The 57,671-nt window shown below is 65.0% G+C and carries 55 protein-coding genes (1 of these 55 cut by a window edge); 35 read left to right on the top strand and 20 right to left on the bottom strand.

The window, feature by feature from the left end; genetic code table 11:
• The 9 genes in view from AB0N05_RS27415 to AB0N05_RS27375 are tightly spaced (at most 13 nt apart) and all read left to right on the top strand, a layout consistent with a single transcriptional unit that may run on beyond the window.
• Positions 1-727, top strand: partial view of an MlaD family protein gene (locus AB0N05_RS27415; protein WP_364698872.1) — the 3' portion only. It extends 302 nt beyond the left edge of the window; only the last 727 of its 1,029 coding nucleotides appear in the window; the start codon falls outside the window, past its left edge; its stop codon occupies positions 725-727.
• Entirely contained in the window at positions 724-1,731 is a 1,008-nt protein-coding gene (locus tag AB0N05_RS27410; protein ID WP_364698870.1) for an MlaD family protein, read from the top strand. Before AB0N05_RS27415 ends, AB0N05_RS27410 begins: the two co-directional genes overlap by 4 nt.
• Positions 1,722-2,741 (top strand): MlaD family protein, encoded by a 1,020-nt coding sequence (locus tag AB0N05_RS27405; protein ID WP_364698868.1) that lies wholly within the window; start codon positions 1,722-1,724, stop codon positions 2,739-2,741. The genes AB0N05_RS27410 and AB0N05_RS27405 overlap by 10 nt, the downstream gene beginning before the upstream one ends.
• A complete protein-coding gene (locus tag AB0N05_RS27400; RefSeq protein ID WP_364698866.1) occupies positions 2,742-3,662 on the top strand; it encodes an MCE family protein in 921 nt (306 codons plus the stop codon).
• Positions 3,659-4,666 carry an MlaD family protein gene (locus AB0N05_RS27395; RefSeq protein ID WP_364698864.1) on the top strand — a complete coding sequence of 336 codons (1,008 nt, stop codon included), beginning with the start codon at positions 3,659-3,661 and terminating at the stop codon, positions 4,664-4,666. Before AB0N05_RS27400 ends, AB0N05_RS27395 begins: the two co-directional genes overlap by 4 nt.
• Entirely contained in the window at positions 4,663-5,613 is a 951-nt protein-coding gene (locus AB0N05_RS27390) for an MlaD family protein (protein WP_364698862.1), read from the top strand. The genes AB0N05_RS27395 and AB0N05_RS27390 overlap by 4 nt, the downstream gene beginning before the upstream one ends.
• 13 nt (positions 5,614-5,626) lie before the next feature.
• Positions 5,627-6,340 (top strand): hypothetical protein, encoded by a 714-nt coding sequence (locus AB0N05_RS27385; RefSeq protein WP_364698860.1) that lies wholly within the window; start codon positions 5,627-5,629, stop codon positions 6,338-6,340.
• Complete coding sequence (locus tag AB0N05_RS27380; protein WP_364699129.1) at positions 6,265-6,978, top strand: TetR/AcrR family transcriptional regulator; 714 nt, start codon at positions 6,265-6,267, stop codon at positions 6,976-6,978. Before AB0N05_RS27385 ends, AB0N05_RS27380 begins: the two co-directional genes overlap by 76 nt.
• Positions 6,975-7,589, top strand: coding sequence for a TetR/AcrR family transcriptional regulator (locus AB0N05_RS27375; RefSeq protein WP_364698858.1), 615 nt, complete (start codon positions 6,975-6,977; stop codon positions 7,587-7,589). The genes AB0N05_RS27380 and AB0N05_RS27375 overlap by 4 nt, the downstream gene beginning before the upstream one ends.
• A 3-nt stretch (positions 7,590-7,592) precedes the next feature.
• On the opposite strand, the gene AB0N05_RS27370 is transcribed toward AB0N05_RS27375, so the two are convergent.
• The gene (locus AB0N05_RS27370) at positions 7,593-8,324 is read right to left on the bottom strand and encodes a S1 family peptidase (RefSeq protein WP_364698856.1); all 732 of its coding nucleotides are present in this window, start codon (positions 8,322-8,324) and stop codon (positions 7,593-7,595) included.
• A gap of 217 nt (positions 8,325-8,541) precedes the next feature.
• Here AB0N05_RS27370 and AB0N05_RS27365 point away from each other — a divergent pair, with 217 nt between their 5' ends.
• Together AB0N05_RS27365 and AB0N05_RS27360 are read left to right on the top strand one after the other, a co-directional pair.
• Positions 8,542-9,303: a DUF998 domain-containing protein gene (locus AB0N05_RS27365; RefSeq protein WP_364698854.1), complete on the top strand. Its 762-nt coding sequence runs from the start codon at positions 8,542-8,544 to the stop codon at positions 9,301-9,303.
• Positions 9,304-9,665: 362 nt separating this feature from the next.
• Complete coding sequence (locus AB0N05_RS27360; RefSeq protein WP_364699127.1) at positions 9,666-10,682, top strand: zinc-binding alcohol dehydrogenase family protein; 1,017 nt, start codon at positions 9,666-9,668, stop codon at positions 10,680-10,682.
• Here the strand turns inward: AB0N05_RS27360 and AB0N05_RS27355 are convergent.
• A complete protein-coding gene (locus tag AB0N05_RS27355; protein ID WP_364698852.1) occupies positions 10,666-11,523 on the bottom strand; it encodes a cyclopropane mycolic acid synthase family methyltransferase in 858 nt (285 codons plus the stop codon). The genes AB0N05_RS27360 and AB0N05_RS27355 overlap by 17 nt on opposite strands.
• Before the next feature lie 202 nt (positions 11,524-11,725).
• Between AB0N05_RS27355 and AB0N05_RS27350 the strand changes: the two genes are divergently transcribed.
• Both AB0N05_RS27350 and AB0N05_RS27345 read left to right on the top strand, forming a co-directional pair.
• Positions 11,726-12,640, top strand: a complete 915-nt coding sequence (locus tag AB0N05_RS27350) for an expansin EXLX1 family cellulose-binding protein (protein WP_364698850.1) — start codon at positions 11,726-11,728, stop codon at positions 12,638-12,640.
• 182 nt (positions 12,641-12,822) lie between these two features.
• Entirely contained in the window at positions 12,823-13,665 is an 843-nt protein-coding gene (locus tag AB0N05_RS27345; protein ID WP_364698848.1) for an alpha/beta hydrolase, read from the top strand.
• Between the two features lie 43 nt (positions 13,666-13,708).
• On the opposite strand, the gene AB0N05_RS27340 is transcribed toward AB0N05_RS27345, so the two are convergent.
• Positions 13,709-15,109 carry a wax ester/triacylglycerol synthase family O-acyltransferase gene (locus AB0N05_RS27340; protein ID WP_364698846.1) on the bottom strand — a complete coding sequence of 467 codons (1,401 nt, stop codon included), beginning with the start codon at positions 15,107-15,109 and terminating at the stop codon, positions 13,709-13,711.
• A gap of 391 nt (positions 15,110-15,500) precedes the next feature.
• Between AB0N05_RS27340 and AB0N05_RS27335 the strand changes: the two genes are divergently transcribed.
• Complete coding sequence (locus tag AB0N05_RS27335) at positions 15,501-16,025, top strand: cutinase family protein (RefSeq protein ID WP_364698844.1); 525 nt, start codon at positions 15,501-15,503, stop codon at positions 16,023-16,025.
• A gap of 91 nt (positions 16,026-16,116) precedes the next feature.
• Here the strand turns inward: AB0N05_RS27335 and AB0N05_RS27330 are convergent, their stop codons facing one another.
• A complete protein-coding gene (locus AB0N05_RS27330) occupies positions 16,117-18,144 on the bottom strand; it encodes an SDR family oxidoreductase (protein ID WP_364698842.1) in 2,028 nt (675 codons plus the stop codon).
• A 459-nt stretch (positions 18,145-18,603) separates the two neighbouring features.
• On the opposite strand from AB0N05_RS27330, the gene AB0N05_RS27325 reads away from it, so the two are divergent.
• Together AB0N05_RS27325 and AB0N05_RS27320 are read left to right on the top strand one after the other, a co-directional pair.
• Positions 18,604-19,164 (top strand): Uma2 family endonuclease, encoded by a 561-nt coding sequence (locus AB0N05_RS27325; protein ID WP_364698840.1) that lies wholly within the window; start codon positions 18,604-18,606, stop codon positions 19,162-19,164.
• A gap of 60 nt (positions 19,165-19,224) precedes the next feature.
• Positions 19,225-19,737 carry an isoprenylcysteine carboxylmethyltransferase family protein gene (locus AB0N05_RS27320; protein ID WP_364698838.1) on the top strand — a complete coding sequence of 171 codons (513 nt, stop codon included), beginning with the start codon at positions 19,225-19,227 and terminating at the stop codon, positions 19,735-19,737.
• On the opposite strand, the gene AB0N05_RS27315 is transcribed toward AB0N05_RS27320, so the two are convergent.
• The 3 genes from AB0N05_RS27315 to AB0N05_RS27305 all read right to left on the bottom strand — a co-directional run bounded on the left by AB0N05_RS27315 (position 19,727) and on the right by AB0N05_RS27305 (position 22,834).
• Positions 19,727-20,593, bottom strand: a complete 867-nt coding sequence (locus AB0N05_RS27315; RefSeq protein WP_364698836.1) for an amidohydrolase family protein — start codon at positions 20,591-20,593, stop codon at positions 19,727-19,729. The two genes, AB0N05_RS27320 and AB0N05_RS27315, sit on opposite strands and share 11 nt — an antisense overlap.
• A gap of 12 nt (positions 20,594-20,605) precedes the next feature.
• Positions 20,606-21,358 carry an SDR family NAD(P)-dependent oxidoreductase gene (locus AB0N05_RS27310; protein ID WP_364698834.1) on the bottom strand — a complete coding sequence of 251 codons (753 nt, stop codon included), beginning with the start codon at positions 21,356-21,358 and terminating at the stop codon, positions 20,606-20,608.
• 144 nt (positions 21,359-21,502) lie between these two features.
• Positions 21,503-22,834: a glutamate-1-semialdehyde 2,1-aminomutase gene (locus AB0N05_RS27305; RefSeq protein ID WP_364699125.1), complete on the bottom strand. Its 1,332-nt coding sequence runs from the start codon at positions 22,832-22,834 to the stop codon at positions 21,503-21,505.
• 201 nt (positions 22,835-23,035) lie between these two features.
• On the opposite strand from AB0N05_RS27305, the gene AB0N05_RS27300 reads away from it, so the two are divergent.
• The 3 genes from AB0N05_RS27300 to AB0N05_RS27290 all read left to right on the top strand — a co-directional run bounded on the left by AB0N05_RS27300 (position 23,036) and on the right by AB0N05_RS27290 (position 26,771).
• Positions 23,036-24,652, top strand: a complete 1,617-nt coding sequence (locus tag AB0N05_RS27300; protein WP_364698832.1) for a serine/threonine-protein kinase — start codon at positions 23,036-23,038, stop codon at positions 24,650-24,652.
• Positions 24,653-24,662: 10 nt separating this feature from the next.
• Positions 24,663-25,868 carry a serine hydrolase domain-containing protein gene (locus tag AB0N05_RS27295; RefSeq protein ID WP_364698830.1) on the top strand — a complete coding sequence of 402 codons (1,206 nt, stop codon included), beginning with the start codon at positions 24,663-24,665 and terminating at the stop codon, positions 25,866-25,868.
• A gap of 66 nt (positions 25,869-25,934) precedes the next feature.
• On the top strand, positions 25,935-26,771 hold the full coding sequence (locus AB0N05_RS27290; protein WP_364698828.1) for a glycosyltransferase family 2 protein: 837 nt from the start codon (positions 25,935-25,937) through the stop codon (positions 26,769-26,771).
• 49 nt (positions 26,772-26,820) lie between these two features.
• Here AB0N05_RS27290 and AB0N05_RS27285 read toward each other — a convergent pair whose 3' ends face one another.
• Both AB0N05_RS27285 and AB0N05_RS27280 read right to left on the bottom strand, forming a co-directional pair.
• Entirely contained in the window at positions 26,821-27,450 is a 630-nt protein-coding gene (locus tag AB0N05_RS27285; RefSeq protein WP_364698826.1) for an MspA family porin, read from the bottom strand.
• A gap of 90 nt (positions 27,451-27,540) precedes the next feature.
• On the bottom strand, positions 27,541-28,704 hold the full coding sequence (locus AB0N05_RS27280; RefSeq protein ID WP_364698824.1) for a methyltransferase domain-containing protein: 1,164 nt from the start codon (positions 28,702-28,704) through the stop codon (positions 27,541-27,543).
• Positions 28,705-28,718: 14 nt separating this feature from the next.
• On the opposite strand from AB0N05_RS27280, the gene AB0N05_RS27275 reads away from it, so the two are divergent.
• Complete coding sequence (locus AB0N05_RS27275) at positions 28,719-29,312, top strand: dTDP-4-dehydrorhamnose 3,5-epimerase family protein (protein ID WP_364698822.1); 594 nt, start codon at positions 28,719-28,721, stop codon at positions 29,310-29,312.
• Here AB0N05_RS27275 and AB0N05_RS27270 read toward each other — a convergent pair.
• From AB0N05_RS27270 to AB0N05_RS27255, 4 genes are read right to left on the bottom strand one after another with little or no spacing between them, the layout of a single operon-like run.
• The gene (locus tag AB0N05_RS27270; protein WP_364698820.1) at positions 29,296-30,324 is read right to left on the bottom strand and encodes an SDR family oxidoreductase; all 1,029 of its coding nucleotides are present in this window, start codon (positions 30,322-30,324) and stop codon (positions 29,296-29,298) included. The genes AB0N05_RS27275 and AB0N05_RS27270 overlap by 17 nt on opposite strands.
• Positions 30,325-30,326: 2 nt before the next feature.
• A complete protein-coding gene (locus AB0N05_RS27265) occupies positions 30,327-30,977 on the bottom strand; it encodes a PIG-L family deacetylase (protein ID WP_364698818.1) in 651 nt (216 codons plus the stop codon).
• Positions 30,974-31,756 (bottom strand): glucose-1-phosphate cytidylyltransferase, encoded by a 783-nt coding sequence (locus AB0N05_RS27260; protein ID WP_364698816.1) that lies wholly within the window; start codon positions 31,754-31,756, stop codon positions 30,974-30,976. Before AB0N05_RS27260 ends, AB0N05_RS27265 begins: the two co-directional genes overlap by 4 nt.
• Positions 31,753-33,042 carry a class I SAM-dependent methyltransferase gene (locus tag AB0N05_RS27255; RefSeq protein WP_364698814.1) on the bottom strand — a complete coding sequence of 430 codons (1,290 nt, stop codon included), beginning with the start codon at positions 33,040-33,042 and terminating at the stop codon, positions 31,753-31,755. Before AB0N05_RS27255 ends, AB0N05_RS27260 begins: the two co-directional genes overlap by 4 nt.
• A 523-nt stretch (positions 33,043-33,565) precedes the next feature.
• Between AB0N05_RS27255 and AB0N05_RS27250 the strand changes: the two genes are divergently transcribed.
• From AB0N05_RS27250 to AB0N05_RS27235, 4 genes are all read left to right on the top strand, one after another.
• The gene (locus tag AB0N05_RS27250; protein WP_364698812.1) at positions 33,566-34,021 is read left to right on the top strand and encodes a sugar transferase; all 456 of its coding nucleotides are present in this window, start codon (positions 33,566-33,568) and stop codon (positions 34,019-34,021) included.
• Between the two features lie 114 nt (positions 34,022-34,135).
• Entirely contained in the window at positions 34,136-35,371 is a 1,236-nt protein-coding gene (locus tag AB0N05_RS27245; RefSeq protein ID WP_364698810.1) for a cytochrome P450, read from the top strand.
• A complete protein-coding gene (locus AB0N05_RS27240) occupies positions 35,368-36,096 on the top strand; it encodes a TetR/AcrR family transcriptional regulator (RefSeq protein WP_364698808.1) in 729 nt (242 codons plus the stop codon). Before AB0N05_RS27245 ends, AB0N05_RS27240 begins: the two co-directional genes overlap by 4 nt.
• Before the next feature lie 214 nt (positions 36,097-36,310).
• Positions 36,311-37,204 (top strand): DUF6301 family protein, encoded by an 894-nt coding sequence (locus tag AB0N05_RS27235; protein WP_364698806.1) that lies wholly within the window; start codon positions 36,311-36,313, stop codon positions 37,202-37,204.
• Between the two features lie 3 nt (positions 37,205-37,207).
• On the opposite strand, the gene AB0N05_RS27230 is transcribed toward AB0N05_RS27235, so the two are convergent.
• The 3 genes from AB0N05_RS27230 to AB0N05_RS27220 all read right to left on the bottom strand — a co-directional run bounded on the left by AB0N05_RS27230 (position 37,208) and on the right by AB0N05_RS27220 (position 40,383).
• On the bottom strand, positions 37,208-39,403 hold the full coding sequence (locus AB0N05_RS27230; RefSeq protein ID WP_364698804.1) for an MMPL family transporter: 2,196 nt from the start codon (positions 39,401-39,403) through the stop codon (positions 37,208-37,210).
• An 87-nt stretch (positions 39,404-39,490) separates the two neighbouring features.
• Positions 39,491-39,700 (bottom strand): hypothetical protein, encoded by a 210-nt coding sequence (locus tag AB0N05_RS27225; RefSeq protein ID WP_364698802.1) that lies wholly within the window; start codon positions 39,698-39,700, stop codon positions 39,491-39,493.
• 20 nt (positions 39,701-39,720) lie between these two features.
• Positions 39,721-40,383, bottom strand: a complete 663-nt coding sequence (locus tag AB0N05_RS27220; protein ID WP_364698800.1) for a DUF6304 family protein — start codon at positions 40,381-40,383, stop codon at positions 39,721-39,723.
• A gap of 145 nt (positions 40,384-40,528) precedes the next feature.
• Here AB0N05_RS27220 and AB0N05_RS27215 point away from each other — a divergent pair, with 145 nt between their 5' ends.
• Entirely contained in the window at positions 40,529-40,777 is a 249-nt protein-coding gene (locus tag AB0N05_RS27215) for a hypothetical protein (RefSeq protein WP_364698798.1), read from the top strand.
• Between the two features lie 106 nt (positions 40,778-40,883).
• The gene (locus tag AB0N05_RS27210; protein WP_364698796.1) at positions 40,884-42,359 is read left to right on the top strand and encodes a DUF222 domain-containing protein; all 1,476 of its coding nucleotides are present in this window, start codon (positions 40,884-40,886) and stop codon (positions 42,357-42,359) included.
• A gap of 644 nt (positions 42,360-43,003) precedes the next feature.
• On the opposite strand, the gene AB0N05_RS27205 is transcribed toward AB0N05_RS27210, so the two are convergent.
• Entirely contained in the window at positions 43,004-44,392 is a 1,389-nt protein-coding gene (locus AB0N05_RS27205) for a threonine/serine exporter family protein (protein WP_364699123.1), read from the bottom strand.
• Positions 44,393-44,529: 137 nt separating this feature from the next.
• Here AB0N05_RS27205 and AB0N05_RS27200 point away from each other — a divergent pair, with 137 nt between their 5' ends.
• The 3 genes from AB0N05_RS27200 to AB0N05_RS27190 all read left to right on the top strand — a co-directional run bounded on the left by AB0N05_RS27200 (position 44,530) and on the right by AB0N05_RS27190 (position 49,380).
• On the top strand, positions 44,530-46,470 hold the full coding sequence (locus tag AB0N05_RS27200; RefSeq protein WP_364698793.1) for an acyl-CoA dehydrogenase: 1,941 nt from the start codon (positions 44,530-44,532) through the stop codon (positions 46,468-46,470).
• Positions 46,471-46,598: 128 nt separating this feature from the next.
• A complete protein-coding gene (locus AB0N05_RS27195) occupies positions 46,599-48,707 on the top strand; it encodes an MMPL family transporter (protein ID WP_364698791.1) in 2,109 nt (702 codons plus the stop codon).
• A gap of 22 nt (positions 48,708-48,729) precedes the next feature.
• Positions 48,730-49,380 (top strand): phosphatase PAP2 family protein, encoded by a 651-nt coding sequence (locus AB0N05_RS27190; RefSeq protein WP_364698789.1) that lies wholly within the window; start codon positions 48,730-48,732, stop codon positions 49,378-49,380.
• Here AB0N05_RS27190 and AB0N05_RS27185 read toward each other — a convergent pair.
• From AB0N05_RS27185 to AB0N05_RS27175, 3 genes are all read right to left on the bottom strand, one after another.
• A complete protein-coding gene (locus AB0N05_RS27185) occupies positions 49,352-50,248 on the bottom strand; it encodes a nuclease-related domain-containing protein (protein WP_364698787.1) in 897 nt (298 codons plus the stop codon). The two genes, AB0N05_RS27190 and AB0N05_RS27185, sit on opposite strands and share 29 nt — an antisense overlap.
• Positions 50,249-50,369: 121 nt before the next feature.
• Entirely contained in the window at positions 50,370-51,758 is a 1,389-nt protein-coding gene (locus AB0N05_RS27180; RefSeq protein ID WP_364698785.1) for a DUF2252 domain-containing protein, read from the bottom strand.
• Between the two features lie 35 nt (positions 51,759-51,793).
• A complete protein-coding gene (locus tag AB0N05_RS27175; protein ID WP_364699121.1) occupies positions 51,794-53,491 on the bottom strand; it encodes a GMC family oxidoreductase in 1,698 nt (565 codons plus the stop codon).
• A gap of 155 nt (positions 53,492-53,646) precedes the next feature.
• Between AB0N05_RS27175 and AB0N05_RS27170 the strand changes: the two genes are divergently transcribed.
• The 6 genes from AB0N05_RS27170 (at position 53,647) to AB0N05_RS27145 (ending at position 57,502) form a co-directional block, all read left to right on the top strand.
• Positions 53,647-54,258 carry a CDP-alcohol phosphatidyltransferase family protein gene (locus tag AB0N05_RS27170; protein ID WP_364698783.1) on the top strand — a complete coding sequence of 204 codons (612 nt, stop codon included), beginning with the start codon at positions 53,647-53,649 and terminating at the stop codon, positions 54,256-54,258.
• Between the two features lie 69 nt (positions 54,259-54,327).
• On the top strand, positions 54,328-54,726 hold the full coding sequence (gene gcvH, locus AB0N05_RS27165) for a glycine cleavage system protein GcvH (protein WP_364698781.1): 399 nt from the start codon (positions 54,328-54,330) through the stop codon (positions 54,724-54,726).
• A gap of 182 nt (positions 54,727-54,908) precedes the next feature.
• Entirely contained in the window at positions 54,909-55,382 is a 474-nt protein-coding gene (locus AB0N05_RS27160; protein WP_364698779.1) for an FHA domain-containing protein, read from the top strand.
• A gap of 44 nt (positions 55,383-55,426) precedes the next feature.
• Positions 55,427-56,194 carry a MerR family transcriptional regulator gene (locus AB0N05_RS27155; RefSeq protein ID WP_364698777.1) on the top strand — a complete coding sequence of 256 codons (768 nt, stop codon included), beginning with the start codon at positions 55,427-55,429 and terminating at the stop codon, positions 56,192-56,194.
• Between the two features lie 78 nt (positions 56,195-56,272).
• Positions 56,273-56,746, top strand: a complete 474-nt coding sequence (locus AB0N05_RS27150; RefSeq protein WP_364698775.1) for a bifunctional nuclease family protein — start codon at positions 56,273-56,275, stop codon at positions 56,744-56,746.
• Positions 56,747-56,935: 189 nt separating this feature from the next.
• On the top strand, positions 56,936-57,502 hold the full coding sequence (locus AB0N05_RS27145; protein ID WP_364698773.1) for a MerR family transcriptional regulator: 567 nt from the start codon (positions 56,936-56,938) through the stop codon (positions 57,500-57,502).
• The last annotated feature ends 169 nt before the right edge of the window (positions 57,503-57,671 follow it).

Raw genomic sequence — 57,671 nt, 5'->3', positions numbered from 1 at the left:
CACCGACGGGGTGACGGCACGATTCACCTCGTCCAATGTATTCGGTTCCAGCGCCATCGAATTGGTGTCCGGCGGGGGCGGTGCCGCATTGCCGGAACACTCGGTCTTGAAGATCGGGGAGGGCGCCACCAATGCCACCGTCGCGGGCGTCTTCCGCCGCGCGGCCCGGCTCACTCAGGTGCTGGACTCGGCGACCGTGCACCGACTCATCGATCTGATGCTCGACAATGCCTCCAGCCTGGGCCCGGTATTGAAGTCGTTCTTCGAGACCGCGCGCACGCTGGCCGACGGGCAGCAGGCTCCGCTGAGTCACTACCTCGCCATCGGCGCGGATATGACCGGCGCGTTCGCCGACCTCACACCCTCGGCCGGGCACGCCATTCTGGCGGTGCTCGAGCAGAGTGCCTACTTCGGTGACGCCGATAATCGCGCCCGCACCAACAAGGCCACCGATGGTGTGGATCAAGCGGTGCTGGTGGGGATTTCGGATCTATTGGCCAAGCACAACCCGGACCTGGAGCCGGTGTTGAGCGGCGTGCTGGATTTGGCGGTGCCGGTCATGGTGTCGGTGGGCTCGGTCGCATCGGCTCACAACCGGATTCCGAATCTGCTACGCGCGATGGATGAAGCCTTCCCGGTGGTGGACGGGCGCGTGCAGCTGCAACTCGAGCTGATCGTGAAAACCATGCCGTACCTGGCCGATTCACTGGGCGGAGGGGCGCGATGAACGACGTACTCAAGTCCTCGATCAAGCTCACCGTCTTCCTGCTCATCGTGGCGGCCTGCTCGACCTTCATCATTACCGCGCTGCGCACGCCGATTCCGGGTGACAAGGTCACCTATGACGCCGTGTTCACCGATGTGTCCGGCCTGTTCGCCGGTGACTCGGTGCGCATGTCCGGTGTCGCCGTCGGCAAGGTGGAAACGGTTGCGCTGGACGGGAACTCGGCGCGGGTGCACCTCACGGTGGACGCGTCGCGCCCGATCTACGACAACACCAAGGCCGCCGTGCGGTATCAGAATCTCATCGGCCAGCGGTATGTGGAACTGCTGACCGAGGGGAAGGACGGCGCGAAACTGAAGGCGGGATCGACGATCCCGTTGGAGCGCACCATCCCCAGCTTCGACGTGTCCAAGCTGTTCAATGGCTTCAAACCGATGTTCGACACCCTGGACCCCGAGCAGCTCAACCAGTTCGGCACCAACCTGCTGCGGGTCATCCAGGGGGACGGTTCCGGCATCGGCCCGGTGCTGGCGGACCTGGACACGCTCACCAAGCATGCCCGCAGCAGTGAGGCGGTGATCGTGCTGCTGATCCGCAATCTCGGGCTGGTGTCCGACGAGATCGGCGGAAAGTCCAAGGCGGTGGGCGATCTGGTGCAGCAACTGGCCAATATTCTGGGCCAGTTCACCGCCAAGACGCAGATCATGCTCAGCTCCATCGATACCGCGAAAGCCACACTCACCCCGCTGGTTCCGCTGCTGGAGCAGACCCGCGACGCGTATGACGTGGGCTATGGTCCGATCGACGGGCTGCTGCGCCGGTTGGTGCCGCAGACCGAGCAGCTCACCCAGATCCTGGCCATTACCCCGCAGCTCATTACCGGGCTCAATCAGGCGGTGCCGGGTCAGGGCTACACGCCGCGCATTACCTGCTCGAACGGGGAGGCGGCCTTGCCCGCCGTGGCGGGCGTCATCCTGTCCAACCAGAACCTGGTGGTGTGCAATTGAAGGCGCTGATCAAGTATTTCGGTGAACTGATCCGCGACGTGCTCACGGGCCGTGGCGATCAGCAGAAGCAATTGCGCTGGGGCATAGCGGGAGTCGCGTTCTGCGCCGTGCTGTTGCTGGCGGCGGGGGCGCTGTATGTGATCCCGTTCGGGCAGCACACCTACATTGCCGACTTCAAGATCTCGGGCGGGGCGCGGCCGGGCGACGAGGTCCGGGTGGCGGGCATCAATGTCGGCAAGATTCGCTCGGTCGATCTGGTCGGCGATCACGTCGAGGTCAGCTTCACGGTGAAAAGTGATGTGCGGGTGACGGATCGGTCCGCCGTCGAGGTCAAGATGCTGACCCCGATCGGCGGACATTACATGGCGCTCGCCCCGGCCGGTGACAAGGATCTGGGCGCCAAGCACATTCCGCCGGAGCGCACCACCACGCCGTTCGAGCTCAGCGATATTCTCGACAAGGGCACGCCGATCTTCGGCAAGGTGGACGCGAACACCATGCGTTCCACCATCGGCGAGCTGAATACCGCCTTGCAGGGTCAGCCGGACGCATTGCGCGGGGTGATCACCAATGCCAATGAGCTGACCGGACTGCTGGCCGATCGCACCGGGCAGCTGAATACGGCATTGCAGGTATCGGACGAATACGTCGCCGCCATTGCCGAGGACAAGGCCCTGCTTGCGGATTTCGTGCAGAAGCTCGGCATCGTCGCCGATCAGCTCGGCAATCGCAAGGACGATGTGGTCGGCGTCTTCAACCTGGTCAAGCGGCTGCTGGTGGTCCTGCACCGCCCGATCATGGCGTACGGGGACTCGATCGAACCGTCCGTGACCCAGTTCGAGCAGCTGTTCTCCAAGCTGTTCGAGGACCCGAACCGTCTCGACACCGTGGTTCAGGGGCTGCGCGACGTGATCAACAAACTCAATGGCCTGCTGGGGATTCAGGTGCAGGTCAGTCAACCGGCCGATGGAGTGTCACTGTGCATTCCCTATCAAGGCAAGGCGTGCTGAATGAGGTGGGGTAGAACAGCACTCGCCGCCGGGGTCGCCGTAGTGGTGGTGGCCGCCGGTGTGACCGGAGTGACGTGGGCGAATTCGGTGCGCGACTCGAAGCAGAGCCTCTGCGCCGAATTCACCGATACCGTAGGGCTTTACGAGGGCAATAGCGTGACCATGCTCGGTGTCGATATCGGCACCGTGTCGAAGGTCGAGGCGCTCGGTGACCGTATGCGGGTCACCATGAAAATCGGCGAGAAGGTGAAACTGCCCGCCGATATCCAGGCGGTCACCATGTCGAGTTCCATTGTGACCGACCGGCATGTGGAGCTGACCAAGCCCTACACCGGCGGCTCGCGCTTCGATACCGCGAAATGCATTGCGCTGGACCACACCAAGACGCCGATCGGGATCAGCGAGGCGCTCGATTCCATGGGCAAGCTGGCGGGGGATCTCACTGGCGGGACGACCGGCAAGCCGGACACGCTGCTCGATGACACCCTCACCGCGGCGAACAATGCCATCAGCGGCACCGGGCCGGAGTGGAATCAGCTCCTGCAGCGGCTGTCCGCGGTGGTCGGGGATCCATCGCAGAAGGATGCGGTGTTCCGGCGGCTGGTGGACAATCTCGACACGCTGACCACCATGTTCGTGACCAACTGGCCGGATATGGCCACGGTGCTGGACAATCTGCGGGCCGGATTGCAGCTGATCGGTGACTTCTCCACGGAGTTCGCCGGAGCGGTGGATCTGGCGGTGGAGTTCCTGCCCGTGGTCGCCCGCAATGTCGGCAAATACGACAAGCAGGTGTACGCGCTGCTGGATCAGATGCTGCCGGTGGTGCACAACCTGATTCGGGCCGACGGCGATATCGCGTCGCTACTGTCCCAGTTGCCGAAGCTGGCATCCACATTGCCGCAGGTGGGTGGGCGATGAAACGTGCACTCGTGAAACTGGTCCCGGCCCTGGCCGCGGCCACGCTGGTACTGAGCGGCTGTGGCGTGAAGGCCACCGATATCCCGATTCCGGGCACCTATCCCAGCGGTGACACTTACACCGTCCGAATCGAATTCGGCTCCGTGCTGAATCTGCCGGACCGCGCGAAGGTGATCGCCGACGGCGTCGAGATCGGCATGCTCGACCACATCGACCTGATCGGCACCACCGCCATAGCCACGGTGAAACTGCACAGCGACGCCAAGCTGTCCAAGTCCACGACCGCGGAATTGCGGCAGAGCACCATCCTCGGCGATATCCATATCGCCCTGGAAGCGCCGAAGAACGCCGACACCTCGTTCCTGCGGAACGGGGATGTCATCCCGGTGTCGCAGACCGTGCCCGCCACCAATGTGGAGGACATTCTGCGGGCCCTGTCGAATATCGTGACCGGCGGCCGGTGGGCCGATCTGGCTCAGGTGGTCAAGGATGTGAACGCGGCCTTCCCGGCCGATCCGGCCGAACTCGATCGGATCAATGCGGCCGGGCGGGCGGCGCTCAGCGATATGGCCTCGCACTCCGATGATCTGGACCGGATTCTGGCCTCGGCGCAGCAGATCACGGGCAAGCTGGAATCCGGTCGCGGTGCGGTGACCCAGATCCTCACCTTCGGGCCGGATCGCGCGGCGGGCCTGTCCGATGTGCTGTTCGGGGTGGTGAAGCTGATCATCAGCGCCGGGCCGCTGGCCAAGAATGTCGGCGATCTGGTGCTGCCGCACATCGGTGATCTGCGATCGATCGTGTCAGTGCTCGCGCCGACCGCGGTGACGGTGGGTTACTCCGACATCACCCTCGGCATGAATATGAATGCCTTCTACACCCTGTTGCGGGAGAAACTGATTCCGTTCCTCAACGCACCGGATGTGAATGTCCGCAAGGTATCTGCCGATGTGCAGGCCGATCAGCTGATCACCACACTGCGCTCCATCGGGATGGTGCCATGAAACTCTCACTCTCCGGGCCGGTGTCGCTGATCCTGCTCATGGTGCTCACGCTGATCTGCGGCAGCTATATGGCCGTCGGCGTGCTCAATCTGGATCCGCGGCGCGAAACCAATACGGTCACAGTGCTTCTGGATACCTCCGGCGGACTCATGAAAACCTCCGAGGTGACCCTGCGCGGGCTGCCGATCGGCAAGGTTCGCGATATCGGGGCCACCGTGCGCGGGCTGGCTGTGAAGGTCGAATACGACTCCAAGTACCGGATTCCCGTGGACAGCGCGGTGCAGATCGCGAATCTGTCGGCGGCGGGGGAGCAGTTCATCGACTTCCGGCCCTCGACCACGGCCGGGCCGTTCCTGCATAACGGCAGCATTGTGCCGACCCGGCAGGTGCGCACCGCCACCACCGTCGGCGATGCGCTGGCCAAGCTGGATGCGCTGACGGCGCAATTGGATCCGGCGAAACTCCAGAGTCTGGCGACCACCGTGGCCGCCGGATTCGACGGGCGCGACACCGATGTGGCCAACCTGACCAAGGCACTGGTCAGCACCGCGAATCTCTTGCACGACAAGCGCGATGCCATCGCGCGGCTGTACGGCAATGTGCAGACCCTCGGTGATCGGTTCAATGGCCGCGCGCCGACGATCAGCGCCGCGGCAGGCGATATCGACAAGGCGCTGCCGGAGCTGCTGCACATTATCGCCGCATTCCAGAACTACTCGACTGTCGGCGAGAACATCTTCGACGATCCCATCGGCCCGCTGGTCACCAAGATCGACGAATACCTGTCCCTGATCGGCCCCGACCTCGGCCATATCGCCACCGTTCTGAAGCCCGCGACCAGCGCGATCAAACCGCTGCGGGTGGACGCCGGATCGATCGTCGATCTGCTGGCCACCGTATTCCCCGGCGATGGCGCGGCCCACGTCGGCGTCGGCTTCCCGAAATAGAGAGAAGGCAATCGTGAGTGAATCAGTTGGCGACAACGAGCAGACGGCGGAACCGGTTGTCGAGCTGGAGAAGTCGGTGCAGCCCGAGGACACCGCACCGGTCGAGCAGGCTCCGGCGGAAGTCAAAGAAGTGACCGAGCCGGTGCAGGACACCCCGGTAGCATCGGAAGCCGTGCCGTCCAAGGGAATCCGCGTCGACCTGTACCGGGTCGCGCTCGCGGCCGCTGCGGTGCTGGCGGTGCTTTCGCTGGTGCTCGGCTATTTCTGGCACAGTGCCTCGAGTGATCTCGACGCACTGAAAACCAGTAATTCCGACCGGGATCGGGCCGCCGAGGTGGCGCGCGACTACACCATGCGCTCGCTCTCCTATGACTACAAGAACCTGCCCGCCTTCTTCGACGGCGTGCAGCGCGGCACCTCCGACGCGCTGCGTGACCGGTACACGTCGGTGCACGACACGCTCGCCAAGATCATGACGCAGGCCCAGGTCATCGCCACCGGCGACGTGGTGGGCACCGCGGTCGAGGCCAAGGGCAACGACCAGTACGTCGTCACCGTGTTCGCCACCCAGCGGACCCAGAACATTCAGCAGACCGAACCGGCCACCGTGCCCAATCTGCTGCTGGTGACGGTCGCCAAGAGTGGTGGCGACTGGGTGGTGGTGGACTACGGGCCGAAGGATTCCGCGGTCAAGGATCCCGCCGCGACGGCAGGGGCCGCGAAATAGCTTCCCGCACCGGCCGGCCGCCGCAGCAAGAGCTTCCGCTGCGGCGGCGCAGGCAGATAATCGAAGCCGCCTATGAGGTGTTCACCGCGAATGGCTATGAGACGGCCACCATTTCGGAGGTGGCTGCCCGGGCCGGAATGGGGCAGGGCACGGTCTACCGGTACTTCGGCAGCAAGCGTGAAATCGTGGACCACGTCATCGATTTCGGTGTCGAGAAGGTCATGGTCACCATGCGGTTCCCCGAGCTCTTCGGCACTGCGCGGAGTGTCGATGAATTCGTGGACGTGATCCGGGCGGCGGTGGGTCGGCTCTACCAGTTGATCGAGCGCGAGCCGCAGGTATTGCGACTATTGCTGGTGGAGGCCGGTGCCATCGATTCCGAACTGGCGCAACGGCTTCTGGGTTTGGAAGCCATGACAGCCTCCATGCTCGCGGTCGAGCTGACCCGTGGCGTGGAGGCGGGCTGGATTCGCCGGGATATCGACGCCGAGGTGTTGTCCCACACCATCCTCACCCTGATCGGCCCCGGACTCATGCGAGAGTTGCTCGGCGGCGGGAATCCCGCAGTGCGCCAACGCAGTACCGCCGTGGTGGTGGGCCTGCTCGAACGAGTACTGCGCACCAGGCAGGTCTCATGAGCCGCGCCGACCGCCTCGAGCAGCGGCGTGCCACCCTGGTCAGCGCCGCCTACAGCCTGGTCATGACCCGCGGGTTCCGGACCATCGGCGTGGACGATATCGCCCGCGCGGCCGGGGTCAGTCACGGCACCTTCTACAACTACTTCGACAATAAGCGCGACATTCTCGACGCCGTGATCGACCACTGCTTCGATCACATCCGCATCGTGCTTCTGGGCCCGGATGCCGACGACAGCCCCGACTCCCTGCAAGCCTTCTGTGCCCGCTACGCCCGGGTCATCGACCGCTGTTACACGCTGGTCGCCGAGGAACCCGGCGTGGTCAACTTCCTTCTCCTGGAAGCCTCTTCGATCGACGACCGGGTCATCGAACGTTGCCTGCACAATGCCCGCAGCTATGCCGGTGAGGCCGTGAAGCAGGTCGACCAGGGCATGTCCCGAGGCTTCCTGGACCCCACCATCGATACCGATATAGCGGGCGAAGTCCTGCTCTCGGTGCTGGTCTCGGCCCTGTTCTCCGCCACCCGCGCCGGAGCCGACGGCCTCACCCAGGATCGTGTGCGCACCCAGCTGACCGGCTTCCTGGCCTCCGCCCTCGGCGCGCAAGCCTGAGGCTCACGGCAGCCGGAAGCCCGCCCCGACGCCGCCGTGCTGGTTGATATCGGTCATCACGATATCGATGTCGGTGGCGAGGTCGGGCTCGTGAATGAGATCGGCCGGATTGCTGCACGACTTCAACTCCAAGTCGACGCTCCCAATCGTCGCCGGCGCACCCGCCACGATCATGCCCACGAGCTGGTCACCCAACAGCACCGGCGCGCCCGAATCCCCATAATCCGCGCACACATGACTACTGAACCCCTCAGGAATGTTCTCCCACACCACCCCGCACGTATACCCGGTGGTCCGCCCGTTCTTACACACCGTATCGAACACCCGAGGCCGCCCCCCGATCCCATTCACCACACTCCGCGTAATCTGCCGCACCGGAACAACTTTCGCCCCCTCGAACTCGATCACCGCCCAATCCCAATAATCGTCCACCTCCGCAATCCGCCCCACCTTCCCAATCCCCAAAGCCCCCTCCGCCCAAACAGAATCCCCCACATACCCGCAATGCCCAGCAGTAATCCCCACCATCCGCCCCGCCCCATCAAACCCCGCCGCCGTCAACGAACAAGCCGCATACAAATCAGGATCATCAGTACTGATCAACACCCCCGACCCCGGCCCGAGCACAGCAGCCGCATCGGCCCCCGCAACCCCGGGAACCCCCGTGAATGCCGCGAACATCGCAAAAACAACCCCCACCCCACCCCGAACCAACCCTCTGCCCAGCGACGCCATGCCGAACCCTCCTGCCGAAATAGCAGTACAAGTGGCCACCCGTCCAAAGCACGACAAGCAAAACACACCACCCCCCACCCATGTCCGAAACGCCCGAAATAACCCCCCAACCTGCACATATCAGACTCGGCCCTATGCCGATTCCGTAGGGCCTATACCTACCTGTCATCGCGGTGGAGCGATACCGGGCCTGGGGAAAATTCTTCCAATACCAGAGGTGACCGATCGGTCGATAGTGGTGTTCATATCGGGCGCGGTCGGCGAGCCGAACGCAACTCGAACTCACCCGATCGACGAGAGGACACATGTCGTGACCGCCACCCTCAGCCCTGCGAACAAGCAGTCAGCGGCGAGGAGCCTGCTGCTGGCATGCGGTGTCCTCGCTCCGCTGCTCAATATGGTTGTCCTCCTCACCCTCGGGGCCATCCGCCCCGGCTACAACGCCTGGGTAGTCCCCGACAGCAACCTCGAGCTGGGGCCTGGCGGGTGGATGCAGAGCGCCAATTACATTGTCACCGGCGCACTTCTACTCGCTTTCGCCCTCGGCATGAGGCTGAGGCTCCGGACGGGCCGCGGGTCCACCTGGGGCCCAATCCTGCTCGCCATCTACGGCTTCACGTTCCTAGCCATCGGGCCCATCCTGCCTGACCCGTCGCTGGGTTACCCGGCAGGAGCGTCGACCGATCCGACAATTCACGGCGCCATCCACATTCTCCTGGGTCTGGTTCAGTTCACGTCGCTGATCATGGCGTGCTTCGTGCTGGCACGGCACGAAGAAACGCCCGAAAAGCATGGCTGGTACCGGTATTCAGCTGCCACCGGCCTGCTGGTCGCGTCCTCTTACATCGCGTTCGTGCTCACCGCGAAATTGTCGGATGGTGGCCCTGCCGGGCTTATCGAACGGATCGGGATCGGTGCCAGCGGCATTTGGATTGTCCTGCTGGCGATCCGCCTGATGAGCGGCTTTCCGCGCGGTTAGAACACGTTCAGGGGGACATGAGGCTGGTGTAAACGGACAAAACCCCGGCTCATGTCCCCCTCGGCGAAAGGGCCACGCGGGCACGCCGATACCGGCCTCGGCTGGGAGTCTTTTCGTCTTTTGTTCTTGGTTGTTGGTCCCGGAACGGGACCACAACCTTCCAGCCAGGCTGGAACGAGAGGTGACGGCACCCAGCTGGGGAGCCAAAGTCGGGTACGGCAGGCGACGCAACCACGCGATATCCGTACTGCCGTGCGCTTTGGACACGAGCTTCCCGAGCCGTGTTTCTGACCGGGGCGGTAATTGAAAGCGATGGCCGAAGGCCGAGCCGTCAAAGGGGAGACACTGGGGATATGGCGATGATGAGTGCTTGGCAGGTGGAGAAGCCGGGGCCTGTCGATGGTGGGCCGGTGGTGTTGGAACAGATTCCTGTGCCGGATCCCGGGCCGGGAGAGTTGCTGGTGCGGGTGCTGGCTTGTGGGGTGTGTCGGACGGATCTGCATGTGGCGGAAGGGGATTTGGCGGTGCACCGGGAAGGGGTAGTGCCGGGGCATGAAGTGGTGGGGGAGGTGGTGGTGCTCGGTGAGGGTGCTGCGGGGGAGTTCGGGGTGGGGGATCGGGTGGGGATTGCTTGGTTGCGGCATACCTGTGGGGTGTGCCGGTTTTGTGTGTGGGGAGATGAGAATTTGTGTCCGGAATCGCGGTATACGGGGTGGGATGCGGACGGGGGCTATGCCGAATTTGCGACGGTGCCCGCCGCGTATGCGTTACCGCTGCCCGATGGGTATGAGGATGCCGAGCTCGCGCCACTGTTGTGTGCGGGGATCATCGGATATCGGGCGTTGAAGCGGGCCGATTTACCTTCGGGTGGGCGGCTGGGGATCTATGGATTCGGGGGGAGTGCGCATTTGGCGGCGCAGGTGGCTTTGGCTCGAGGGGCCGAAGTGCATGTGATGACGCGGGATCCGCAGGCTCGGGCATTGGCCACCGCGCTGGGGGCGGCTTCGGTGCAAGGGGCGGCGGAACCTCCTCCGGTGCAATTGGATTCGGCGATTCTGTTCGCGCCGGTCGGGGATCTGGTGCTGCCTGCGCTGGCGGCTCTGGATCGCGGCGGGGTGCTGTCCATCGCGGGGATTCATCTGACCGATATTCCGGTTCTGAATTACCAGCGGCACCTGTTCCAGGAAAGGGGGATTCGGTCGGTTACCGCCAATACTCGGGGCGATGCCCGCGAATTTCTGGCATTCGCGGATGCCCATCGGATGGAGGTGACCGTGCACCGTTATCCGCTCGAGGGTGCGGATCGGGCGTTGCGCGATCTGGCGCATGGGCGATTCGCCGGGGCGGCAGTGCTGGTTCCGGCTACTTCGCGAGGGTGAATTGCATGACGTCAAGGTGGCCCTGGCGGAAGTAGTGGGCGCAGCCGGTGAGGTATTTGAGGTAGCGGTCGTAGACCTCTTGCGAGGTCAGGCGGATGGCCTTGTCGTGGTGGGCTTGGAGTGCCTCGGCCCAGAGGTCGAGGGTGCGGGCGTAGTGGGGTTGCAGGGATTGGATGCGCTCGGTGTGGAAGCCCGCCGTTTCGGCGGTGCGGGTGACGGTGCCGGGCTGGGGGAGCTGGCCGCCCGGGAAGATCTCGCGCTTCATGAAGATGTGGAAGAGGGCATCGTCGCGGGTCACCGGGATATTCATGGCACGCAGTTCGGCGAGGGTGCGGCCGATAATGGTGTGCAGCAGCATCGACCCGTCGTCCGGGAGCATGGCGTGGCAGCGCTCGAAGAACTCCGGATAGCGTTCCTTGCGGAAGTGCTCGAACGCGCCGATGCTCACGATGCGGTCGGCCTTGCCGTCGTATTCCTCCCAGCCCTGTAGCCGCACTTCGGCATCGGCGAGACCCTGGGATTCCAACTGCGCATTGACGTGGTCGTACTGGTTGCGGCTCAGCGTGAGACCGACCACGCGCGCGCCGTACTCACGCGCCGCGCGGATCATCGTTGCGCCCCAACCGCATCCGATATCGAGCAGCGTCATGCCGGGCCGCAAATCCAGCTTGCCGAGAGCCAGGTCGATCTTGGCCTCCTGCGCCTGGGCGAGGGTCATACCGTCGCGGGCGAAGTAGGCGCAGCTGTAGGTCATGGAGGAGTCGAGGAACAGCGCGTAGAACTCGTCGGACAGGTCGTAGTGCGACTGGACCTGTGTGTAGAAGGGGGCTAGGCGGGCCATGGCGTGCACTCCTGATGTCGGCGGACACCAGGTAATACGAGTGGGAACCCCTCCCCGGTTCTAGATCCGTGACACGCCGTAGACACGCCGCGCCTGGCATTCCGAGTTTCCGATTCGAGCCCGTCATGCGCACCCCTGCTGCTTTCCTGAAGAGAGTTCAGCATCGTTGCAGCAAACGTCATTTGGAGGTTGGGGAACGGTGGTGCACCGCACTGGACACGAAGAGGAAGTCCGCACCGGTCGGCCGTGGATGTGGACGGCCCTCGCGGGAGTGGTGGTGGTGGGAGCGGTGATGTGGATGATGCGGCCGACACCGGCCTCCTGCCACGCCGCCGTGCCCACCACCCGCGTTGTCACCCTGCCCGCACCCACCACCCCGGGTTCGGTTACCGCGCAGCAGATTCCGGTCCCCGTACCGACCGCCCCGGCCACACCGGAGCAAGGCGAGGCCCGTTTCTACGCCTTCACCCCCGGCGTCGCCTGCTCGCTGCCGGATCTGCCCCTGGACGGCTACTACGTGGGCGTGCCGACCGGTGAGTACGACGGCTCGGTGCCCTGCGGCAGCTACGTCGATATCGACGGCCCGATCGGCAGCGTGCGCGCCCAGATCGTGGACCGCTGCCCCGGCTGCGGCCCACACCAATATGACTTGAGCCGAGCCGCTTTCGAGGCCATCGCCAATTCCACCGACGGCGTGGCGCCGATTCGCTTCAGCCGGGTCCGCGACCCGAATCCCGCGCCGGAACTGTTCTACCGCGTGCAGCAGGGCTCCTCCTCGGATTGGATCGGGCTGCTGTTCTCCGGGAGCGGCAATCCGATTCGTCAGGTCGACTTGCGCTCGGATGCCGGTGGCGACTGGCTCTCGCTGCGCCGTGGATACGACAACTATTGGACGATTTCCGGTGCGGGAGCGGGCCCGTTCACGGCGCGCATCACCGATATCTACGGCCATGAGGCGCAGATCCCCGGGCTCACCATCGAGTCGGGTCAGTTGCGCTACACCGGAATTCGGCTCTACGACTTCCCGGAGACCACGCCCCCTGCCCCGGTTCAGACCACGCCGCCGATGGTGGTCGTGACCACCGTGGTCGCCGCCCCGCAAACCTGTAAATCCTGACCCGTCTCGACGCAACATTCCCCGGTCGTTATGGCATCATCGAGTGAAACGTGTTCCAATTCCGCCTGTTGTGGTGGCGCGCCGGGAGGCATTCGATGACGAACCCCAGCTTGGATCTGCCAGTGGATTCCCAATCCCGTGAAAGCCGCCGAAGTCGTCGGCTGTCACGACGGATTTCTCGATTGACCGAGGTCCCGCAGGGTCAGATGATGGAGCTGCCCGGCCGGGGCCGCACCTATGTGGTGGATCTGAAGGGTCCCGCAGCGGACTCGCCGACCATCCTGCTGCTGCACGGCGCGGCCACCACGGCCATGCTGAACTGGTTCCCCTCCTTGAAGGAGCTGAACGAGCGCTATCGGGTCGTGCTCTTCGACCAGCGCTGGCACGGTCACGGAATCCGTTCCGAGCGCTTCGATCTCGATGACCTCGCCGATGATGTGATCGCGGTGGCCGATGTGCTCGGCATCGAGCGCCCGATTCTGGCGGGCTATTCCATGGGCGGCGTGGTCGCGCAGCTGACCGCGCACCGGCATCCGGAGCGGGTCGGCGGACTGGTGCTGGCGGCGACCACCTACAAGTTCCAGGAGACGCGGCGGGAGCGGGCCTTCCATCGCGGCTGGGCGGTGCTCGCGGCCTCCATGTCCGAAATGTCGTTCCGCCGGGCCGAATTGCGCCGGGACAAGCTGCCCGCGGTGCCGGAGGCATCCTGGCCGGTGGGCCGGATGGATCGCTGGGCCATGACGGAATTCCGCAGCACCAGCGGCTGGGCGCTGACTCAGGCGATTGCGGTGCTGGGCCGGTTCGATGCCACCGAATGGCTCTCGACCTTGAAGGTGCCGACGGCCGTGGTGATCACCACGCGGGATCGGGCCTTGCCCGTCTATCGGCAGTTGGAAATGGCGAAATTGATTCCGGGGGCGGAGATCTTCCTCGCCCGGGCCGGTCATGCGGCCTGCGCACTCGAGGCGGACGTCTTTGTCCCGGTGTTCCTCGAGGCCTGTCAAGCGGTCGTGAATCGGCGATAACGCCGGGCGGTCATGACTTTTCGGGTGTCGGAGGTTCGTTCGGCTAGCACCGTTCGCGGGCGGCCTTGAGCAGCTCGGTGATCACCTCCGGCACGGCGTCGGCGATTTCCTCCACATCGGGGACCAGTTCCTCGCAGGCGATGAAGCCGAAGTCGAGGTGGCCATTATTGGAGATGACGGTGACGGTCAGGCCCGCGCCGTGGAACACCGGCCCGAAGGGATACATCGAGGCGACCCGCACGCCCAGGAAGTACATGGGGAAATTGGGGCCGGGCACATTCGAGATCACCAGATTGTGCACGACGGGATGGTGTTCGGCCAGCTTCAGCGAGGAATACGCGCGGGCGGCGAGCTGGAAGGTGTTCGGCGGCGCGTACTTCGCCCAATCCTGGAGGAAGTCGGCCCCGATGAGATTGTGCTCTTCCTTCGCACCGCGATTGTCCTCGGCAATGGCCTGCACGCGCGCGACCGGATCCTCGATATCGGTGTAGAGCCGCGCGAAAATCGTGGACACCTTATTGGTGCCCTCCTCATGCCGGGAGGTGTCGTGGGTGGACACGGGAACCGAGGCGATGAGCGAGGATTCGGGAAGATCCTCATGCAGTTCGAGATAGCTGCGCAGCGCGCCGCCCACAATGGCCAGCACCACGTCATTGACCTTCACGCCGAACGCCGCCTTTATCTCCTTGATATCGGCGAGCTCGCTCTGTACGAAGGAGACCGAGCGATGCGGGGTGATAGCTCGATTGAATGGCGTGCGCGGCGCGGTGAACGGTAGTGGCATCCCACGACTTCCGTTGCCGCGCCTGCGCTGCACCAATCCGCCGAGGATTCCCACGGTCTGCGGGACCATGCCGAAGATGCCGAGCTTGCCGGGGAACTTCAGTGCGGCCTCGGCGGCCAGCAGGAGATCATTGGGTTCCGGTTCGGGGGCGGCGATTTCGGTGGGCGGGCTGTAGGTGACGCCGGGTTCGAGATCGCACAGGTGCATCATCATATTGGTGCCCGTGATGCCGTCCACGATGGCGTGATGGTATTTGGAGATGACGGCGACCTTGCCGTGCGGCAGGCCTTCCACCACCCACATCTCCCACAGCGGTCGCTGCCGGTCGAGGGGTTGTCCGGCGATCTCCGCGGTGATCTCGGCGAGCTCGCGGCGGCCGCCCGGTTCGGGGAGCTGAACCCGGCGCACATGGTTGTCGAGATCGAAGGCCGAATCCCGCACCCACACCGGATGATCGAGGTTGAACGGGACATTGTGGAGCCGCCGCGTCATGGCGGGGATGAGGTGCAGCCGCCGCCCGAGCTCGGCCTTGAAGCTGTCGAAGTCGAATTCCACACCATCGGCGGCGGGGTCGACTATCAGCAGTGCGCAGACGTGCAGCAGTTGAGTGTCGGTTTCGAGATAGAGAAAGCTCGCATCGAGCCCTGTAAGTCGTTCCATACCAACACACTATGAGAACGGGTTCTATATTGCGCGCCGTTCGCGGTAGTGGGCGAAGCCCGTTCGTGGCCGGTTCGTTGCCTCAAAGTAGCTTGTAGATAACAAGTTTGATGGCGATACGGTTGCGCACCGATTGGGTATCTCCTTGTGTAACACGTTGCCGCGTTGTATGGCCGTTCGTACCTTGGGTCACATAGCCAGGCGAAGTGTCACTTGTCATTGACAAGAGTCGCCTGGCTTCTCACAACGGCGTGAGAGGGTGAGGACAATGGGCGACCGGAAGGTTCTGCTTGCTGGCAAATGGCGTATAGCTTGGGTTTTCGCCGCCATGCTTGTTGTGGCGTGCGTCTTCGTTCCGATACCACGAGCCCATGCGGACGGATGTGCCGCAGTGGATGTGGTGGTGGCGCGGGGCACCGGTGAACCCGGCTGGCTCGGAAGCGTGGTCGGTGACCCGCTGTACGGGATGCTGCAAGACCGATTGCCCGTATCGACAAGTGCGTACTCCGTCGATTACCCCGCCGACTACACCTTCAATGTGGGTTCCGGCACCTCGGATCTGGTGTCGCACTTGACCGCTCAGGTCGCGGCCTGCCCGAATCAGGAGTTCATCCTGGTGGGCTACTCACAAGGCGCGGCGGTCGTGCACGCGGCGCTGGGTACCGGCGCGGTGACCTGGTATCCGGGGCGGGTTCAGCTGCCGGACTATCTCGGCGATCATGTCGCGTCGATCCTGCTGTTCGGTGATCCGATGCGGGCGATCGGCTGGACCGTGCCCGGCGGCTGGCTCGGCAAGACCGGAAACTGGTGCACGGGAGGCGATCCGGTGTGCGGCGCGGGCGTGAATTCGGCCTCGCATGTCACCTATGGCGGCAGCTTCGTGGCGGCGGCGAACTTCGCGGCCGATCGAATCTAGGGACGGTCGGGCCCTACGAGGCTCGGCTGTTTCGAAAACTCGGCCCCGGCGGGAATTCCCGCCGGGGCCGAGTTTCATTGTCTGTCAGGGACTACCAGTGCAGGCCCGGGATCTTATTGGTGAACCGGGCCGCCGGGGAGGGGAGTCCCATGAGCGGCTGCACGATCGGGGCGAGAGCCAGCAGCGGGCTGCGGGATTCCTTCTTTTCCGTGGGCTCCGCATTCCCGGTGGGCTCCGCGGCCTTGGTATTGCGGGCGGCCTTGGATTCACCGAACATGTGGAAGCCCTGCGACAGGATCGCCTTCTTGAACGACGGCATGACCATGTCCACGAACTGCGCGAAAGTGCCGATGGGCGTATCGATGCGGCTGGGCCGGTGCTCGAGCGCCCGCACCACGATGCGTGCCGCCTGCTCGGGGGTGTGCACCGGGATGGACTTGTACAGGTCGGTCGGCGCGATCATCGGGGTGCGCACCAGTGGCATGCGCACCGAGGTGAAAGTGATTCCGGCATCGGCGTTCTCGACCGCGGCGATCTCGCTGAAGTTGTCCAGCGCGGACTTGCTCGCCACATAGGCGGCGAAGCGCGGGACCTTGGTCTGCACCGCGATGGAGGAGATATTCACGAAGTGGCCGAAGCGGCGCTCCCGCATGGACGGTAGCAGGGCCAGAATCAGCCGGACCGCGCCGAAGTAGTTGACCGCCATGGTCCGTTCGAAGTCGTGCATGCGGTCGGTGGAGTTGAGCACCGAACGGCGGATCGAACGGCCCGCATTATTGACCACATAGTCGACGTGGTCGTGGTCGGCGAGCACCTGCTTGACGAGCAGCTCCACCGACTTCTCATCGGTGATGTCGCAGGTGTAGGCCTGTGCGGCACCGCTTTCCGTGCGGACCTGCTCGGCGGCGGCTTCGATGTCTTCGGGGGTGCGAGCGATCATGAGGACCGTCGCGCCACGGGCGGCGACCGCGTGCGCGGTGGCCAGGCCGATGCCGGACGACGCACCGGTCACCAGAACGATGCGGCCGCGCAGGGTCTCGCCGTCCTGGCGGCGTGCGCGATCCGGGTCGAGGTACTCGTGCCAGTAGCCCCAGAGGGTTTCGGCGTAGGTCTCGAAGGCCGGGACCTCGATGCCGGTGCCGCGCAGCTGCGCCCGGGTGGACTCGGAGACGAACTCCGACTCGAACGCGGTGTGCGGTGCGACCTCGGCGGGAATTCCGAAGCGCTCCAACACGAAATCGCGCAGCGACGGAACACCGGGCAGGGTGCCGAGGGCGTGCAGGGCGGTGTGCGAGCCCGGCAGCGTGCCGATGCCGGGAGGCGCTCCGGCGGCGCGGGCCAGGGCCGCGTAGATCTGCGCGAAGGGCTGCGGTTCCGGGTTGGTGAGGTGGAAGGTCTTGCCGATCATGCCGGGCCGGGTGACCAGCTCGACCATGGCGGCGGCCACGTAATCCACCGGAACGATATTGGTGGCGCCCAGGTCCGGGATCGGGACCGGCAGTTCCGCGGGCAGCGCGGCGAGTCCGGCGATGGCCGGGAAGAAGTAGTACGGGCCGTCGATCTTGTCCATCTCGCCGGTGCGGGAATCGCCGACGATGATGGCCGGGCGGTAGACCCGCCAGCCCAGGCCGGGGGTCTCGCGGACCAGTTTCTCGGCCTCGAACTTGGTGCGGTGGTACGGCGAGTTCAGCTGCTGGCCGAGGTCGAAGTCGTCCTCGAAGAACTTGCCCTTGTGATCACCGGCCACCGCGACCGAGGAGACGTGGTGCATGACCGCGCCGATCTCGAGGGCCAGGTCGATGACCGCGCGGGTGCCCTGCACATTGGCGGCGTAGGTGGCGTCCTCGTCGGCGGTCATGTCGTAGACCGCGCCGAGGTGAATGATGTGGTCGGCGCGCGGTGCGTCGTCGACCAGGCCGAGACCGGGTGCGGTGAGGTCACCCACCAGCGGGAAGACGCGATCCTCCGCGCCCCATTCGATGGACATTTCATACAGTTTGGCTACTGATGCCTCGCGCACCAGTGCGTGGACCACGGCCTCGCGGTCCTGCTCGAGCAACCCCTTGACGACGCGGCGACCGAGGAAACCGGTGCCGCCCGTGACGATGTAGGAAACCATCGTCCCCTCCTTAACGAACTTGTTGATGCGCAACGCTGTTCGTCCGACATGCGTCGGTGGATGTGGACGATCGAGAATGGCCCCTTAGCAGAATGTCGGGCCGACGTAGGAACACCATCGTGCCTAACTGATGGGTAACTTTACGGCCCGTCAGTTGGTGGTTCAACTTTGTTGACGGTTTCCTGCATGTGTGAATGGTCACCTCGGAGCTATTTCAGTTGGTAAGTGTTACAACGGTTTTCGTGTAACTCATAGGTGCAGTTGGCAATTCGCGGGCAACTGGTCAAATGACCTGTGCAGTGGGTCACCGATCTGTCAACCCCGGTAACTTCCGGGTGGAATTGTCCGAACTGCCCGAATCGCCCGGCTGAGCGGTAAAAGCGCTGGTGAACGCCTTTTCGCTGAATCTGAGGTTATGGTGTTCCAGTCTTGTCGGCCCTGGATACGCGGAGGGAGTCGTTGACTCAGCAGCTCGACCTACCGATGACCGGTGTGCGCACCCGCGCCGAATTCGAGGCATTGCCCGCCGTTCCCCGCGGCTGGGCGTGGGAACTACGATCCGGCCGATTGGAGCTCACCCTCATGCCCGTCACGTTCTGGTACTCCCGGATCGTGTTCAACGTCCTCGAGTTCTGGAGCGGCCTCGGCTACGAGATAGCCGGCGACCAATACGTCGCCGACACCGGCTTCGCCCGCGGTGACACCGGCCAGCACAACTTCGTCGCCGACGGAATCGTCTTCCGCCCCGACCAAACCCCCGCCAAACACAGCACCACCCACGACCCCACCACCATCCTCTGCGTGGTCGAGGCCGTCTGGCAGCCCACCCAAGTCCGCGAGGCAATCGACAAACTCCGCGTCTACGCCATGCTCGGCATCCCCCACTACTGGATCATCCGAGGCGACCACGACTCCGAAGACCTCGACGGCTTCATCACCATGTACGAACTGACCGGCGAGGACTACAAACTCGCGGGGAGCCGCCTGGTCTCCGAACTCCCCGGGTCGAGCGGTTCCTGACCATTGCCGCCCCCACTCCGAGAGGATGGACCACGAGCGCGCAACGTACTTGGAGCACAAATGAAGTCGCTACGACCGATTCTCGGCAGTCTTCTGTTCACCATCGTGGTTCCGGGAACGGTGGCGGGCCTGCTGCCACTCTGGATCAGCGGCTGGCGAATCGAGCACGAGTTGATCCCCACGCAGACTCTTCGAGTAATAGGCGTCGTCCTGATCCTTGCGGGGCTCCCGATTCTGCTGGGCGCGATCTACCGATTCGCGGTGGAAGGGCTGGGAACTCCCGCACCTATTGCCCCCACCCGGCATCTCGTGGTCGGCGGGCCGAATCGGTACGTTCGCAATCCCATGTATCTGGCCGTTGTCTCCATGGCTCTGGGGCAAGCGCTGCTCTTTAGTCAGTTCGCCTTGCTCTGGTACGCGGTACTGATCGCGGTCGGTCAGGCTTTGTTCGTTCGGTTCTATGAGGAACCGACTCTGCATCGCCAATTCGGCGCGGACTATGACGAATACCGGCAGGCCGTGCCCGCTTGGATTCCGCGGCGGACACCCTGGAAGCCCGCTCTCAAGGATTGAGTGAGTAGGCGTCGGTGGCGTTGGTTCGGTAGAAGAATTCGGCTTCCTGGTCGGTGGCGTCGGCGGTTACCAGGTGGTCGATGGTGGCGAGTAGGTCTTCGTAGGTGCCTGCGCGGGTGTCCACCGGCATGTTGGAGCCGAACATGAGGCGACGCCAACCCCAGAGGTGGACGGTGGATTCGAGCCAGTATTGGAGGGTGGGGTAGGTGAGGTCGGGGGAGATGAGGCCGAGGCCGGAGAGTTTGCAGAGCCACGGGGTTTCCTTGGCGGCCAAGGAGACGGCGTTGTGCCACGCGGTGCGGTGGTCGGGGGTGGTGCCTTGGGGGAGGCCGAGGTGTTCGAGGACTACTCGGAGGTCGGGGTAACCGGCCAGGAAGTCGATCCAGTCGAGCATGGTGGCGGGGGTGGCCACCAGGTCGAAGACGGCGTCGCGGTCTTGGAGCCAGCTCGCTATCGCATCGGCCGCGGGGGTGTTGGGGAGCAGGCCTCGGAAGACGCGGATGCCGCGGAAGTGGGGGCTGCGGGATTGGGATTCCAAGTGGTCCAGGAGATCTGGCTTGGGGAGGAGGGGGTCGACGCTGCCGATCAGAGCGACAGGACGGTTCGCTTCGGCGGCGAGGGTGTCGATCCAGCGGGTCTCGGGCAGGTAGGTGTGGGGGGCGGTGGTGGCGGAGACATGGACCAGGCCGACCACTTCGGTGTCGCCCGCGGCGCGGTCGTAGTCGGGGAGTAGGAAATTGTCGGCCAGGGCGGGTCTGGCTGCTGCCGCGGCGAATTCGACCAGCTGCGGATACCACGGGTGGTCGGTGGTGTTCCAGAGGTGGAGGTGGGCGTCGACGATCGGGATTTTGGGCATGGTGGCGCCTCCTTAATGCATGGTGATGCCGCCGCTGACGCTGATCAGCTGGCCGGTGAGGTAGCTGGCTTCCGGGCTCGCCAGCCACGCGATGAGGGCGGCGACTTCCTCCGGGGTGCCCAGACGCTTCATGGGGATGGCTCTTTCCAGGGCCGCGAGATTGCCGGGGTGCTCGGCCATGGCGCGGGCGACCATGCGGCCCTCGATCGGACCGGGGCACACCACGTTCACGGTGACGCCGTGCCGGGCCACCTCGCGGGCCAGCGATTTGGCGAAGCCGAACAGGCCCGATTTGGAGGCGGCATAGGCGGCCTCGCCCGCCGCACCCGCGCGAGCGCCATCGGAGGAGACGAAAACCAGTCGCGCCGACTGGGTTTCCTGGAGGGAGGGGAGCAGGTGGCGGGTGAGGAGCATGGGGCCGCGCAGGTTCACCTGGTGCATGAGGTCCCAGTGTTCGACGCTGCTGTCCAGGAACGGCTCGACAATGGCCGCGCCCGCGCACTGCACCAGCGCCGAAATGCTGCCGCGCACGGTGAGCGCGGCTTCCTCGATGCTGTCCGGATCGGTCAGATCCAGGTGCAGGGCACTGGCTTTCGGCCCGAGTTCATCCGCATAGGCCTTGGCCGCCGTCACATCGATATCGGCGAGCACCACCTCGCGCCCGGCCTCCACCAGACGACGCGCCACCGCTCGGCCGATATCCCCGGCCCCGCCGGTCACCAGTGCGCCGGTAGCGCCACCCGCCGCACCCTCGCCCTGGCCCACTGCCTCACCCTGTTCCGGTATCCATGCTGTGCTGTTTCACTGAGTTGCTTCGGATTCCATGAATAGTCGTTCAGCGCCAATTTCGCGACATAAAGTCCGCAATCCGGCAGCGGATTGGCACGGGAGAGCAGTTGTACTCCGTATTCAGCCGTCGCCTCGGTCGTCGAGGCGGCGCGGACAGGAGTGCGGGCGCAGCGCGGGAGCCACGGGTCTTCCCGCGAGGAGACCGTCGACGGTGCCATTGCCGAGCGCCTTGGCATAGACGATCGCGGCATTGCGACAGGCGTCGATGGTGAGGTCGATATCGGCGTCGGTGTGGGCGGCGGAGGTCACGAAGGATTGCCCGAGCACGCCGCGTTCGAGCAGTTCCTGAAGGAACAGGGTGCGATAGGACTGGGAGGGAACGCCTTCCGGATCCTTGGTGAGGAAGATCAGGCAGGAGGGACGGCCCACCACCTGGAGATGATCGGCAATGCCCAGCCCGGCGGCAATGGCATTCACGCCCGCGGCCAGGCGCCGTCCGGCGTGCTCCATGCGAGCCACCGGATCCGTGTCGCGATACGCCCGCACGACGGCACGAAACGCCGCGAGCGAAGCGGTTTCCGGCCCGTTCGTGGTGGACAGCAGAAACACCCGATCGGCATCGGTGCGCAGCCCGCCCAACTCCATGTACTCCCGCTTCCCGGCCAGCGCGGAAAGCGGAAAGCCATTGCCCATGGCCTTGCCCCAGCAGGAGAGATCCGGCACCACCCCGTACACCGCCTGCGCCCCGCCCGCCGACCAGCGGAAGCCGGTAATGATCTCGTCGAAGATCAGCAATGCCCCATGCCGATCACACAGCGCCCGAACGCCTTCCAGGAACCCGGGCGCGGGTTCGGCGAGCGCCGTGGCCTGCTCCAGAATCACGCACGCGACCTCATGCGCCGCCAGCACCGCCGCCAGCGACGGCAGATCATTGAACCGGAATCGCACGGTGGGCGGCGGGGGGATGCCCGCATTCATGGTGGTGGTCCCGATGAACCAATCGTCCACCGAGAAGAACGGCTGATCGCACACCGCCACCGTCTCCCGCCCCGTGACCGCCCGCGCCAGCCGCACCGCGGCCGTGGTGGCATCGGACCCGTTCTTGGCGAACTTCACCATATCCGCGCCGGGCACGAGTTCCAGGAAGTCCTGTGCGGCAAGCAGTTCCAGCTCGGAGGGGCGCGAGAAGCTGATCCCGTCGGCAATGGCCGAACTCACGGCGTCGAGCACGGGCCGATAGCCGTGGCCGAGGGTGACCGCCCGCAAACCCATCCCGTATTCGACGTACTCGTTCCCATCGCAGTCCCATACGCGAGCACCCTTGCCGCGCACCAGAATCGGAGCCATATCCTCGGGATACTGATTCGCGCCACGGGCGTAGGTATGCGCCCCGCCGGGCACCAGCTCGTGCAGCCGGGCCTGAATCTCATTGCTGCGCTGGAATCCACGCACGAGGCACGCCTCCCGGTCGCCGGAGCAGTCGCGAGCACGCACCCGCCCGGCATCGGCCGGATCGGCGCGCAACTCCTGGTCGCCGATGAGAGTAGCGAGCGCCCCGTCCGTTCGAAGCCCACCCTCGAGCGAGTAGGTGCCATCCTCCTTCGCCCGATGGTGAGTTAGGGTGGGCGGCACGTGTAACCGGAGGTAGACCAGGTGGGGCGGACACTCGCGCAGGGGCAGACATTCGCGGGCTATCTGGTCGAACGTCTGCTCGGGGTCGGCGGGATGGGCGAGGTGTATCTCGCCCGCGACCGGAATTTGCCGCGGCAGGTCGCATTGAAGCTGCTGGCCTCGGGGAAGGCCGATGATCCGGAGGTGCGGGCGCGGTTCCTGCGCGAGGCGGATACGGCCGCGCGGTTGTCGCATCCGAATATCGTCGCCGTGTACGCGCGGGGGAATGACGAACATCGGCTGTGGATGGCCATGCAGTACATCGAGGGCACGGATGTGGCCGAGGTGCTGCGCGACGGGCCGATGCGGGTGGATCACGCGGTGCGGATTCTGGGCGAGACGGCCAAGGCGCTCGATCACGCGCATCGGGCGGGCGTGCTGCACCGGGATGTGAAACCGGCCAATATTCTGCTGGCCTGGGGACCGGATCAACGGGTGTATCTGGCGGACTTCGGGATTGCCAAGGCGCTGGATCAGACCAGCGGGCTGACCCGCACCGGCGAGATGTACGCGAGCTTCCAGTACGCCGCGCCCGAACAGTTCGAATTGCGGACGGACACCGACCATCGGGTGGATGTGTACGCGCTGGGCTGCACGCTGTTCCACATGCTCACCGGTGCGCTGCCGTATCCGGGCGGAACCACGGCGCAACTGATCAACGGGCATCTGAACGGGCGGATTCCGCGGCCCAGTGAGCTGAATCCGAATGTGCCGCGCGGCTTCGACCAGGTCATCGAGCGCGCGCTGGCCAAGGATCGGGACCGGCGGTTCACCAGCTGCGGTGAGCTCGCGGCGGCCGCGGAGTACGCGCTCACCGCCCCGGAGCCGACGGGCGGATACCCTCCCGCGTCGACCCATCCGGTCGAAGCCCAACCGACGATGCTCGGCTACTCCCGCTCGCACTTCGGCGGTGCTCCGACCCGGACGAGTCCGGGCACGACCGAGCTCGGCGTTGCGCCCACTCAGCCGGGACTGTCGCCGACTCGACCGGATTTCGACCCCGCACGCTTCGAATCGACGCAATTGGCCTCGGCCCCGAGCGGACCGGTGCACGCCCATGCGCCTCGTCGCTTCCGTAAGCGTCTGATCGTGGCCGCCATTGCCGTCCTGCTGGTAGCGGGCGGTGTGGGCGTCGGATTCGGCAGTGGCGCGCTGCAATTCAGCATCGGCACCGGATCCTCGGCCACACCCGGCGCACAGGGCAATCCCGGCGACGACGCCACCCGAGCCGCCGCCACCAAGGCCGCCTGCGATTACGGCATTCTCATGACCACCTACGACTACAACGACGGCACCGGCTGGCAGGTGAAGGTCATCGACGGTGCGACCGGCACCTGGAAGACGCAGGCCCAGCAGCTGCTCGGAGCCATCCGCGTGCTCCTGGAGGCCGATTCCGAGCACTCCCGCGGCACCGATGCGAAATGCACTGTGACCTCCGGGAATTCCACGCATTACGAACTCGCCTCGGATATCACGGTGGTCAATTCCACCAAGGGCAAGGCCGACACCACCGAACATCAGAACATCACGCTCTCCATGGATCTCGTGGACGGCCGCTGGCTATGCAGCAAATGGGTCAGCCCCCTGTTTCCGAGCTGAGACTCCACCGTTGCGAACCGCCCCCGCGGACGCGGCGTATCTCTACGTGACCGGCGCCCCCTCCGCCGGTCACCTACCTGGAGGACCGATGCGGCGCTGCGCCCTGTCTGCTGGAATTCTGCTCGCCGCCGCCGTATTGGCTGGAACCGCAATGACCTCCGCCGAGCACCGAGCCTCGGACGACCGCCTACAGACCGGACTCGATGACACCGTGAAGGCCGCGGAGGTCCCGGGCGCACAGCTGGTGCTCACCGTGGGCGATCGGACCACCCGAATCAATAGCGGCGTAGGCGATATCGGCACCCGCGCGGCCTTCCCCGACCATGCGCAGGTCCGAATCGCCAGCAATACCAAGTCTTTCGTGGCCGCGGTGATGCTGCAACTGGTCGGCGAAGGCCGGATCGACCTGGATTCCCCCGTGGAGCGCTACCTGCCCGGCGTGGTGCACGGTCCCGGCGGCGACGGAAATGTGATCACCGTCCGAAATCTATTGCAGCACACCAGCGGAATCCCGGACTACTTCTCGGATCTGCACCTGGACTCGGTGGACGCCTTGCAGCGATCACAGCCGATCGAGGCGCTCATCCGGATGGGCTTGGACAAACCCGCCTCCTTCGCGCCGGGCGCCAAGTCCTCGTACTCCAATACGAACTACCTGCTCGCCGGTCAACTCGTGCAGCAGGTCACGGGCAATCCGATCGGCGCCGAGGTGACCAACCGGATTCTGGTTCCACTCGGGCTGCACGACACCTACTGGCCGTCCTATCCGGCCGAGTCCGTCCTGCGCGGCGCGCATGCCCGCGCCTACGACCAATTCAGCAGTGGCCTGGTGGATATCACCGATATCGACCCCGGCTGGGGCCTGCCCGACGGCGCGATGGTCTCCACCGGCGACGACCTGAACAGCTACTTCATGGCCTTGCTGTCCGGTCACGTCCTGGCCCCCGCCCAGCTGGCGGAGATGCAGCATACGGTCCCCAGCGGCGATGCCCGCCGCAAGGACGACTTCGGCCTGGGCCTGTTCCACTGGACCACCTCCTGCGGGCTGCAGGCCTGGGGCCACGACGGCACCATGAACGGCACCTTCGTCTACGGCGGCGCGACCGCGGACCGCTCGGTCACCGTGAGCATGAATAAGATTCCGAATCTCTTCGGTGCCCGCTCCCGCAATATCGACCTGACTCGAGTGGTGGACTCCGCGCTGTGTAGCTCGTAGCGTGGAGGCGGTTCAGCGACCGGGCGATCCGCCCACCCGGCTGCGACTACCAGTTCAGGGGGAATATTGACCATCCTGTCGGTGTGCATTCCGGTCTCGGATTCCGGCCGCACGCTGGGGCCGAGCCTGCACTCGATTCTGTTGCAGGACACCGATATCGAGGTGGTGGTGCTGGATAATGCCAGCTCCGACAACACCGGCGCGATCGCGGACTCCTTCGATGATCCCCGAGTTCGCCTGGTGCGCAATGAGGAGGCGTTACCGGTCGGGGAGAACTGGAACAAGGCGGTATCGCTATCGCACGGCCGGTTCGTGAAAGTGCTGCGCTCGGGCGACATCCTGCTGGCCGGTGCCTTGGACAAACAGCTGGAAGTGATGGGGGACAATGGAATTGCCCTGTGCGCCTCGCAATTCGAGATACTCGATGAGCGCGGCGTGGTCGAGGGCACCGGGCTGGGATTGCCGGGCCTGATCGGTTCGCGGGATGTCCGCACGGTCATGCGGACCCTCGTCCGTCGGGGTCCGGCCGTCTTCGGACCCACCGGTGCGGCCATGTTCCGCCGGGCGGATTTTGATCGGGTCGGCGGTTTCCGCGGGAATCTGGCGCTCCCCATGGATGTCGATCTGTTCGCCCGGGTGTGCGCCTTCGGCCGATTCTTCGGAATGCCGGAAGTCCTGGCGGCCTGGCGTGATTCGACCTACCGGCTGCGCGCCGAGATCACCACTGTCGCGCAGCTGACCGAGCTGCTGCGATTCCAGCACCGCCTCGGTGCGGAGTATCCGGAGCTGATCGGGCGCGGTGCGATATTCAGCGGTGATCTCCGGCTGGCGCGCGCCGCCGCCGAACGAGTGCGCGGTCGCGCCGCCGCGACGGCCATGCGCCGTCCGCAGCTGCGCCCCTGACAGCCGTGTGGCCCCGGCACTCGGTCCGGGGCCACACGATTTCGAAGTCTCAGATTGTCCAGAGCGGGCCGTAGGTGGTCACCGAGTCGCCATGACCGGTGATGACGCGGACCCACGGGCGAATGGTGACCTGGCCCAGTACGCCGGTGACAGTGGCGTGCAGCCCCGACATCTGGATGTACCCCTCGGAGCCGTAGACATCACCGCCCGCGGCCTCGACGTCCTTGATGCCCGGTCCGAAACCGGCGGCGAGCTCGATGCCGATCGTCGGAATCAGGTTATTGATGACCAGTTTCGGTGCATCGCCGACCTCCGCGCCGAGGCTCGGCGACGACCATGAGAACCGGAGCTTCCCGTCCAGCGTGGCGGGATAGCCGACCTGATAGCCGAGGGTGATGCGCCCGGACCAGGCGTCGGAATTCGGGCCGGTCACATGGAAGGCGGCCTTGCCGTCGTGGAACCATTCCCGGGTCAGCGGGTTGCCGTCCAGCGGTGACACGAAGTTGATGTGGGTATCGGATTGGATCGCCTCGACAGTTCGATCCTGCCGGTCGAGGATGGAGCTGGTGCTGTCGATATCGGCGGCCGAGGTGCTGGTGCCCATGGCCAGCCCGACGACGGCCAGCGCGACGGCGGCCGTGGTGCGCGAGGTGACGCGCTGCTTCGAACCCTTCAACATTTCCCCAAATCCCCTCATCAGGTGTGACGACGCGTAAGGCATACGCGCACAAAGAATTTCCCCACTATCGTGCGTTTTCCGGCCTGTCGGTTACGGTGGCTCGGGTATGTCCACCACCCACCTCCCGTCGAGTTCGGGCCACAGCGACCGCACCTCGGACAGCAGGTCGGGCAGCGTCAGGAACACGCGATCCGGAAGCGCGGCAATGAGCTCGGCCGGAGCGATGATCGGAATGTTGGTGCCGGGCATGCGGCGGCCCTGTTTGGCGGGTGAGGCGTCGGCCACCGCGGTCAGCAGTCCGCGATGCACCCCGGCCAGGTACAGGAGCGCAACGGTGCGCGATGCCGCACCATAAGCGTAAACCCTTCTGGCTGAATGTGTTTCGCTCTCCAGCCAGCTTCGAAGGGCGCGAGCCTGTCGATCGGCGGCCCGTTGCAGGCCCCGGACCACCTCGGGGTCGGTCATTTCGGACTCGGCGGCCAGGATGGCGGCCACGGCGGCATCGGGTTCGATTGGCGACGAATCGGTTTCGGTGGGGGTATGCACCGCGGCGACGAGTACGGTCCCGCCGTACAGATCGAACTCCCAGGCCGTGGCGACGGTCATGCCCGCATCGGCCAGCAGTCGCTGGACCACGGCCAAGGTGTAATAGGCGAAATGCCCGTGCCGCAAGGCATTCCACTGACCCTGCGTGACAATCGCGTGCAGCGAATGAAACTGCAAGAGCAGCACACCGCTGGGCGCGGTGGCCGCCGCTCGCCGTGCGAAGGCCGCGCGCTGATCGGGCTCGTGCATGATCCCGAAGCAGTCGATCACCACATCCGCGGTCGCCTCGGTCTCGGTGCAGTCGCGAGTCTCCGTCTCGGTGTAGTCGCGAGTCTCCGTCTCGGTGCGGCCGCGCTCGGCCAGCAAGGGTAGCCAGCTGCCGCCGTGCGGACTGCCGAATTCACGTGCGGTGCCGCCGCGCAACCAGCCCGCGGCCTCGACCCGGGTCAGCGCGTCGGCGGCCTGATCGCGCAGCGCCCGCGGCTCCACCCCGCGCGGCTCGGCGGTCACCGTATCGTCCTCGGCGAGCTGGGCCAGCCCGCACGCCGGGCATAGGTCCATGGCGAGCGGATGTGTCGCCTCGGCCTCGCCGCCGACCTCGTCCAGTTTCGGAAAATGGTCTGCCGCAGGCATTTTGCCCAGATCGAGGACCCGGATCAGGGATCCGGCGCCACATCCGCGACATCCTCGCGTCGTCTCGATACTCATGGCACGATGGCCCGGTGCGCATCGAACCGACCGAGCTCGCCGACGTACTGGTCTTGACGCCGCAGCCGCATCGAGACGGCCGCGGCCTGTTCACCCGCACCTTCGACGCCCAGGAGTTCGACGCGTATCTCGGCGTGCCCGGGCTGTCCGCCACCTTCGTGCAGGATTCGCAGTCGCGGTCCTACCGGGGCGTGGTGCGCGGCCTGCACGGCCGGTCGGGGCGCGGTGAGGCCAAACTGGTGCGCTGCGCGCACGGGGCGGTGCACGACGTGCTGGTGGACATTCGCTCGGACTCGCCGAGCTTCGGGCACCAGCAGGCATTCCTGCTGGACGACACGGACTTCCGCCACCTGTACGTGCCACCCGGCTTCCTGCACGGCTTCCAGGCGCTGAGCCCGGTGGCCGATGTCTGCTACCGCATCGACCGGCCGCACGAGCCGGGCGAGGACCTCGGCGTGGCCTACGACGATGCCGATCTGGCCATCGCCTGGCCGCAACCGGTCACCGTGGTGTCCGATCGCGATGCGGGAGCCGGATCCTGGCGGCAGCTGCTCACCGCCTTCGGACTCGACTCCGAAGGACTGACCCACCTCAGGCCCCGATCCTGACCCGGCGCAGCGCATCGTCCAGTTCGCCCGCGGCCTTGAGCGCCTGCAGGCGTGCCAGCCTGGTGTAGCGCTGGAAGAAGTCGTCGTGCGTGAGTCCGCGCTCGATGTACTCCCGGTACAGTTCGGCGGCCCCCTCGGGAATGCTCCATTGCGCCTCGAAGCCCAATTCGGCTCGGGCATAGGAGAAGTCCACGCGATAGGAGCGCGGGTCCGCGCCGCTTTCGCCGGTGATCACCAGCTTCGCATCGGGCACCACGTCGACCACCGACTGCGCGATCTCGGCAACGGTGAGATTGTTCTTCTCCGTGCCGACGTTGTAGGCCCGGCAGTAGATCGCCTCGACGGGTGCGCTCAAGCAGGTGGCGAAGGCCTGCGCGATGTCCAGTGCGTGCACCAGCGGCCGCCACGGGGTGCCGTCCGAGAGCACCTTCACCTCGCCGGTGAGCGTGGCGTACCCGACCAGATTATTGAGCACGATATCGGCGCGCAGTCGCGGTGAGAACCCGAAAGCCGTGGCATTGCGCAGGAATACGGGCGCGAAACCGGAATCGGCGATGGCCGCTACGTCGTCCTCCACCCGCACCTTGGATTCGGCGTACGGGGTGAGCGGGCGCAGGGGCGCGTCCTCGGTTACCAGGTCGTCCCCGGCGGCCCCGTACACCGAGCAGGTCGATGCGTACAGAAAACGCTGTACCCCAGCCTGTTTCGCGAGCCGGGCCAGCCGGACCGACGCGTGATGGTTGATGTCATAGGTGATCTGCGGGGCGAGCGCGCCCAGCGGATCATTCGACAGCGCCGCCAGATGCACGACCGCGTCGAAGCCCGCCAATTGCGCGGCGGTCACATCGCGCAGATCCATGGTGATGGTCGGCGGTGCGGGGGGAGCCGCGCCGAGCACGCAGTCGGCGAAATAGCCGCTGTCCAGTCCGGTCACCTCGTGCCCGGCCGCCTGCAAGACCGGCACCATGACCGTTCCCAGATACCCCTGATGCCCTGTGACGAGCACGCGCATGGTCATGCACCTCCGAAAGTAATGGTGGCCTTGTCGAGCAGGAATGCCTCGGCGTGCGGTGCGCGGCACTGCACGCCGCGCAGCCGGGACAGGGCGAGGAAGGACTGTTCGTCGAACCAGTCCCGATTGCGTTGGGACGGATAATGTTTCATCAGCAGCTCGGCCTTGAACTCGGCATATCCGACGGGCAGCGGATGGAATACGGTCGGTTGCGGAGTGTCGGTCTCCCACTTGAGGATCTCGTACCTCAGCACGAGGTGATCACGAAATTCGGTGAGGACCAACTCGGCCAGCATCCGGTGATCCTGATGCGCGTCACCGCGCTGCGGGGCGAACACCAGATCGGCATTGCTGCCCCGGCGCAGCGCCCCCATCGCATCCTTGACCCGCTCCCAGTGCGCGGGCGCGTACCCGTCCGGCACATCCAGGATGCGCAGATCCAGATCCGCTCCGGGACAGAAGGATTCCAGGGCGGATTGCTCCTCGTAGGCGCGGTCCGTGCCCGCTCCGGACAGCACCAGGGCCCGGATGCGCAGTCCGGGAACCGCATTCGCCAGCGTCAGCAGGGTGCCACCGAGTCCGATGGCCAGATCGTCGCAATGCGCGGCCAGCAGAGCGATCTCACGGACGCTTCCCGTGTCGAGTCGGATCATGCGCCGGAGTTCTCCCACACCATCCAGGGACGGTCGCCGGTCTGGTAGCCGATATCGAGTTCGGCACGCTCCTTGAAGGTGTCGGCCGGCTTCCAGAAACCGTGATACTGATAGCCGAACAGGCGGCCCTGCGCGGCCAGTGCGCCGCAGCCGTCCTCCACCAGGTCGCCGCCCGGCGGTATGTGCTCGAAGACCTCCGGGGTGAGCACGAAATAGCCGCCGTTCTCCCAGATCGGCAGTTGGGAGACCGGAGTGATGTTCTTGACCTCCCCGGCGGAACTGACATCCACACAGTGGAAGGAGGATTGCGGCGGCACGATCATCATGGCGGCCGCGGCCCCGGAGTCCTGGAAGTCGCCGATCATGTCGTTCAGCGGGGCGTCGGTGAGCACATCGGCGTAGTTGGCCAGGAAGTAGGGCTCGCCCTGAACATGCCCGCGCACTCGGCGCAGTCGTTCACCGATGGGCGATTCCACGCCGGTGTCGACGAAGGTGATGGTCCAGTCGCTGATATCGGATTGCAGCAGTTCGACCTTGCCGCCCCGAATCACGAAGTCATTGGACACCGACTCCTGATAGGTGAGGAAGAAGTTCTTGATGTGGGCCGCGCCGTAGCCCAGGCACAGCACGAAGTCCTTATGTCCGAAGTGCGCGTAGTACCGCATGACATGCCAGATCAGCGGGCGCGGGCCCACCATCTGCATGGGCTTGGGGAGACCGTCCTCCGAGCCATTGCGCATGCGCATGCCATAACCGCCGCAGAATAGTACGACCTTCACTTCGCTTGCCTTCCTGCATGTTCCGGTGCGGCGGCATCATTGGGCGTCGCGGAGTTCTCGGCCTTCAGATCGGCCTGGTGGAGCTGGGGGAGGGGGTAGACCAGTTCGCCGCCCCACTCGGCGATATGCCGCAGCTGGGCGGTGATCTCGGTTTCGAGGTTCCAGGGCAGGACCACCACCACATCCGGACGGTCCGCGTCGATGCGTTCCGGTTCATGTATCGGGATGCGGGTGCCCGGCGTGAATCGCCCGTGTTTGTACGGGTTTCGGTCCACGGTGTACTCGAGCAGGTCGGTGCGGATGCCGCAGTAGTTGAGGAGGGTATTGCCTTTACCGGGTGCGCCGTAGCCGACCACGCGCTTACCGGATGCCTTGGCGTCCAAGAGGAATCGCAAGAGTTCCTGGCGCACGAGTTCGGTGCGCGGGCGTAGCTCGAGGTAGCCGTCGACCTCATGCAGACCGGCCTCGGCCTCGAGGCGCAGGACCTCCGCCACCCGCTCGCCCAGTTCGGCGACGGCATCGGGCCGCGCCCAGATGCGTAGCGAACCGCCGTGTGTGCCAAGCAGTTCCACGTCCACGATGGTGAGACCCGCTCCGGCCAGGGCCCGCTGTGCGGATAGCACCGTGTAGTACTGGAAGTGCTCGTGATAGATGGTGTCGAACTGGCCCAGCGTCACCAGCGGGAGCGCGTGATGCACCTCGATGGAGAGCCAGCCGTCGTCGGCGAGCAGTCCGCGCAGCGAGCGCGTGAAACCGCGTAGGTCGGGGATGTGGGCGTAGACATTATTGGCCACCACCAGATTCGCCGGTCCGTGCTCGGCCCGCACCCGGCTCGCCAACTCCTCGTCGAGGAAGGCCGTGACCGTCGGTACGCCCTTCTCCCGGGCCGCCGCACCGACATTCACCGATGGTTCGATGCCGAGGCAGGGGATGCCCGCGCTGACGGCGTGCTGTAGCAAGTAGCCGTCATTGCTCGCCACTTCAACTATGAAACATTCATCGTTCAGCTTTAGTCGTTCGATTGCCTGCTCCACGAAGAGCTTCGCATGTCGAACCCAGCTGTCCGAATATGAGGAGAAATAGGCGTATTCGGTGAAAGTTTCCTCCGGAGTGATCAATGCCGGAATCTGCAGCAGTAGGCAGTCCTGGCATAACCGCAGGTGCAGCGGGTAGGTGGGCTCGGGCAGATCCAGCTCCGCGGCGGTGAGGAACTTCTCGCAAGGGGGTGTCGCACCCAGGTCGAGAACGCTGATCAGACGATCGGACTCACAAAGACGGCATTGCACGCGAAATCCCCACCTTCCACCGCGACCACGGCCCGGCTTCGAGAAACGTCGACTGCACTGTGGTCGGCACGATTCGGCCTTACGTTACAACAGGTTTGAGCTGGGCCGCCGTGCTCCGGAGATGAGCGGGTGGCGCACGGGAAGTGAATTTCTGCGACTCACAGAAGGGGGCGTTCGTTCGGCTAACTCTCGAGACTTGCAAACCAAGGGTTACATGCCTCGGGGTATCCCTGTCCAGTAGTGATGGACCTGCGATTATTCGAATAGGGGAAATGAGGGGAAACGGATAAGAAACCGGTTGCGACGGAACCCGCTATTTTTTGGAAACATTGGCGGCCCGCAATTTTCAGGTTCCGGTGTGCCGGTCCGGGTGTAACATTCGGCATCTGGTCCCCGAAAGACTCGGTGGTTCCAGTGGTTTGCCGCGATCCGGAGACCCTTGGAGTCGGGTCTACTCGTTTCGTGGAACTGGTCAGTGGGGATCGGAACCGAGTTCTTCCCGTGGGGGAGGTGCGTTCGTTTCATGAACTTCGAATATCTGATGTCGGCGCTGCTTTTGGGCGCGATCATTCTGATTGCCCAGCAGTGGCTGTGGCGTGAGTACGGTCGGCTACCGTCGATCCGCCGGGGCGTCTTCGATTTCTGTTTCGCGCTGGCGGCGCTGGTCGCCGTCGCGCCCGCGCTGGTCGGCATCGCGGTGGCGGTCAAGGCCACCAGTCGCGGTCCGGTGCTGCATCTTTCCGAGCGGGTCGGGCGTGATGGCCGGGCATTCCGGTTGATCACGTTCCGCAGTGTGTACGTGGAGCGCGGGTTCGTCGATGGGGTGTACCTATCCGGGTTCGAGAGCGCCGAGCGGGTGACTCCGGTGGGCCGGGTGATCCGCAGATACGGTCTCGACGAGCTACCCCGGGTCGTCAATGCGCTGCGCGGGGACATCCGCATGGCGGGTCCGCGAGGGCGGGTGCCGAGGGAGGTCTGACCTGCGGGGAAGCGGTTACTGACGCATCAAGTGAACATTATTTACTAATACCCGTTCACAAACCCTGGTGTGTTGTGGTTCACTTCTGCGGAACGTGTTCCAAAGGAGGTACCCGTGTCCGCGCCGTCCATCCCCACCGGGTTCGATTTCACCGATCCCGACCTGCTCGCCAAGCGTCTGCCCGTCGAGGAATTCGCTGAACTCCGCCGCTCGTCCGCCATCGCCTGGGTTCCTCAGGCCGGCAGCGGCTTCAAGGACGACGGCTACTGGGCCGTCACCAAAATGGATGACATCAAGGAGATCTCGAAGACTCCGGAGGTGTATTCCTCCGAGGAGAACACCGCTGTCATCCGCTTCTACGACGACATCATGCGGGAAGAGATCGAGGTGCAGCGCTTCCTGCTGCTGAACCAGGATCCGCCGCGGCACACCAAGCTGCGCCGCATCGTGTCCAAGGGCTTCACCCCGCGCGCCGTCGAATCGCTGCGCAATGCGCTGCGTGACCGCGCCGAGCGAATCGTGCACGAGGCCAAGAAGACCGGCTCGGGCGACTTCGTCTCCCAGGTCGCCTGCGAGCTGCCGCTCCAGGCCATCGCCGAGCTCATCGGTATCCCCCAGGAAGATCGCGGCAAGATCTTCGACTGGACCAACCAGATGATCTCCTACGACGATCCCGACTTCGACGGTGACCACAAGGTCGCCACCGCCGAGGTCATGGGTTACTCGTGGAACCTGGCCGAAGAGAAGCGCAAGTGCCCCGTCGACCTCGACGGTCACGCCGACATCATGACCACGCTGCTCAATGCCGACGTCGACGGTGAAGCCATGGCCTCGGACGAGTTCGCCTGGTTCGTGATCCTGCTGGCCGTCGCGGGCAATGAGACCACCCGTAATGCCATCACCCACGGCATGAAGGCGTTCGTCGACAACCCGGAGCAGTGGGAAATCTACCGCGAGCAGCGTCCGCGCACCGCTCCGGACGAGATCGTCCGCTGGGCCACCCCGGTCATCGCGTTCCAGCGCACCGTCCTGCAGGACACCGTGCTCAGCGGCCAGGAACTCAAGAAGGGCCAGCGGGTCGGAATGTTCTACTCCGCCGCCAACTTCGACGAGGAAGTGTTCGAGGATCCCTTCTCGTTCAACGTCCTCCGCAACCCGAACCCGCATGTAGGCTTTGGCGGAACCGGCACCCACTTCTGCGTGGGCGCCAACCTGGCCCGCTTGGAAATCGACCTCATGTTCAACGCCATCGCCGACGTGATGCCGAACCTGAGCCAGGTCTCCGACCCCGTGCGGCTGCGCTCCGGCTGGCTGAACGGCATCAAGAGCTGGCAGGTCAAGTACGAATGAGTGACACGCGCCGACGCGGCCGGATACCCGCGGTAAGCGACGCGGATATCCGGCGCGTCGCGCGTGCACTGCTGGTGGAGCAGGGGCCCGACGCAATCACCTTGCGCGCCATCGCACGGGAGCTCGGCATCACCGCTCCCGCCCTCTACCGCTATTACGAATCCCGCGAATCCCTGGTCTCAGCGGTCCGCAGCGACGTCTGCGTGGATCTGGCCGTCGACATGGCCCGCGGCCTCGAGGGCCTCCCCGACGACGCCGCCCTGTGCTTCTTCGCGGTCTGCCGTGGCTTCCGCCACTGGGCCCTCACCCATTCCCGCGAGTTCACCCTGGTCTTCGCCTCGCCGATCAGCGCCGGAATCGGCAGCGCCATGCGCCAATTCGGCGAACCGGTCGGCCGCTTGTTCCTGGAAGCCGCAGGCCGCCTCCTCAGCGAATACGAGATCACCACCCCCGCAACCGAACTCATCCCTCCCGAACTCCGCGAGGACCTGATCCTCTTCCAAACCGAGCTCCTCCGAGTCCTCTCCGACTCCGGGCAGAAGTTCCCCGCGGAGAAGCTGGACCTCGGCGTCAGCTACGTGATGATCCAGTTCTGGGCCCGGTTGTACGGCCACGTAACCCTCGAGGTCTTCGGCAACTACCCCATCCACATCTCCCACCCCGACGCACTCTTCGACGCCACCCTCACCGACATCGGCCGAACCATCGGCCTGGTCAGCGGCTGACCGCCACCACCCTGCGCGAGTAGTCCGAACACTGGACAATGGTTCAGTGTCATCCCCTTTCGCTCCGAATGCTGGTTCACCATGATCAAATGCCGGGTGGCAAACACGCGGTGAGCGGAGGGAATTCGGAAGAATTGGTTGGTCACGCGGAATGGCGGCTTTGGGGAGATTAGGGTGAAAGGGTGACGGAGTCTGCGGATCGAAGGGCCGGGCTGTGAGTTCACTGGTGAAGCGGAGATTCGAGTTGACGCTGTATGGGCGGCTCGATGGGGACCAGTTGGATGGGCTGCGGCGCGATCTAGGGCTTGTCGGGGTGGGGGGAATAGGGGATCCGGTCGGGACCGAATTGGGGCGGCGGATCGAACGGGATCCGCGGCACGGGGCGGTGACGGTGGCGGTGCTGACGCTTTCGCGCATCGGGGTGCATGAATGGTTGATCGCCATCGACGCGATGCCGCGCTCGGATATCTCCGAATGGGAGCGGCTCGCCGAAATCGGCGCTGCTGCGGCGGGACTCGTGGTCGCCGAGCGGTTTGCCGACGAGCCGCGCCACCGGCTGGAGGAAGCCCTGCTCGGACCGGACGAGGGGCAGGGGCCCGGCCCGGAACCCATGGAACGCCCCGCTGCCGCGCGTCGGCCTCGGCCAGTGCCCGGTGAGTGGAAAGTGTTGGACGACAACGAGATCGTGGATCTGGCCGAGCGGCTGCAACGGTTCACGTGGTCGTGGCGCGTCGACGACATGCTGAAACTGGGGGAGGAGTTCGGCTGGGCGGTCGGGTCCCGGGGGAGTGGACGGCTGACGCTCGATACCGGGTTGGGCACTGCCGACAGTTATCTGCACTTCCACGGGATCGATGTGGACTGCATCGATATCGCTGTCACTTCTCGGGTGGTGGCGGACGATGCCGGGAACGAACGATTGCGCGATACGTTCACCCGGGTGGCGGCTCTTTTGTCCGCCTCTCTGGGCAAACCGGTCGATTCGAACCCCTTCGACGCGGTCGAGATCCAGTGGCCCGCAGCGGAAAGCACGCTGGCACTGTCGTACCTTCCGCCTACGGTCCGTCTGGTGCTGACCAGCGACTATGTCGCGGATCGGCCCGATTAGCGATCAGACACTGATTCGCTCTTTCGAATGTTCTTCGTGTAGAACGGGCTCGGCCAGGCCGATCTTCTGCTGCACCCGCTTCAACCAGGCCGGAGCCCACCAACAGCGGTCACCCAGCAGCTTCATCACGGCCGGTACCAGCAGCATTCGCAGGAGCGTCGCATCGATGAACAACGCCGCGATCATGCCGTAGGCGACGTACTGCATCATCACCAGATCCGAGAACGCGAACGCGCCGGTGACCACCAGCAGAATCAATGCGGCGGCGGTGATGATGCCGCCGGTGCGCGCGGTGCCGGTGCGGATGGCCTCCTCGGTGGTCGCGCCGCGAGCACGCGCTTCGACCATGCGGGACACCAGGAATACCTCGTAGTCGGTGGAGAGGCCGTAGACGATCGCGATGATCAGGACCAGGATCGGGGCTTGAATCGGCTGCGGCGTGAAGTGCAGCACGGAGGCGCCGTGGCCGTCGACGAAAATCCAGGTGAGAATGCCGAGCGTGGAACCCAGGCCGAGGGCACTCATGAGCACGGCCTTGATGGGAAGAATGAGGGAGCCGAAGGTCAGGAACATGAGGACCATGGTCAAGAACACGACCAGGATGATCATCATGGGGACCCGGCTGAGCAGGGCGTCGATCGAATCCTTCTGGATGGCGGGAACGCCGCCGACCAGGACGGTCACATCATCGGGGACGTTCATCGACCGGAGATAGTCGATGGTCGGATCGGCGTGACCGGAATCGGTGAGGAAGGCCTTGGTGCGGTACACATCTCGCTCGGCGAGGGACCGCGTGGGAACTTCGAACTTGGCGGCGGTGAGGCCGGGAGCCAGCTTGGCTTGTTCGATCACCGGGCCGATGGCGGTGCTGTCGCCGGAGACGATGACCAGCTCGATCGGATCGGATCTGCGTCCGGGGAAATACGTATCGATCTGTTCCTGCGCTACTCGGGTGGGATAGCCCGGGGGAAGGTACTTCTCGCTGAATCCACCGAACGCCAGATCGCGCATGGGCAGGATCAGCAATATCAAGCCGAGCACCAGCGGAACCGCGATCTCGCGGGGATGCCGCATCACCCACGCCGTGGAACGACCCCAGAATCCGTTCTCGACTCCGGCGACGGTCTGCGTGCGGCGGAATCGCTTGAGGCCCAGCGCATCCACCCACGGGCCGAGAATCGCCAGGGCGGCGGGCAGGATGGTGACGGCCGTCAGCGCGGCCAGGGAGACCGTCGCGATCGCGCCGAATGCCATGGACTTCAGGAAGCCCTGCGGGAACAACAGCATGCCGCCGAGACTGGCCACGATCATGGTGGCCGAGAACAGCACCGTCCGACCAGCGGTCATGACCGAGCGGCGAACCGCCGTCCGAGTGTCGTAGCCTGCGGCCTGCTCCTCGCGGAAGCGGCTCACGATGAACAAGCCGTAGTCGATGGCCAGGCCCAGCCCGATCATCGAAACCACCGAGGAGACAAAGGAATTCACCTCGGTGAAGTTGGTCAGAATCCGCACGATGCCCATCGAGCCGATGATCGTGAGCAGCCCGACGATCAGCGGCAGCGCCGCGGCCACCACTCCGCCGAAAATGAAGAACAGCAGCACCGCCACGGCCGGAATGGCCAGCAGCTCCATGCGGTGGGTATCGGCGGCGATGGTGTCGGTGAGCGCGCCGGAGAGGCCCTGCAACCCACCGACCTGAACCTCCACGCCCGGGATTGCGAACGCGTCCTTCACCTTTCGGTAATTGGCGGCAATCGATGTGTCGTCATCACCGCGAAGTGCGACCGCCGCGATGGCGTGCTGCCGATCGTCCGTCGCCAGCGCCGGCCCATTGATCTTGCCGGTCTCGGTCTTCCAGTACGCGCCATTGATACCCGCGATCTGATCCGGATACCGCTTCGGCAAGCCGTTGAGATTGTCGACGATGGTCTGTCCGAACTCCGGATCATCGACCGTCTTCCCGGCGGGAGCCGTATACAGCACCACGACATCCACATCGTGATTCCGCCCGAACGCCTCATCCGCCAGCCGCCCGGCCATGGCCGACTCGGAGGTCGGATCATCGAGCCCGCCCGCATTCAAATGATCCTCAACCCCCAGGCTGTAGGCCCCCAAAGCCAACAACCCAGCCACGACAACCCCGATGACCCCAAACCGCCAGCGGCACACGAGATCACCCCACCGCGCAAATAGATCCATATGTCACGGTAGCAAGCAAGATCTTGTGAAAATCCTATGAGTCGGAATGATCACAGGTCAGATGCGGTTTCCCAACCACGAACGGCCCTAGACCAATTCGACCTCATCGAACCCCACCGTCAGCCGGTGCCGCCGCTCCCGCAGCACTCCGCCCTCACGGTGCACGAGCCCCTCTCCGAAGTCGATGCGCAACTTCGCGGCACGAATGTCCACTTCCCGCACGACTCCACAGATACCGCTGAACGGACCCTCGGGGAAGTAGACGACGTCACCCGGTCCGAACTCTGTCAATCCCACGCCGCCACGATAATCCAAGGTCACTTTCGATACCCGATGCCGGGGATGCGCTGACGGTACTCCGAGCACAGGTACGTCTCGGGCACTTCTTCAGTGATCGGCACGCCATGGACTTCCTTGGACTTGACGGTCAGATACTGCTCCTTCGCATCGCGATGGCAATTCATTCCGAGTTTTGTGCCGTAGTGCGGCGAGTAGTCGGAGTACAGGCAGGTGAAGCAGCAAATCAGGGAAATGCCCGGCGGCAGTAGGGGAGCCAGTCGCGGCAGGCCGCTTTCGAAGTTGTCGCAGTCCGTTTCGTAGGTCGCGTCGCCGATCGTCAGGCAGAGGTGCATGTCGTCGAACTCGGGATCCTCTTTCACTTCGAGGGTGAATCGAATCTTCTCGACGCGACGAACGCCGTTCTCCTCGACCGTGCACGGTACTTCGCCGCCCACTGTGCATTCGGTGAGATCATCGAGACTGTCCAGCGGCAAGACCTCGCGAGCCCGGGGGTCTTCAGGGTCGGGGGACAAGCTGTCGATGTCGTCGCCGCTTACCGGAATCCCGCGCACCACCGTGCGGATCTCGAAGCCATCGCCCGGTCGCCTCTCGTTAGGCTCGATCCGCCACACGATCGGCTCATGACCCCGTTCATCCGCGTAGCTGCCTGGAAACGACCACGGCCCCATCAGTTCCACCACGAAATACATTCTGCCGTCGTTATCTTCAGGTGTTAGTCTGCCTGCTCGCCCATACCGATCGGTTTGGGTGAAGGTGCTCTCGGGGGTAGTTGTGTTCAATTGGTATGTCGGGCTGCTTGCTGTCAGTGGGGTGGTCATGGTGGGTATGGCTGTGATGAAGGACGGGCAGAGCAGCATCTCGCGCAGCCTCAACGGGATCTTCGGGGCCGTCTACCTCGGATATGCCGGATACCTTGCGTTCCTCTTCGACGGCGGCACCTACCTCATCTTCTACCAGGCATTCATCCTGCCGGTCTTGATGGTGGTCAGCTACTTCCGCAACCGGACTCCGCGGGCGAAACTCACTGACACGCAAAAGGCTTGGCGGGAGTATCAGCGGTCGGTGGATAAGTAGTAGGAAGCGACTGGGCGGACGAGTGAGAGACGGGCTGATCTGAATATCTGCAGTTCAGATGGTGTTTTCGCTTCTCTTGCTTGATCATTCGCGGTAGAATTAGCACATGAGTTCGAGCAGTGAAGCATTCACCACAGTGGGGGCCAGTGACCTGGCCGCCGCGGTGAACGCCCTGCTCGAAACCTCCCTCACCGCCGTGCCCGAATCCGGGATCACCGCACTGCTGCGCGAGATCGAAACCAGCACCCGCCGATTGGCGGCCGTCGGGCATCGCCTGATCGTCGAAGCCTGCGAACGCTCGATCCCGCAACGGGTCGGCGCGGGCTCGCCGGTGCGGTACCTGGAGGAAACCTTGCGGCTTTCGCATGCCGATGCGGTGGCGCGGGTAAAGGCCGCCAAGGCGCTGGGCACCTGGCACGACGTCGGTGGTCAGGCATTGGAGGCGATGCTGGCGCACACGGCGAAAGCCCAAGCCGCTGGCGAGATTTCCGCCGATCACGCGCGCGCGATCGCGAAGATCACCGACCGGATCCCGCGCGGGGTGTCGCGCGAGGATCGGGAGGCGGCCGAGCAGATCCTGGTCGAGTTGGCGCGTTCGGCGACACCCGATGACGTGTCGAAGGTCGGGGAGCGGGTCATCGCGCACCTGGACCCGGACGGGACGCTCACCGACGACACCGATCGCGCGCGGATGCGCGGGCTGGTGCTCGGTCGCCAGCGCGCCGATGGCATGTCCCCGATCAAGGGTGAAATCACCCCGATGTTGCGGGCCTTGCTGGATCCGGTGCTCGCGAAGCTGGCGCGCCCGGGCATGTGCAACCCGGATGATCCGCACAGCCCGTGGACCGCTGATGATTCGGTGCCGCGCGAGCAGGTCGAAGAGGCCGCCGCCCGCGACAGCCGGTCGGTGGCGCAACGTAATCATGATGCACTGCAAGCGTTCCTGCGCCCGGAAATGGGCCCGGCCGAACTCGGTTCCCATCGCGGGCTGCCGGTATCCACGGTCATCACCATGAGTGTGGCCGAGTTGGAGCAGACCGCCGGTGTGGTCACCACCGCATCCGGGGGCACGGTGTCGATCCCACAAGCCTTGAAGCTGGCCGAGAAGGCGATGCCGTTCCTGGCACTGTTCGACCACAACAGCATGCCGCTGCACCTGGGGCGCGGGCAGCGACTGGCCAACCCGGCGCAGCGCCTGGCCTTGATCGCCGCCGAGCGCGGGTGCACCCGCCCGGGCTGCAACGCCCCCGCCACGCTCACGGCCGTGCACCACATCAGCGAGTGGGCCGACGGCGGGCACACCGACATCGACAATCTCACCCTCGCGTGCGATCACTGCCATGCCTTGGTCAATGACGGGCCGGGTGGCTGGAAGACGGTGAAGCTGGGTGAGGACTCGGACTTCCCGGGTCGGACGGGGTGGATCGCCCCGGCGCATATCGATCCGACCGGTACGCCCCGAGTGAATCATCGGCACCACGCCAAAGAGTTGCTCGCCCAAGCACAATCACGGATCCGTGCGCGTAATGAACGCGCGGCGCTGTGCCACCGCCAATGGCTGGGGCAACGCACCACCGCCTGAGGAACGTCACCGCCCGTGACGCCGACACCTCCTGTCGGCGGCACGGGCGGTGGTGTGTGCTGGGTCGGCTCGGCCTGCGGCCATCGCTGTCATTTACCGCACCGGTCAAAACCAGCGTCTCGGCCGCTCGTGTCCCCAGCGCACGGCAGTACGGATATCGCGTGGTCGCCTCGCCTGCCGTACCCGGCTTTGGCTCCCCAGCCCGGAGCCGTCACCTCTCGTCCCAGCCTGGCTGGAAGGTTGTGGTCCCGTTCCGGGACCCAAACCCCAAAGAACAAGAGATACAAGAACAAAAGACACGAGCGCCTGGACGAGCAGAGAAGAAAAGACTCGAGAACAAGACTCGAGACACTCCAGCCGGTGCCGGGGGTCACGGGCCAAGGCCTAGTAGCGGCGTGTTGCGGCGTGTCCGGGTGGCCTGTTCATCGAGGGGGACATGAGCCGGGGTTTTGTCCGGTTGGACCAGCCTCATGTCCCACTGAACGTGTTCTAGCCCGAGATGCGTAGCGGTGGCGGCCGTTTGGGCCTCCACGGCTGCTCGTTGGTCTTTGTTCTTGTCTTGTGTCTCTTGTCTTGTTTCTTCTTGTCCAGGCGTCTTTGTCTTTTGTTCTTCGTCTCTGTCTTTATCTCTTGCTCTACAAGGCCTATTGCGAGCTCATGCGGGGTCGGCGAATGCTGCCGAAGCGCTTCACGATTCGGGGGCGGCGGAGGTCGCGGGCGATCCATTCGCCGAGGGTGACTCCGGCGGCGAGGGCGCAGCCTACGGCGAAGGCGCTGAAGAGTTGGTTGATGCCTATCAGCTGTTCGTCATTCAGGAGGGCGTAGAGGCCTCGGTAGACGCGGAGGCCGGGGAGTAGGGGGGTGATGCCTGCTACTGCGACTACCAGGGGTGGTGTCAGGGCTCGGCGGGCTAGGAGGCCACCGGCTAGGCCCACGACGGTGGCTGCTGCGCCGGAGGAGACGATTGGTCCGAAGCCTGCTTGTTGGACCAGCAGATAGAAGATTGTGGCTGCGGCGCCGCTGAATGCTGCGGCTGCCAGGGCGCGTTTTTCGGCGTAGCAGGCCAGGGCGAAGGCTAGGGAGGTTAGGGCACCGGCTAGGAGCTTCATTGGCCAGTTGGTCAGGTCTCGGCCGGGGGCCATGTCTACCGACGGGACTGTGAGGTTCAGGAGTTCGGCGGCTCGGAGGGTGAGGGTGATGCCTGCGATTATGCCGCCGGTCATCATTACTACTTCGAGCATGCGGGCTGCTGCGGTGATGGGGGCGCCGGTGATGGCGTCTTCTACTGCGCCTACCAGTTGGAGACCGGCCAGGAGGACGGCGATGCCTGCGGCGATGATGAGGGCAGGGTCCAGGTGTAGGTGGCTGAAGTAGGAGGAGACCAGGACTGCGGGGAGGGCGGCGATCATGCCGCCGACCATGTGCTGGAAGAAGAAGGGGAGGCCGCGGCGGTTGAGGCGGCGGTTGGTGCGGTCGATGAGGGTGGTGGTGGCGAAGCTCAGGGCGGCTATGAGGAGGCCGCCGTTGAGTAGGAGGGCTACTGCGGCGGCCATCAATGCCCAGCCGAAGGTTGCTATCCAGCGGTTGTAGGGGTGTGGGGCGGAGGTGATTTCGTCCAGGGCGGCCAGGGCCTCTTCCGGCGGGACCAGCTCGCGGCGGATGCGGCGGGTGAGGCGGTCGGCGGCGGCTAGGCGGGTGAAGTCGAGGGAGCGCTGGCGGACCACTCGCATGGTGGAGGCGGGAGGGAGGGTGGGGCCGCGGTCGGCGGAGATGCGGATCGAGTTGTAGGTGACATCGATATCGCATTGGGAGAGGCCGTAGGTGGAGGCGATGAACTCGACTTGGTCGGTGGTGTCCGTAACCGCCGTGCCGGAGGCCAGGACCACCTCGCCGACACGCTCGGCGAGATCCAGAACCTGGGTGACCGTGGCGTCGTCGGTGAGGTCGATCGGCTGCAATGGCGCGGGCGCTTCGACGACCGCGTCGGCGGTGGCGCGGCGCTCGCCGAGTACCCGTTCCACCCCGCTGGCCAGCAAGAATCGCCACCTCGGGGGGCCACTCGGCGGGCTCCCGCCGATCTCGGTTGCCACGTCGTTGCTCACACTAGAAACGTACACGGGTGCCTGAGATCACGTGGTTGAGCAGGTCCCTGGCAGTAGTGTTTTCGAGTATGGCGACCGGCGACGAACGGATAGCGGACCAGCTACGCGCAGCCCTCGACGGACCCTGGCGGGACGTACGTGACCAGGCGCGGAAACAACTCGACGAACGCCTCTGCGGCGATCCCTACCTCGACTACAAGGACGCGCGCACTCGAGTACTGACGCAAATGCGCCTCGTGTCCGGATTCGGCTGGGCCGAGCGCGGCTTCCGGGTCGCGAACGGCGGCACCGGCGATCCGGGTGCGGCCGTCACGGCATTGGAGATGCTCGCCTACACGGATCTGTCGCTGTGGGTGAAATGCGGTGTGCAGTGGGGGCTTTTCGGCGGGGCCGTGGAAAACCTTGGGACGGAACGGCATCGGGAGTATGTGCAGCGGCTGCTTCCATTGGATCTGTTGGGCTGCTTTGCGATGACCGAAACCGGACACGGCAGTGATGTGGCCAATTTGGAGACCACCGCCACCTATGACCCGGACACCCAGGAGTTCGTGGTGCACAGCCCGACTCCCTCGGCGCGTAAGGATTACATCGGTGGCGCGGCCGAACATGCCCGTATAGCAGCGGTTTTCGCACAGTTGATCACCGGCGGGGAAAGTCAGGGAGTGCATTGCTTCCTCGTGCCCATTCGCGACGAGGACGGGAATGATCTGCATGGCGTGACGACCTCCGACTGCGGGCTCAAAGGCGGGCTGCCGGGGGTCGACAATGGGCGAATCCTGTTCGACCAGGTGCGAATTCCGCGCGAGAACCTCTTGAACCGCTATGCGGATGTGGCGGCCGACGGGACGTACAGCTCCGAGATCGCGAACCCGAGTCGACGGTTCTTCACGACGCTCGGCACGCTGGTGCGCGGGCGGGTCAGTGTGGGTGGGGCGGCGGCCGCGGGAGCGCGGGTCGCGCTGAGCATCGCTATTCGATATGCCGAGCAGCGGCGGCAGTTCGCCGATCCGGATACCGGTGTGGAGACCGTGCTCATGGACTACCGCAGCCATCAGCGGCGGCTGCTGCCACGAGTCGCTCGCTCCTATGCGCTGGCATTCGCGCAGAACGATCTGGTGCAGCGCATGCACCTGGTGCAGACGGGGCAGGAGACCGATCCGCAGGCGCAGCGGGCGCTGGAGAAGCGGGCCGCGGGGTTCAAGGTCGCGCAGACCCGCCATGCCACCGACACGATTCAGGAATGTCGCGAAGCATGCGGCGGCGCAGGCTATCTCACCGAGAATCGGCTCGTGACGCTCAAGGCCGACACCGACGTGTTCACCACGTTCGAGGGCGACAATCTGGTGCTCACCCAGCTCGTCGCGAAGGAACTGCTCACCGCGTACTCCGATGAGGTGCGGGACCTGGATGCCATGGGCTGGGTGCGGTTCGCCGCCACCGCGGCTCGGGACGTGGTGCGGGAACGGTCCGGTGTGCGGCAGATGATTCAGCGGCTGCGGGATCGCTCCGATGAGGGCGTGGATGAGGCCGACCTGTCCCGGCGTTCGGTGCAGCTTCAGCTGTTCGCGGATCGCGAGGATTACCTCGTGCGGACCGCGGGGCATCGGCTTCGCGCCCGCGCCAAGGAGACCGGTCCGTTCGAAGCGTTCAATAATGCGCAGGACCACATCCTCGCGGCAGGCAATGCCCATATCGAGCGACTGGTCCTGGAAGCCTTCATCGACGGTATCGCCGAAATCGAGGATCCTGACGTCCGGGCACTGGCCGACACCGTCTGCGACCTGTTCGTCTACTCGACCATCGAGGAGAACCAAGCCTGGTTCATCATGCACCGCTTCATGTCCGTGGAACGGTCCAAGCAGGTGCGCCGCAGCGTCAATGAACTCGTGGATCGGCTGCGGCCGCATGCGCTGACGCTCGTGCAGGGGATGGGGGTGCCGGAGCAGATGCTGCGCGCCGCCATGCTGGACAGCACGGCATTGAACCCTCTTGCCGCTGTGCCTCGTTGAGAGGTTCGACACAGTGGTCGCCGTGATTCCGGGACTCCCGTCAGGATGATCTCGAAATCGCGACGAGGCGAAGGGGAGTTCCCGATGTCGACGATGTATGAGTGGCCGACGGCTGCCGGGGGTGCACGATGATCGGCAGATTGTCCGCGCTCGCCATTCGCACGCCGAGGCTCGTGCTCGTCGTCATAGGTATTGCCTTCCTGCTGTTCGGGGCGCTCGGGTCGCAGGCCGCGGCCCGGCTCACCAATGGCGGGTTCGTATCGAATGACTCCGAATCCGCGCGTGCGGCAGACATTCTCGAGCGCGACTACGGGATGTCGGGAATGCAGCTGGTGCTCACCGTCGAGTCCGACGGGGGTGCGACGAGTGCTGTGTCGCAGGCGCGGGGCAAGGAGATCGCCGACCGGCTCAAGGGCGACTCGCGGGTCTCGCGGGCCGTCTCGCCGTGGACCGAACCGCAGCTGAGCCGGACGCTGATCAGCCGGGACGGGAAGATCGGGCTGATCGTTGCCACCGTGCGCGGGACCGAGAACGTTGCGCCCGGGACGGCGAAGGATCTCGCCGATCAGTATGTCGGGAGCCTCGACGGGGTGACCGTCCACGCGGGCGGGCAGGCCATGGTGTGGGCGGAAACCGGGAAGCAGACGCAGAAGGATTTGGGAATCGCGGAAGCCATCGCGCTGCCGCTGACATTCCTGCTGTTGGTGTGGTTCTTGAGAAGTCTGGTGGCGGCGGCGATTCCGTTCGTGACCGGAGTGGTGGCCATCGCGGGCAGTAGTGCGGTGCTGTATCTGCTCACCTTCGCGGTGGATCTGTCGGTCTTCGCGCTGAATATCGTCACGGCCATCGGGTTGGCGCTGGCCATCGACTACTCGCTGCTGATCATCGGCCGCTATCGGGAGGAGATCGCCGCCGGGCGGGATCGGACCGAGGCGCTGACGCTGGCCATGAAGCGTGGCGGGCGGGCCGTGGCGTTCTCGGGGGTCACGGTGGGGATCGCGCTGATCGGGATGTCGTTCTTCCCCTTGACGTTCCTGCGGTCGCTCGCGTTCGCGGGGCTGGCGGTGGTGGCACTGTCGATCCTCTTGGCGCTCACGCTGGTTCCCGCACTGCTGGTGGTGCTGGGCGATCGGATCAATAAGAAGCCGCTGCGCGAAGCTAGGCCGGTCGAGCAGAGTCTTCTCTATCGGGTGGCGCGGACGGTGCAGCGGCGTCCGGCGCTGTGCGCATTGCCCGTGCTGGCGCTGCTCGTGGTGCTCGGCTCGCCGGTCTTGGGGCTGAAGCTGGGGCTGCCCGATGACCGGGCGTTGCCCGCCGCACTCGAATCGCGGCAGGTGGGTGATCTGCTGCGGGATCGGTTCGACGACAATGCGACCGGCACGGTGCACATCGTTGTGAATGGGCGAGGCACCGACGTGGGCGCGTATTCGACTGCGCTGTCGAATGTTCCGGATGTCGAGCGCGTGACCGTCGATCCGGGCGCCACCGCCCCGGACAGTGTGCACCTCGTCGTCAGCACCAAGTTGGACCCGTATTCGGAGGCGGGGCAGCGGCAACTGCAGGCTCTGCGCGCCGTCGACGCGCCCTCGGACACCTTGTTCGGCGGGCTGGCACAGCAGACCGCCGATTCGGAATCGGGTATCAAGGAGGGCTTTCCCAAGGCGCTGATCTGGATCGCAGCGATCACCTTCATCCTGCTGCTCCTGCTCACCGGCAGTGTCGTGCTGCCGCTGAAAGCCTTGGCGCTCAATGTGTTGTCGCTCTCGGCGACCTTCGGCGCCATGGTGTGGATCTTCCAGGACGGACATCTCGGCGGGCTGGGGACCTTCGCCACCGGATACACGATCGCCACGCTGCCGGTGCTGCTGTTCTGTGTGGCCTTCGGGCTGTCGATGGACTATGAGGTGTTCCTGCTCGCCCGGTTCGCCGAGGAGTGGGAGAACTCGGAGAAGACGCGGGCCGACAATGACACCGCGGTGGCTTTGGGCATCGCGCGGTCGGGGCCGATCGTGACGGCGGCGGCGCTGCTGATGGCGGTCGTGTTCGCGGGTATCGCCGCGAGTGGCGTGACCACCAACCGGATGCTCGGGCTCGGGTTGGCGGTGGCCGTGCTGATGGATGCGACGCTGGTGCGCATGGTGCTGGTGCCCGCGTTCATGCGGGTCATGGGCACCGCGAACTGGTGGGCTCCGGCCCGGTCGCGGCCGCTGCTGGAGAAGGTCGCGCTGCGGGAGTGAATGGCCGGGCTAGGGTGCTGAAGTGACTCGATCGACCGCACCCGCCCCGCCCGCGCTGGAGAGCTGGGCCCGACGGACAGCCCTGCCCGCGCTGATCTTGGCGGCCACGGTGGTGACCGTGGCTGTGCCGCAGTTCTTTCCGGCCGATGGCGGGCCCACCGGGTTGGATCGGTCGCTGGGGGAGCACATCCACTCGTCGGTGGGCGGACATACCTGGGTGTATCGGGTGCTGGTGTTTCCCAGTAATTGGTATGTCGTGGTGCCGTTGCTGCTGGTGGCCGCAGGGTGGTTCGCGTATCAGAGGCAGTGGTGGCAGGCCGGGTTCATGATTGTCGCGCCGGAGCTGGCGATCAGCGTGAATTCGCTGGTGTTGAAACCGCTTTGGGATCGGGAGCTGCATCATTATCTGGCTTATCCGAGCGGGCATACGGTGCATCTCGTTGCCGTGGTGACAGCCTTTGTGCTGCTCAGTGAATCAGCTCGGGTTCGGGTGACCGTGGTGGTCGTGACAGTCGTGCTACTGCCGATGATCCTGGTCGGGATGGTGGGCCTGGGCTACCACCATCCCACCGACGTGATCGGCGGCGCGGCGGCGGCGATCGCCATCGTGACGACCGCCTACCTACCGTTTCGCCATTTCACGGCTACGCGTACGCGACCGCTCCCGCGATAATGAACCAGAGCAGCCACAGGAACGCCACGATCATGCCGATCGTCAGCATGATGCGCATGAAGGTGCGGCCCAGATCGAGTTCGCCGGTCCGGCGCGGGTAGAGCTTGCCGGGACTGAACCAGGGCGCGGGCACCGTGAACCGCGGGCCCGCCGCGGCCGCTTCGGCCTCCAATCGCGCCTGCTCTTCGGCATAGGCCTCGGCCTGCGCCTGCTGCGGGCCGCCGTGCCACAGGGTGATATCCACCGGGCCCAGGAAACCCTCATTGATCAGGTCGCCGGGCGCGGGTAGATACGGCAGGATGCCCAGTCCGCGGAACGCCCACGCCACGTCATTGGCCGACCATTGCGGGCGTCCCCGGGACAGCAGGCTGGTGAAGTAGTCGCGCAGCCGGCGCGGATCGTCGCCGAGCAGCACCTGGAAGCTGGGGTCGCTCCACAGCTGCTGCACCTGGAGCTTCGACCCCGGCGGCGGCATGACCAGCACGACCCCGTGCACCACGCGCTGGCCGAGACCGCGTTCGGCCAGCCAGTTCTGTAGCGCGAAGGTGTGGTCGCGGGACTTGTCCAGGGGGGTGCGCTTATCGCCGCCCTCGAAGCTGATCAGCCGGTCACCGATCCGCCACGGGCCGTTGACCGGCACCTCCAGCTCGCCGTCCGTCCGTTCCACCAGGGCCTCGGCCTCGATGACCACACAGCTGGTGGGCGTCCACACCACGGCGTCGAACGGGTAGAGCCGATCACCGTGGAAGAGGCTGCAATTGACGGTGGCGACGCCATTGGGGTCGCCCGTGCCCTTCCAGGTGCGCAGCCAATCGATGAGGACCTTCTCGGCGTGCGTGCCGGCGGTGTTCTGCACTCTGACGAGCATCGGCGCTGCACCTTTCTCGTCGATTCATCTCATTGAGACCGACGGGGCTCGATACGGGCAATGGTACGGAGAGACCGCAGCGGCCGGACAGATTTACCGCCCGGCCGTGTGTCGGTGGTGGTCAGGCGGTCTCGGCGGCCAGGCGGCCGTCCTTGACCGCGGCCAGCAGTTCGGCGTGATCGGCTTCGGTGCGATCGGCGTAGCGGACGGCGAAACGGGCCACGGCCTCGTCGAAAGGCTCGGCGTTGTCCAGGTACCCGGCTACCAGGCGGGGGTCCAGGGAGCGGGTGTGCGCCCGGGCCAGCAGCGCGCCCGCCAGTCGGCCGTAGTCGTCCAGGTGATCGGAGTCGAGGGCCGATACGTCGATGTCGCCCTTGAGGTTTCGGAACTGCCGCACGATGAACGGCAGCTCCGCGCCATTGATCCGCAGCGTCGTCCAGCCCAGCAGGATATCGGTCTCGGCCTGAACCGACCTGGCTCCCTGCACGATTCGCTCACCCTCGTGGCGTGGGATCTGAGCGGGCAGGTACGGCGTCAACGCGGACGGCACCGCCTGCTTGATCTGGAGCACCAGCACCTCGTCCCCATTGCCGTGCAGCAGCGCCAGATACGAGTGCAGGCCGACGCTGCCGGTGCCGACGATCCGGAAGGCGATATCGGACACCGTGAATCGGGTGATCAGGCGACGCCGGGACTCCCGCAGCGTGCCCACGTATTCGGTGAGGCCGTCGATCACCGCCTCGGTCACCGAATCGTTCACCAGGGTCAGCACGGGCGGGTCCGGAATGAATTTGCGGCTGCCGATACCGGTCTGGTGATCCTCGAGATGTTCAGTCCACTTGCGTGCGACCTTGGCGCTGTTGTTCTTGCGGGCCTTCTTGGCGGCCTTCTTGAAGTCATCGAGCAAGGCGTCGGCATTGACCTGCTCGATCACCGATTCGTCGGGGAGCGCGGTCCAGGAGGTGAGGAACGGCTGCTCGGCCAGGCCCGTCACGGTCAGCCGGTAGGAGCGGGCGGCATCGCGGGCCGCGGCCAGGCATTCGTCCTCCGAGGCCCCGCCCTCACGCCCGGCCAGCACCAGACTGGCCGCCAAACGCTCCAGATCCCACTCCCACGGTCCGGGGACGGTTTCGTCGAAATCATTGATATCCATGACGATTTCGCCGCGCGGCGAGCCGTAGAGGCCGAAATTGGCGGCATGCGCGTCACCACAGAGCTGCGCGGTGAGGCCACTGTCCGGTCCGGCCGCGAGATCGGCCGCCATCAGGCCCGCCGAGCCCCGGAAGAAGGAGTAGGGCGAGGCGGTCATGCGGCCGATACGCAGCGGGATCAGATGGGGGAGTCGGCCGCGATTGCTGGCCGCGATGAAGTCGAGCACTTCCGGCCGGTCCGCGGCGGCCGCCACCCGATCCCGCGACTCGACGGGAGTGCGCTCCCGCAGCGCCCGGCCGCGGGCCCACACCTCTTCCGTCGAGACACGAGAACGGAAGTCGAACACATTGGCACACACGACGATCCAACTTACCGTCGAGCGGGTCTATCTGCTCACTCGTGTTTTCGGCTGAAGGAGTCCGCCGGGAAGATCGGCAAACGCAGGGCTCCCGGGGCGAAGTCGGGGACCGTCGCCTGTTTCGGGCTGACCGGGTTGATCCGGCGGTATCGCGCACCCAACTCGGGGCGCGGGTCGACGTCATGTCGGTTGGGCCAGAACGCCATTGCCCGTTCAGCCTGCGCGGTAATGGTCAGCGAAGGGTTCACGCCCAGGTTGGCGGTGACCGCGGAGCCGTCCGCGACATGCAGCCCCGGATACCCGAACACCCGCTGATACGGGTCCACCACACCGGTTTCCGGCGTCTCTCCGATCACGCAGCCGCCGATGTAGTGCGCGGTCGCCGGGATATTGAACACATCCATGACGAGGCCGTGCACATCGCCATTGACCTTCTCCCCGAAGCGCCGCCCCACATCATGCGCGAGCGGGATCCAGGTCGGATTCGGTTCCCCGCTACCCGCTTTCGTCTTGAGCTGCCCCCACCGCCGATACGAGGTCAGCGAATTGTCCAGGGACTGCATGACCAGCAGGATCACCGACTTCTCCGACGCCCGATGCGCATTCAGGCTGCGCGCGAACACCATCGGATGCAGCACCATGGCCAGCAGGAAGCGCAGGAACCGGAATGCGCCGCCGTCCACGATCGGGGCGGACAGCGGGAACAGCGCGTTCTGGCCCTTGCCGTAGTGGCACACCTCGATGTGGGTGTCCGGCTCCGGGTGAATCGAGGACGTGATGGCGATGCCCTCGGCGAAATCCGTGCGCTCCCGGCTCACCACATTGAGGATGGCCTCGGAGTTGGATCGGGTCAGCTCACCCAGTCGCGGCGACAGATTCGGGAGGATTTTCTCGTCGCGCATCTTGTGCAGCAACTTCTGAGTTCCCAGCGCCGCCGCGGCGAATACCACCTGTTCGGCGGTGAAGGTCTTGCGCCCCTTGCGAACCCAGCGGTCCGAGCGCTCGGTCTCGAGGGCATAGCCGCCGCCGGTCATGGGCCGCACACTGGTGACGGTGGTCAGGTCGAAGACCTTCGTACCGGCCTGTTCGGCCAGGTAGAGGTAGTTCGTGGGGGTGGTGTTCTTGGCATTGTGGGGGCAGCCGGTGAAGCAGCGCGCACAGTGGATGCAGCCGCTGCGGCGCGGGCCCACACCGCCGAAGTAGGGGTCGTCGACCTCCACGCCGGGTGCCTTCTCGTTGAAGAACACGCCCACATTCGTCGGGTGGAAGGTGTCGGCGACATCGAGATCCTCGGCGATGGAACGGATCACGTCATCGGCCGGGGTCATGCGCGGATTCTGGGCGACGCCGAGCATGCGGGTGGCCTGGTCGTAGTAGGGCGCGAGCTCGGAGCGCCAATCGGTGATGTGCGCCCACTGCTTATCGGTGTAGAAGGCGGGCAGCGGCTCGTAGAGGGTGTTCCCGTAGATGAGCGACCCACCGCCCACCCCGGACGCGGAGAACACCGCGCATGTGCCAAGCAGGCTGATCCGCTGCGTACCGGTCAGCCCCAGTCGCGGAGCCCAGATCGATTTGCGCACATTCCAATTGGTGTTCGGGATGTCCTCGGGATTCCAGCGGCGGCCGGATTCCAGCACGGCCACCCGGTAGCCCTTCTCGGTCAGGCGCAGTGCGCTCACGCTTCCCCCGAAGCCGGAGCCGATAACGACGACGTCATAGTCGAAGTCGGGCATGGTCTTGCCTCCCACATGAGAAAGAGTCCTGGTCATTCTCTCACCAGCCGCTTATGGCGGAGACCATATCCTGAGCGAGAGAATTCGGCGTCCCGCCGCCTACCGGACGGCGTGCCCGGATGGTGACGCCGGAGTGATTGAGGTAAGACCAGGTTGTGACAACCGAGCGGAACGCCGAGCCGGTCTACAGCGACCGTATCCTCACCGTGCCCAATGTGCTGAGCTTGATACGGCTGATCGGCGTCCCAGTTTTCCTGTGGCTGCTGCTGGTCGAGAAGGCCGACGGCTGGGCCTTCGCCCTGCTGATCCTCAGCGGCTTCACCGATTTCCTGGACGGCAAGCTGGCCCGGCTGCTGGATCAGTCCTCCAAACTGGGCGCGATCCTGGACCCCCTGGTGGACCGGCTGTATCTGCTGGCGACCCTGGGCGGCTTCCTGATTCGCGGGATCCTGCCCTGGTGGGTGGTGGTCATTCTGGTCGCTCGAGACGGCATCCTGTTCCTGACTCTGGGCATTTACAGGCGCCGTCACCTCGACCCTCCCGACGTCATCTACCTGGGTAAAGCCGCCACCTTCGCGCTCATGTCCGCACTGCCCTGGATTCTGGCCGGGCAGATGGATTGGGCCGCCGCAGGTTTCGGGCGGGCCTTCGGCTGGGCATTCATGGTCTGGGGCACGGCGGTATATGTCTGGACCGGCATTCTCTACCTGGGCAAAGCCATCGCCGTGGCCCGAGCGATACCGGCCGTGCCGCACCATGATCAGTAGCCGATAGGGTGTGCGGCAGACGGATCGACGACGATCCCGAGAGGACGCCCGTGTGAAAGGAACCCGCCTGTGAGCGACCTACCCGAGGACTTGCGCTACACCGAAGAGCATGAATGGATCCGCACCGTGGGTCCGAACCGCGTGCGCGTCGGCATCACCGATTACGCGCAGTCACAGCTCGGTGACGTGGTGTTCGTGCAGCTGCCCGAGGTAGACAAGGATTCGGCGACCGGCGACAGCATCGCAGAGGTCGAGTCCACCAAGAGCGTGTCGGACATCTACACGCCGCTGGCCGGGAAAGTTGTTGCGGTGAACGAAGTTCTGACCGGTGCGCCGGAGACCATCAACACCGATCCTTACGGTGACGGATGGATCTTCGAGCTCGAGATCGCCGATGGCGTAACCCTCGAGGCAGCGCTCGGTGACCTGCTCGATGCCGCAGGTTATCAAGGAGTTATCGGAGGCTGAAGGAGCCTTCACAGTTCTACCTGCACGGGTACGCCCTGGCAGGGTACGGTCAATGCCAACAGATGTGCCGGCAGCCGGTGCTCGTCAAATCGGGACTGCCCGAAGCGGGGAACGGCCGGTGGCCGCGCCGCTGACGGCAACACTGCTTGCATGGATTATTCGGTTCGAGGAGGAGAGCAAGGGTGAGCGAGAACAAGGACCCGGGTTACCAGGAGACGGCAGCCGAGACCACTTCGGTGTTCCGCGCCGATTTCCTGAACGAGGTCGACACGTCGCGCCCTGAGCAGACCGGCGAGGCGCCGGTGCAAGGAGTCGAGGGCCTGCCTCTGGGGGCGGCTCTGCTGGTCGTCAAGCGTGGCCCGAACGCCGGTTCGCGATTCCTGCTGGACCAGCCGACCACCTCCGCGGGACGTCACCCCGACAGTGACATCTTCTTGGATGATGTCACCGTCAGCCGTCGCCACGCGGAGTTCCGCCAGGATGACGACAGCTTCCAGGTCGTCGACGTGGGCAGCCTCAATGGCACGTACGTGAATCGGGAACCGGTGGACTCCTCGGAGCTCCAGAACGGTGACGAAGTACAGATCGGCAAGTTCCGTCTCGTGTTCCTGACCGGTCCGCGCCCCGCTTCGAGCGAGGCGACGGGCACGCTATAAGGCCCACGGGAATGACAGGCGCAGCGCAGTGGACGCGCGGAGGTATGTCGATCGGCTCCGTGCTGGATTTGCTGCGTCCGGATTTTCCGGATATCACCATCTCGAAGATTCGGTTTCTCGAATCGGAGGGACTGATCAGCCCCGAACGCACGCCGTCGGGATACCGCAGGTTCCACGTCGCCGATGTGGAACGCCTGCGGTTCGTGCTGACGGCTCAGCGGGATCAATACCTGCCGCTGAAGGTGATCAAGGAACAGCTCGAAGCGATCGACAGTGGAGCGGCGACGCTCGGTGTGCGGGAAGCCCGCCATCGAGCGGTCGCCGGTTCCGCAGGGGAAACAGCTATAGGGGATGCCATGGCGCCCAATGGGGGGAGTCGCCCGCGGCGGCTCGGCGTCGTGCCCGGTGAGGTGTCGCCCGAGGAGCTCCGGTTCGATCACGAGATCCGGATTCCCAGGGCAGACCTGCTGACTCAGGCCGGCATCGACGAAAAGTTTCTGGCAGAACTGATTCGCGCCAATCTGATCACCCCAGGCGCCGCCGGGTATTTCGACGCCGACGCGGTGACGCTGGCTCGCACCGCCAAGGCATTGAGCGAATTCGGTTTGGAGGCAAGGCATCTGCGTGCCTTCAAACTGGCCGCGGACCGGGAGGCCGCGATGGTCGCGCAGATCGCCGCACCGATCGCGAAGAGCCGGGATGCGGACGCCCGCGCCCGCGCCGAGGAGACCGTGCGCGAGTTGGCGGCACTGTCGCTGACCCTGCACACGTGCCTGGTGAAGACCTCCGTGCGCGCTTCGCTCGGGGGCTGAAATCTTCGCCTAGACTCGGTGATACGGCCGACCCGAGGGCAGGTTGGGCGGCTGGCTTGAGTATTGGGAGGCAGTGCGATGAGCGAAATGCGTGTGATCGGCATCCGTGTCGAACAACCACAGAACCAGCCCGTGCTGTTGCTCCGCGAGGCATCCGGAGACAGATATCTGCCGATCTGGATCGGACAGTCCGAGGCGACCGCGATCGTGCTGGAACAAGAAGGCGTGACGCCGATCCGGCCCCTCACCCACGATCTGATCAAGATCTTGATCAAGGATCTCGGGCACACCTTGAAAGAGGTCCGCATCGTGGATCTGCAAGAGGGCACCTTCTACGCCGATCTGGTTTTCGAGAACGACCTACGCGTCTCGGCGCGTCCCTCCGATTCCGTCGCCATCGCCCTGCGGGTGGGCTGCCCGATCTACGCCGAGGAGCCGGTACTCGAAGAGGCCGGACTCGTCATGCCGGACGAGCGCGAGGATGAGGTCGAGAAGTTCAAGGAGTTTCTCGAATCGGTATCTCCCGATGATTTCAAGGCCACGGACAGCTGACCAGCTGTTGACCTTGGGACGTAATAGAACCGTGTCTCGACCTGAGGTTTAGGTATAGAAACACGCGCTCCGCCAAGCTTGGATGGTGCCGATACTCCCGAGACAATCATGGGAGTAGCCTCGACAGTTAGGCCACGCTCCAGGTCGATGAGACGGTGCCCTGATAGGCAAGCAGTAAGGGAGTAGTCAGTGGGAGATCAACCGCAACCTCAGGATGTGGTGCAGCCAGGGCTGTTCCCAGATGACACGGTGCCGGACGAACTGGTCGGCTACCGGGTGCCCAGCGCCTGCCAGGTCGCCGGGATCACCTATCGTCAGCTCGATTACTGGGCCCGCACCGGGCTGGTCGTGCCGTCCATCCGCAGCGCCACCGGATCCGGCAGCCAGCGGCTGTACTCGTTCAAGGACATCCTGGTCCTCAAGATCGTCAAGCGGCTGCTCGACGCCGGTATCTCGTTGCAGAACATCCGCATAGCCGTGGATCATCTGCGCAGCCGCGGCGTCGAGGATCTGGCCGGGATCACGCTCTTCTCCGATGGAGCCACCGTGTACGAGTGCTCCTCGCCCGAGGAGGTCGTTGATTTACTGCAGGGCGGGCAGGGCGTCTTCGGCATTGCCGTCGGTGGCGCGATGCGCGAGCTCACCGGGGCGATCGCCGCCTTCCCGGCCGAGCGCGCCGAGACCGGCAGCGCATCGGATCGGCCCGAGGATGAGCTGGCGTTCCGGCGCAAGGCTCGAATGAGCAAGACCGGCTAGACGGTTTCGGCTGAGTCCATTGTGGGCTGAGTCCATTGTGGGCTGAGTTCATTGCGGAACGCGCGCTGCCAACCGGCAGGCCGCGGTTATTTTTTGCATGGGGGGTGTTAATGCAAAGAGTAAAAACCGCCCCCGCCACAATCAAGTAAAAATTTGGCGCGTATAAATT

Source organism: Nocardia sp. NPDC051030 (assembly GCF_040683015.1).
GTDB lineage: Bacteria > Actinomycetota > Actinomycetes > Mycobacteriales > Mycobacteriaceae > Nocardia.
Note: the sequence above shows the minus strand (reverse complement) of the source record. Positions and strands in the feature narration are given on the sequence as shown.

Excerpts from the sequence above, each read along its gene's own strand:
- AB0N05_RS27410 (WP_364698870.1), top strand. The coding sequence starts at position 724 with ATGAACGACGTACTCAAGTCCTCGATCAAGCTCACCGTCTTCCTGCTC.
- AB0N05_RS27400 (WP_364698866.1), top strand. The coding sequence starts at position 2,742 with ATGAGGTGGGGTAGAACAGCACTCGCCGCCGGGGTCGCCGTAGTGGTG.
- AB0N05_RS27395 (WP_364698864.1), top strand. The coding sequence starts at position 3,659 with ATGAAACGTGCACTCGTGAAACTGGTCCCGGCCCTGGCCGCGGCCACG.
- AB0N05_RS27390 (WP_364698862.1), top strand. The coding sequence starts at position 4,663 with ATGAAACTCTCACTCTCCGGGCCGGTGTCGCTGATCCTGCTCATGGTG.
- AB0N05_RS27375 (WP_364698858.1), top strand. The coding sequence starts at position 6,975 with ATGAGCCGCGCCGACCGCCTCGAGCAGCGGCGTGCCACCCTGGTCAGC.
- AB0N05_RS27370 (WP_364698856.1), bottom strand. The coding sequence starts at position 8,324 with ATGGCGTCGCTGGGCAGAGGGTTGGTTCGGGGTGGGGTGGGGGTTGTT.
- AB0N05_RS27360 (WP_364699127.1), top strand. The coding sequence starts at position 9,666 with ATGAGTGCTTGGCAGGTGGAGAAGCCGGGGCCTGTCGATGGTGGGCCG.
- AB0N05_RS27355 (WP_364698852.1), bottom strand. The coding sequence starts at position 11,523 with ATGGCCCGCCTAGCCCCCTTCTACACACAGGTCCAGTCGCACTACGAC.
- AB0N05_RS27340 (WP_364698846.1), bottom strand. The coding sequence starts at position 15,109 with ATGGAACGACTTACAGGGCTCGATGCGAGCTTTCTCTATCTCGAAACC.
- AB0N05_RS27330 (WP_364698842.1), bottom strand. The coding sequence starts at position 18,144 with ATGGTTTCCTACATCGTCACGGGCGGCACCGGTTTCCTCGGTCGCCGC.
- AB0N05_RS27320 (WP_364698838.1), top strand. The coding sequence starts at position 19,225 with ATGAAGTCGCTACGACCGATTCTCGGCAGTCTTCTGTTCACCATCGTG.
- AB0N05_RS27315 (WP_364698836.1), bottom strand. The coding sequence starts at position 20,593 with ATGCCCAAAATCCCGATCGTCGACGCCCACCTCCACCTCTGGAACACC.
- AB0N05_RS27285 (WP_364698826.1), bottom strand. The coding sequence starts at position 27,450 with ATGTTGAAGGGTTCGAAGCAGCGCGTCACCTCGCGCACCACGGCCGCC.
- AB0N05_RS27280 (WP_364698824.1), bottom strand. The coding sequence starts at position 28,704 with ATGAGTATCGAGACGACGCGAGGATGTCGCGGATGTGGCGCCGGATCC.
- AB0N05_RS27270 (WP_364698820.1), bottom strand. The coding sequence starts at position 30,324 with ATGCGCGTGCTCGTCACAGGGCATCAGGGGTATCTGGGAACGGTCATG.
- AB0N05_RS27265 (WP_364698818.1), bottom strand. The coding sequence starts at position 30,977 with ATGATCCGACTCGACACGGGAAGCGTCCGTGAGATCGCTCTGCTGGCC.
- AB0N05_RS27250 (WP_364698812.1), top strand. The coding sequence starts at position 33,566 with ATGAACTTCGAATATCTGATGTCGGCGCTGCTTTTGGGCGCGATCATT.
- AB0N05_RS27240 (WP_364698808.1), top strand. The coding sequence starts at position 35,368 with ATGAGTGACACGCGCCGACGCGGCCGGATACCCGCGGTAAGCGACGCG.
- AB0N05_RS27230 (WP_364698804.1), bottom strand. The coding sequence starts at position 39,403 with ATGGATCTATTTGCGCGGTGGGGTGATCTCGTGTGCCGCTGGCGGTTT.
- AB0N05_RS27215 (WP_364698798.1), top strand. The coding sequence starts at position 40,529 with ATGGCTGTGATGAAGGACGGGCAGAGCAGCATCTCGCGCAGCCTCAAC.
- AB0N05_RS27210 (WP_364698796.1), top strand. The coding sequence starts at position 40,884 with ATGAGTTCGAGCAGTGAAGCATTCACCACAGTGGGGGCCAGTGACCTG.
- AB0N05_RS27200 (WP_364698793.1), top strand. The coding sequence starts at position 44,530 with ATGGCGACCGGCGACGAACGGATAGCGGACCAGCTACGCGCAGCCCTC.
- AB0N05_RS27195 (WP_364698791.1), top strand. The coding sequence starts at position 46,599 with ATGATCGGCAGATTGTCCGCGCTCGCCATTCGCACGCCGAGGCTCGTG.
- AB0N05_RS27185 (WP_364698787.1), bottom strand. The coding sequence starts at position 50,248 with ATGCTCGTCAGAGTGCAGAACACCGCCGGCACGCACGCCGAGAAGGTC.
- AB0N05_RS27175 (WP_364699121.1), bottom strand. The coding sequence starts at position 53,491 with ATGCCCGACTTCGACTATGACGTCGTCGTTATCGGCTCCGGCTTCGGG.
- AB0N05_RS27155 (WP_364698777.1), top strand. The coding sequence starts at position 55,427 with ATGTCGATCGGCTCCGTGCTGGATTTGCTGCGTCCGGATTTTCCGGAT.
- AB0N05_RS27150 (WP_364698775.1), top strand. The coding sequence starts at position 56,273 with ATGAGCGAAATGCGTGTGATCGGCATCCGTGTCGAACAACCACAGAAC.